A 57,534-nucleotide genomic window follows, 5' to 3' on the forward strand; every position below is an offset into this window, starting at 1 on the left:
GGTGATGAGCTGCGTGAACGCCGTTGGCGTGGAAGTGAACACCGCCAGCAAGCAACTCTTAACTTATGTATCTGGTTTAGGCCCGCAATTGGCACAGAACATTGTAGACTACCGCAACCAGAACGGACCGTTCAAAACCCGTAATGAACTGCGTAAAGTAGCCCGTTTGGGAGACAAAGCCTTTGAGCAGGCCGCTGGTTTCTTGCGCATCCGGGGCGGTAAGCACCCATTGGACGGCAGTGCGGTTCACCCAGAGCGTTACGCCTTGGTAGAGCAAATGGCCAAAGACGTAAATGCCACGGTAGAAGATTTGTTGAAGAACGCCGAGCTGCGCAAGCAGATTGATTTGAAGAAGTACGTCTCTGACACCGTAGGTCTGCCTACGTTGCAGGATATTTTGAGCGAACTTTCCAAACCCGGCCGTGACCCGCGCGAAAGCTATGAGGCGTTCAGCTTCACAGAAGGGGTGAACGAAATCAAAGACCTGCGTACTGGCATGAAACTTCCGGGCATCATCACCAACATCACCGCCTTTGGCGCGTTTGTAGACATTGGGGTGCATCAGGACGGATTGGTACACGTGAGCCACTTGTCAGACCGCTTTGTGAGCAACCCGCATGACGTGGTAAAAGTGGGCCAGAAAGTGGAAGTGACCGTGCTGGAGGTAGAAGAAAGCCGCAAGCGCATTGCCCTTTCCATGAAAGGTGATCCGCAGGCCGCACGCCCAACTGGTGGGGCCGGAAAACCCAGAGCCGCCGCCCGCAAAGAGGAGCCTGCCCAGGAAGAAGACATGGCCACCAAGTTGAACAAACTCAAGAACATGTTCCGGTAAACCAAAAGCCCCGCCATCAAAGCGGGGCTTTTTTATGCCAGTACCAACATATTTATTATTATTGTAAACAGAGTGCAATCTTTTTATTGCTTCCTTACAAAACTATTGGCCTGTAAACAGGTACTAAGTGGGTGAGAGAGTCCGCTCTGCCAATTCTGGCGGGGTATTGCACCTTATAACTGCCACATGGAAGAACCTTTAGCAACGTATACCATAGACACCAACGGCGCCAGACGGGTCCTGACCCTGCATTGGCACGGGTTTGTGTCTAGTGAGGTATACCGCGAGGGCATGTTGGAGGCACTGAAAACATCCAGGCAGGGAGCCTATATCTGCTGGATCATGGACACCAAGGACATGAAAGTGATTCGGCAGATGGACCAGGAATGGACCGTAGCCACGTGGTTTCCGCAGTTTCAGTTATTGGGTGTACAGAAGTTTGCCATTGTGGTTTCAGATGACATTTTCAACCAGATGGCCATCAGTAGCATGATTGCCAAGATTAGGCCCCACATTCAAGCCACGGTGGAGTACTTTCAAACCCTGCAGGAAGCGGTGAACTGGGTGCAAGATCCTCAAGGCCTCTCAACCGACGATTTTGGCCTGTTTTCCATAAAATAAGCCAAAAACAAATTCACGTGCATGAACATCCGTAAAAAAGTAAAAGCAATTCTTCCCTTGGAGGGAGGCCGGTTTGCAGCCTTGGGCGTTTTTGTGAAAGCAGCTGAACAAGCCCAATGGACAGAGGCAGAAATACAATCCGTGATTGACGAAGTAATAGAAGCCGACGAGCAAGAGGCCCTGTCCATCCTGCAATCCTACATTACCCACTAACCACTGGTGCTATGCCCTTGAACCCCAAACTGGAAGCTAAACTAAGCAAAGTGCTGGAGCCCAACGCCACGGTGCAGGACAGTTTTTCGGGGAAGGATTTGACCATCATCACAGATGCCAACGGCCATGCCAAAACTCTCTTTATTGGCAAGCGCAATCCAGATGGCAGCATCCAGGGCGAGCGCTACGTGCGCCGCTTGGTCTTGGAAGCCGATGGCAAAACCGTCAAAAGCAGCCACTGGGAAGCCAAAGGCAAAGTCTCCCGTGAGTGAGTGAGTGAGTGAGTGAGTGAGTGAGTGAGTGAGTGAGTGAGTGAGTTTTTGGGCTGTTTTCCTGAAAAGAAGCCAAAATCGCCCTTGGTGCCCGCGCCTTCCGGAAGATTTCCCATCCCGTTTCAAAATTCCCAACTCTTTCCAGGTTTAGGTACGTACTTGCACAGAAACCTGTGCGCCTATGAAAATCCTGGTCATTGAAGACGAGCCAGACATGCTGGAAAATATGGTGCGTTCCCTAGAGCAGGAGCGCTACGTGGTGGAGTCTGCCCAAACCTATGACCAGGCCCTAGAAAAACTGGGCGTCTACGCGTATGACTGCATTCTGCTGGACATCATGCTGCCCGGCGGAAGCGGCCTGGACCTACTGGAAGAACTCCAAAAACAGCAGAAGTCAGACAGTGTCATCATCGTGTCAGCGAAGAACTCCCTAGAGGACAAAGTGCTGGGCCTGGAACTGGGCGCCGATGATTACCTGGCCAAGCCGTTCCATCTGGCAGAACTGCACGCCCGCGTAAAATCTGTATTAAGAAGGAGGAAGTTTGAAGGCCAGAACCAGCAGCAGCTGGAAAATCTGCAGATAGACCTGGACAAGCGCCAGGCCTGGGTAAATGAGGAGGAACTGGCCCTCAACCGGAAGGAATATGACATTCTGCTGTACCTGGTTTCCAACAAAGACCGGTTGGTGAGCAAAACTGCGCTGGCAGAACACGTCTGGGGCGACAGCATTGACCAGGCAGACAACTTTGAATTCATCTATTCCCAGATCAAGAACCTGCGCAAGAAACTGAAGGACGCCGGTGCCTCGGTAGAAATTCAGGCTATCTATGGCATCGGGTATAAACTGGTCACCTCCTCATGAAACTGCTCAACCACGTCACGGCCTACTTCGCTGCTATTCTTTTAGTGGTGTTAACCGCGTGGGCTACCATTTTCTATTATAACATGCTGGATGAAATCTATGACAGCATTGATGACGGCCTGGAGAACCAGAAAATCCTGGTCATGCAGAAAGCGCGGCAGGACAGCACCGTGCTGCAACAGAAAGACTTTGATGAAGGCTATTACAAGATAAGACCCATTGCACCTGCCCTTGGCCATCAATACAAAGACCGGTACCAAGACACGCTCATGTACATGCAGAATGAGAAGGACTATGAACCGGTCAGGCTCTTGACCACTGTTTTTCAGCAAGGCGGGCAGTACTATGAAATGCGCCTGATCACGTCTATGGTGGAGGAAGATGACCTCATTGAAGACTTGCTGTATTCTCTGCTGTGGCTGTACCTGGGTTTGCTGGCTACTTTACTGTTGCTGAATAACATCCTGCTCAAGCGCATCTGGAAACCATTTTACACCCTGGTCCATCGTCTGAGGAAATTTAAGCTGGACGGCGCTCAGCCTTTCACCTCGCCCAAATCAAAAATTGAAGAGTTTGCCTTGCTGGGCCAGACTGTAGAAAAGCTATTGCAGAAGAACCTGGCCGTGTACCAAAGTCAGAAAATCTTTATTGAGAACGCCTCGCATGAGTTGCAGACTCCGCTGGCCATTTCTCTGAACAAGCTGGAACTGCTGGCAGAAAGCCCCAACCTGCAGGAAAAGGAACTGGAGCAGATTGGCGGCATCTTGCAGAACCTGGAGCGCCTCACGCGCCTCAACAAGTCCCTGTTGCTGCTCTCCAAGATTGAAAACCGCCAGTTCCCAGAGGAGCAGGTACTACAGCTCAACGCCACCGTAAAGACTGTTCTGCAGGATTTTGAAGACCAGATAGCCTACAAAAAGATCACCCTTACCCAGGAGCTAGACGATCACTGCTCACTCACAATGAACCCAGACCTGGCCAATATGCTGGTGGTGAACCTGGTCAAGAACGCGCTGGTGCACAACGTACAGGGCGGGTTTATTGCCGTACGCCTCACGGGGTCTACCTTGACCATTGAAAACTCGGGGCAGGCGGCGGGCTTAGACGCAGACCAACTATTCCAGCGGTTTTACAAAGGCAGTTCTGCTAACACCTCCACCGGTTTGGGCCTGGCCATTGTCAAAGCCATCTGTGATCTGTATGGTTTTACTATTAACTATGAGCATACTCAAAGCCACGTCCTTCAGGTGAAATTTAAATAAGTGGCTTCATCCGTTTTTGGCTTGTTTTCCAGGAAATAGACCAAAAACGGATGAGCTTAATCTGTCTTTTCCATCTTTGCCTCTACCTGAAAAAATCATATGTTTTTTCTTGAATCAGGGGGAAATTCCCAATTGTTTCCTGTTTTGCCTTAGACCTTTGAGTCATTCATCATGTATAACTAATGAAAATGACTATGAAAGCTCTTTGGATAACCGTATTGGCCGTAGGCACTTCTTTAACCGGCTGCAGCCAGAAAATAAGCATGGCCAATATGCCCTCGGTAGTGCAGAACGGCCTTAAAACCCAATTCCCCAACGCCGTGAACCTGGAGTGGGAGAAGAACGGTGACATGTTTGAAGCCGAGTTTGACTTTACCCAGCAGGAGTACGCCGCCTTGGTAGACGCCACCGGCAAAGTAGTAGCCGTCAAACAAGAGATAGACGCCACGCAATTGCCCGAGCCCATCCTGCAACAGATAAAAACCAGCCACCAGGACTATACCCTGGATGACGTTGAAAAAGTAGAACGCGACGGCCAGGTGCTGTACCAGGTAGAGTTGCAGAAGACCATGCGGGAAGTAAAGCAAGTCTACACCTCTGCAGGCGCTTCTTCCTCAGAGACTTTCTGGGACTAAGCCCTAAAGTGGCACTCTCCGTTTTTGGTCTGTTTTCTGGAAAAGAGGCCAAAAACGGAGAGCTTTCCTCTTCTGTCAATGAGCAAAGGGAGAGTTAAATTCCGTCTAACCTAACATTAGAAAGCTATGAAAACCATAAAAGGAATTATTTGCGGTCTGGTCCTGAGCACGTCACTGTTTGGTTGCGAGGCGCTGCAGGCAGACGCCAAAGAGAAAGGCAAGGAAAAGAAAGGACCGGTAGAGGCCGCTTCAAAGGCGGTGACCATTGCCCAGAAATGGGATGTGCCAGATATTCTGCGCGAAGTCTCAGGGATTGTGTACCTGGGCAATCACCAGTTTGCCTGCGTGCAGGATGAGGCCGGCGTCATTTTTCTGTACAACACCCAGACCAAGAACATAGACCGCCAGATTACGTTTGGCGCCGCCGGAGACTATGAAGGCATTGCTTTGGTAGGAGATAACGCCTACGTGGTGCGCAGTGACGGGCAGTTGTTTGAGGTGACCAACATTCACTCCCAGCAAAACCAGGTCACCGAGTACCCAAGCGTCCTGACGCCTGAGCACAACGTAGAAGGCCTCACCTATGACCAGAAAAACAACCGCTTGCTGCTGGCCATCAAAGGCGAAGAAACCAACAGCCCCGCCTACAAAGGCGTGTATGCGTTTGATCTGAGTTCTAAGAGACTGTCCAAAGAGCCGGTGTTCAAGCTGAGCCTGCAGGACCCGCTGCTGTTCCAGAAAAAGCAGAAGAGCCTGAGCAAAGTGTGGGAGCCCTCAGAAATTGCCATTCATCCTGTGACCGGAGAAATTTACCTGACAGAGGCCTCCAATCCGCAGCTGTTCATTCTGCACCCAGACGGGAAGATCAAGAACCGGTTCGCGTTGAACAAGCGGGATTTCTACAAACCAGAAGGAATTGCCTTCAGCCCGACCGGGGACTTATACATCTCCAATGAGGGAAAGAAGGACGCTGGTAACATTCTGCAAGTGACGTTGAAAGACGCGCAATAAGTTAAAACTAGACCCTGGTTTTAAGCGGGAGCGTTTTTGGCTTGTTTTCCAGGAAACAGGCTAAAAACGCTCCCTTTTTTGTCTTCAGGACGATGGCTTGTCAAGGCTCTGGGGCAGGTTCACGCACCTGATCAGCACGGTTGGTTTTCATTTCTACAGCATTCTTTCAGGAAAAATTACGCATTTAATTAGGCGCGGGGCTTTACTTATTCAGGAAATACTATATTTTTAAGGAGTCTTGTTGACTGCCAGGCCCGTAGACGGCGGCAAAAGGGCAGAGGGAGAGAAGGCAGTACGCTTATTCAGAAATAGAACTAACGAAGCAGATAGAATACTATGGAATATGAAGTAAGAAAAGCCGAAGGCAAGTTAGGCATCCTCATCCCGGGCCTGGGCGCGGTGGCCACCACCTTGATTGCCGGCGTAGAAGCCGTGAAGAAGGGCATCTCGCAACCCATTGGCTCCCTCACGCAAATGGGCAGAATACGCCTGGGCAAGCGCACCGAAGGCCGTCATCCGCTCATCAAGGATTTCGTACCGCTGGCCAACCTGGAAGACATCGTCTTCGGGGGCTGGGACGTGTACGCCGACAACGTGTTTGAAGCCGCCATGCACGCCAAGGTGCTGGAACCGATGCTTTTGCACGCCGTGAAGCCGGAATTGGAAGCGCTTCAACCCATGAAGGCCGTTTTTGATAAATCCTACGCCAAGAACCTGGACGGTACCCACGTGAAAGAGGGTGCTCATAAGATGGAGCTGGCAGAGGCTCTTATGGAAGACATTAGAAACTTCAAAGAAGAACATGGCTGTGACCGTCTGGTGATGGTGTGGTGCGGTTCTACTGAGAAATACATTGAGCCTTCTGCCGTTCACCAAACCATTGAGGCCTTTGAAGAAGGCTTGCTCAACAATGATCCCGCCATTGCGCCCAGCATGATTTATGCTTATGCCGCCGTGAAGATGGGCGTGCCCTTCGCCAACGGAGCCCCTAACTTAACGGTAGACATCCCAGCCATTATAGAACTGGCCAAGGAGCATGAAATTGCCATTTCGGGTAAGGACTTTAAAACCGGTCAGACGCTCATGAAAACCATCTTGGCCCCTGGTCTGCACGCCAGAGCCTTGGGCGTACGGGGTTGGTTCTCGTCTAACATCCTGGGTAACCGCGATGGCTACGTACTGGACGACCCGGACAATTTCAAGACCAAGGAAGTCTCCAAACTGAGCGTGCTGGATGAGATCTTCAAGCCAGAGTCCAACCCAGAACTCTACGGAGACATGTACCACAAGGTGCGCATCAACTACTATCCGCCGCACGGCGACAACAAAGAAAGCTGGGACAACATTGACATCTTCGGGTGGTTGGGCTACCAGATGCAGATCAAAATCAACTTCCTTTGCCGTGACTCTATCTTGGCCGCGCCGTTGGTATTGGACCTAGCTTTGTTCTCAGACCTCGCCCAACGAGCCAACATGAGCGGCATCCAGGAATGGCTGTCCTTCTACTATAAATCGCCGCAGACCGCCGAAGGCCTCGCCCCCGAGCATGACATCTTCAAGCAGCTCATGAAACTGCAGAACACCCTGCGCCACATGATGGGCGAAGATCTAATCACCCACCTGGGCCTTGACTACTACCAAGAACTGATGGAAAGCCTGTAGATGATTAAAGCGCACTACCTCATTTCCTCCACGCTGGGCATTGGTTACCTAGGCAAAGGCGGCGGCACGGTAGCTGCCGTTGCCACCTGTCTGGTCTGGTACGCCCTGCAAGCCAATGGGAATGAGGTAGTACTTTATCAAATTCTAGCCAGTTTGCTCATTACGTTGCTGGGCATTTGGTCGGCTAGTCAAGTGGAGCCATTCTGGGGCAAGGATGACAAGAAAGTGGTCATTGATGAGGTGGCCGGCATGTGCATTAGTCTTATTGCGGTGCCGTTGACCTGGCCGTACATGTTGGCGTCTTTGGTGCTGTTCCGGTTCTTTGACATTGCCAAGCCGCTCTTCATTAGAAAGGCAGAGCAGGTGAAAGGCGGGCTGGGCGTGATGCTGGATGATGTGCTGGCCGGCATCTGTGCCAACCTGCTGCTACAGGTGGTTATTTATCTTACGTAAAACGCATGCTTACTTTTCTCAAAGCACAGACAACGGCCATGCTGGCCACGGGGGTAGATTTTCTGGTCACCATTGTGGTGGTGGAAACCCTGGGCGTTTGGTATGTGCTGGGTACCATGTTGGGCACTATTTCCGGGGGTGTTTTTAATTTTTCCGTGAACCGCAAATGGGTCTTTCAACCTGAGAATAAAAGCACCCGGGCGCAAGGCGTAAAATATATGCTGGTCTGGCTGGGAAGCATGCTGCTGAACGCTGCCGGCGTCTATGTCCTCACGCATTACACTGGGTTGGTGTACATAGCCTCCAAAGTGGTGACGGCCGTATTTGTGGGCGTTGGGTACAACTACCAGTTGCAGAAAAAATTCGTTTTTAGATAGACGGCCTTTGCCCCGTGGGCACTTTTCATTATCCATCTTCCAAAGAACCCCAATCCTATGAGCACCGAGGAAAAAGCCTGGAAACGATTTTTGCAGCAAGGCATCTACTACATTGTAAACCCGTTTGTGCGCCTGCTTATTAAACTGGGGTTCACGCCCAACGCCGTGACCATGACCGGTTTCATCATGAACATTGGCGTGGCCGTCATTTTCATCATCGGGGCCGAAGACGAGAACCGGGCCAACTATGCTTACGTGGGCTGGGCCGGTTTTCTGATCATGATGGCCGGGCTTTTTGACATGCTGGACGGGCAGGTGGCGCGCATGGGCAACATGGGCTCCACGTTTGGGGCGCTGTTTGACTCGGTGCTGGACCGCTACTCAGAGCTGGTCATGTTTCTGGGCATCTGTTACTACCTCATTGCGCATGATTATTTCCTGAGTTCCCTGTTTGCGTTTGTAGCCTTGATTGGGTCCATGATGGTGAGCTACACCCGCGCCCGCGCCGAAGGCCTGGGCATTGAATGCAAGGGCGGCTTCTTCCAACGGCCCGAGCGCGTGGTCTTGATTGCCCTGGCCGGCATGTTCTGCGGCCTCACGGCGTACCTCTTCGGAGATTTCAAACTGCATATTCCGGGCGTGCCATTCTCTGTGTTTGAGACCATGTCTGTGTTCACCTTTCCCTTGGCTATTCTGGCGGTGTTTACCAACGTAACGGCTTTCTCCAGATTGATGGGAGCCAAGAAGTCTTTAGAAGAAAAAGAAGCCAGGGAACTGCACCAACAGACAGCCCGCTCTTTTGAGGCGGTTAAGGATAACACCGTTACTCCGGTTTAGCCTTCTTGTTCAGTAATTCTAGCATGGGTTCTCCGTCCCGTTTGGGAATGGGGAAGTGGAGAAGTTCTGCCACGGTGGCAGCTAGGTCAACCTGTGAGCGAGCTTTGGTGGGCCTGAAACCCGCTTTTACATCGGGCCCCAGCATGAGCAGACTGATGTGGCGGCAGCCTTCGCAATCATCTCCGTGCTCATTGAACCGCTTTCCCGTATGCCGGCCGTGGTCATTGGTGATGAGCAGAGAGGTAGTGCCTTTGTACACAGAATCCTGCTGCAGCCACTGCCATAAGTCATAGGCATATTGGTCACTCTGCTGGATGGCCTTCAAATATCCTTCCCAGTTGCCGGCATGGCCCTGGCTGTCTGGCTCCTTTAAATTGATGAGCACCAGCTTGGGGTGATGCTGTCCCATTATCTCCTTCGCCTTGCGCACGGTCACGGCATCTTCTCTGTAACTGGTACCCAGTCCGTTGTTCCCAGAATTGGTAGAGGGAGGGAACTGCGCTGCGGAATCAGTAGACTCAGTTTTAGCCAGAATCTCTAGTTTGTCTTTGCTGGTAATGATCCAGGTTTGGGTGGCGGGCGCCCTGGTGTGCAGCCGGTAATAATGAAACAGAGAAGGGTATGCTGGAATCTCCGTGCCGTTGTTCTTGAGGTTTTGGTAATGACCGGTGGTCACGGCCACGTGCCCGGGGTTGGTTAGCGTTTTGCCTTGGTTGTAGAATTCTGGATGAAACACGCCCTGCGGCGCCATCTGCCTAGCCATGTTGGGGATAAGCGCGTGCGTAGAGTCACCCCAGGTGTCAGAGAAGCGCACTCCATCAATCATCAGAATTACCACATGCTTGGTCTGGTAGGTGTGACTAGACGTTGGCAAGACGGCAGTTGCTTTTTTCTGGCAGCCGCCCAAAAGTAATAATGCTAGCCCAATCAGGAGGTTCCATTGGAACGCAGAGGCCCAGGAGGAATGCCGTTTCATACGCAGCGGTTTTACATTATGGGTAGAGCAGGTACTGGGCCCGCACCTTTCTGAAATACGCCAGCTCTTTTTCCCAATCAGCTATGATGGCTTTGGGGTGCTCCCCGGCTTTCAGTCGTTTCCGGACGGTGTCTGTTTTCCAGAGGCCGTCCAGGCGGCTGTTCTTCCATTCCAGTTGGTTGGGGTAGAGCGTGTACAGCGCATGAATGATATAAGCCGTGGCATTGGCGGCGGCAAAGGCATTTCTGTCCGTCACCACCATTTCGGCGCCTTGGCATACCTGGCCTACAAACTTAGGCGGATAAATCCTGATGCCATCTACCACACTGTCTGGGGTGAACTGAACGGGTTTAAACGTAACGCCCGGTAATTGGTAGCTGTTGAGTTGTTTGGCTAGGTGCTCGCCGTTGATCCAGGGCGCCCCGATGCGTTCAAACGGCTGCATGGTTCCCCGGCCTTCAGACACGTTGGTTCCTTCCAGAATGCAAGTGGCAGGATAAACAGTGGCCGTGGTGAGGTTGATCATGTTAGGCGATGGTTTGATCCAGGGTAGGGCCGTCTGGTCAAACCACTGGGTACGGGTATAGTGCTGCAGCGGAATCACCTTTAAATTAGCGGTGGGCAGTCCTTTCACCGCGCGCTGGCCGTTGAACATGTTGGCCAGTTCGCCCACCGTCATGCCGTGCACAATGGGCAGGTAGTTGGGGCTTATCACGGGCTGCATCGCGTTGGTGCCCACGTTTCCGCCGGTTTGTAACCCGGTAATAGGGTTAGGCCGATCCAGCACCAAGAGGAGTTTGTTGTTCTCGGCGGCGGCTTCCAGCAGGGCGGTCATGGTGGCGATGTAGGTATAGTATCGTGCGCCTACGTCCTGGATGTCAAAGAGTAACACGTCCACGTCTTGTAACATAGCGGGAGTAGGCTTTCTGAGTTTGCCGTACAAAGAGATGATGGGCAGACAGGTCTTAGGATCTTTGGCGTCTGCCACATGGTTGTCTTCCTCGCCACGTATGCCGTGTTCGGGGCTGAAGAGTTTGACCAGTTTCACGTCCTTTCGGGCGAATAGCGCATCAACCAAATGGCTTTTATCTGGCAACACCCCGGTGTGGTTGGTGAGCACGGCTACCCGCTTGCCTTGCAGCAGCGGCAGAAACTCAGGCGTGAAAAGCCGTTCCACCCCCAGGATCACCCGTTTTGAGGAAGTTAGGGAAACCTGTTGACCAAAGGAAAGCTCTGCGCCAGAGAGAAGGACCGTTACACCTAGAAACAGGCGTAAGGCCATAGAGAAACCAATTTTCTTCATGACTCTAACATACGCAAAAGCCAAAGGCCAGCCTACCAGAATTCCGTTTTTGGCCTGTTTCCTGGAAAACAGGCCAAAAACTAAAGGCCATCACCGTACCTGAAGTGCTTATTCACAGTCACGGGCAGTTTGCCGGCCGGCTCCAGATTGCCCACTACCAAAGAGGCCGCTGCTGCCTGTATGGCCGGCAACTGCTGGTAGCCCACCAGAATGGACGTGGCCTGGTGAATGTCTGGGAAATGGTCCAGAATGTAGGCGTTGTCAAACAAAACCACCACGCTGCGCTTTTTTCTGGACAGTTCATTGATGAGCGCCCTTTCCTCTGGCCCCAAGCCCAGGCTGTTGCTGGGCCGTATGCTGGGCCCGTATATGCTGAGCAAAATCAAATCATACTTGAGCAATTCTTTCCTGAGTTTCTTGATGTACTTGACGTTGCTCTTGCGCGGCAGGAAGAATTCCTTGACCGTGAGGTGGTTTTTAATGCGTTTCTGGAACACGGTGGTGGAAGAGGCGCCTACCGCCAGACTGGCAATGGAACGGCGTTTTCTGTTTTCAACCGGTATCTGGTGTTTCTTGTTCTTGAGCAGCGTCAAAGAGCCTTCGGCCAGGCGGCGTAGGGTTTCATGGGCCCGTGACTTGTGCAGGTCTTGGTACAGGCTGTCTAAGGGTACCGGCTGGTAATGATTCAAGCCCACCCAGTGTTTGGCGGCCAGCACTTTCTTGCAGCGGCGGTCTATTTCTTTCTGGCTTAGTCTTCCTTCCCTAATGGCTTTTTTGATGGCTGCCAGGGCCTTGGGCACGCTCACCAGACGTTCCAGTACATCGTTACCGGCTTCCAGGGCCATGACTTCGGCCTCGCCGGGCTTAAAGTATTTGGTCACGCCCTTCATGACCATGGCATCTGTGAAAATGAGGCCGGCAAAATCTAACTCCTTGCGCAACAAACCGGTCACAATGGGCTTGGACAAAGAAGCCGGCAGGTTGGCGGTGCTGTCCAGTTTGGGCATGTGAATGTGACCCACCATCATGCCGCCCACCCCGCTCTGGATCAAATGCCTGAAGGGATACAGCTCCAGGGAGTCCAGACGGTCACGGCCGTAGGGGATGACGGGCAAGTCATAATGCGAGTCTACATCAGTGTCGCCGTGGCCGGGGAAGTGCTTGGCGGTGGCAATGATGCCGTTGTCCTGCATGCCCAGCATCTGCGCCAGACTCTTGGAACTCACGTCTTCTTTGTTCTCCCCGAAGGACCTGTACGAGATAATAGGATTCTGGGGGTTGTTGTTGACGTCCACTACCGGCGCGAAGTTCAGGTGCATGCCCAGCCGCTTGAACTCATAGGCCATCTCGGCGCCCATGCGGTAGATCAAGCTGTCATTGTTGATGGCGCCTAACAACATGGGCAGCGGGTACTGCATGGCGCTGTCCATGCGCATGCCAATGCCGTTTTCGGCGTCCATGCCAATGAGCAGGGGTACTTTGGAGGCTGCCTGTAATTTGTTGGTGAGTTTAGCCTGGCGCACTGGTCCTCCCTGAAACAGCACAATGCCGCCCACTTTGTAGCGCCTGATCAGGTTTAGAACATCTTGCTCATGCTTGGGGCCCTGGTTGGAAAAGACCTCAATCATCATGAGTTGCGTGATGCGTTCATCTGGCGTGAGGCGCTTAAACACCGAGTCTACCCACTTGTTCTTTCTATTGAGGGCCGTGATGAGGGCGTTGGGGTATTGAATGGTGTCCTCGGGCTCAATGGGCGTGGGTTTGAACACTACGGTATGGTGCACCGGTTTTTCCTCTTTACAAGAAAAGGTGCCTATTCCCAAAAGAAGCAGCAATACAAAAAAACAGTAAGAAAGGGTTCTGGCAGATGAAGAAAACATGGAGCGTGCGTGGATTAGCCGACGGTGGTTCAGCATGGGACTTGTACTGCCAATCTACCGTTAGAGTTGCGCCTTTCGTTTACCGCCAAGTCATGAAAGCGGAGGCTTCTGATTGATCCTCAGCTTATTAGGGTGCCGGTCGTTTTTGGCGTATTTTCCAGAAAAGAGGCCAAAAACGAAACAACGGCAGTATGCTTGGTTTTTAAACGAAAAGAGGGAGCCGCTCTGTGCAGCTCCCTCTTTCTATAAGTGCTTTGATTGAATCGGTTTACTTGAAAATCTCGGCGAAGAACTGTTTCATGGCCTCCCAGGACCTTCTGTCTGCGGTGGCGTTGTAGGCGGCGCCTTTGCTGTTGTCATTGCCAGAGGCAGGGTTAGTGAAGGAGTGCACGGCGTTGCTGTAGGCTATGAACTGGTAGTCTACCTTGGCCTCGTTCATTTCTTTGAAGAAGCCTTCCACCTCGGTTTGGGGCACGTACGGGTCAATGGCGCCGTGGGCCACCAGTAGCTTGGCCATGATGTTCTTGGCATCAGAGGGGTTGGGCGTGCCCAAGCCGCCATGGAAACTCACAACGCCTGCCACATCGGCGCCGCTTCTGGCCAGTTCCAGCACCGTGGTTCCTCCGAAGCAGTAGCCAATGGCAGCAATCTTTTTAGTGTCTACGTTGGCCATTTTCTGCACATGGTCCAGGGCGGCGTTGATTCTGGAACGCAGCAGGGGCAGGTTGCTTTTGTACTTGCCAGACTCTGCCCCGGCGGCTTCGGGGGAGGCGGGCCGTACGCCTTTGCCGTAAATATCCGCGGCAAAGGCCACGTAGCCCATCTTGGCCAGTTCATCGCAGCGCTTTTTGGTGTAGTCATTGATGCCCGTCCACTCATGTACCACCAGCACGGCCGGGCGTTTGCCTTTCAGGGCCGGATCATAGGCCAGATAGCCTTCCAAGGTGGTTTGTCCGTCTTTGTATTCAACAAGCTGCGTTTTAATCTTCTGGGCCTGCAGGGTGGTGCTCATTAGCAATGTGAGGAGGAAAAAAGTGAATAATGTTTTCATAGAAGTGGTGCCTGAACTGAATAATTGTTAGACAAAAGTCATAAAAAATTAAAACAAACCATGCGCTGCCTGTTCTTTTAGTGGAATTTCTTAGCAAGCACATCAGAAAAAGATGACGCGGAAGAGAATGGTCTGCAAGGTGTACAGGTCGTTTTTGGGCTGTTTTCTGGAAAAGAGGCTAAAAACGAGAGTACAGCCGCCTTTAAAAGTGAACAGGCATTTCCTGGAGTAAACCGGTTAAAAAGAAAAGGTTAATTGTCCTTTAGTTTGCTTCTGAGAATCTGCTCTAATTCCATCAGGTGCGGCTGAATCTTGGACTGTCCCAGTTGAGCGCTGCGCATGGTGAGGGTGCTCTGCTTGGCGGCCAGTTTTTTGCCGGTGGGCGTCTTGAAGAAAGCAGTCATGTCTTTGAGTTCCTTCTCAGTGAATTCCTCCATGTACAGTTTCACCATGTCTTCCTTGATGGCGTCCCAGCTCATGTATTTGGCAAAAAAGGAACGGACCTCAATTTCGGCTTCCTTCATGGCGGGCATCTGTTCCATTTGCATGGTGAGCATCTGCTGCAGGTTGGTGTCTATGGTTTTGGGCGTGTCCATGGTGAGGAGCAGGGTTTCGGCGGCTTTGTAGTGGCTGCTTTGGGTTTGCGCCATGGCGCTGCCGCTTGCTGTCACCAACAGCAGAAGAAGCCCCCAAAAGAAAGATGTTCTCATAAATAGTCTAGATTTGGTAAGATGTACGGCATTCTGGGGTGGGACAGCCTTACTCTTGGGTAATTCTTTCTGAGTCACAATCAAATAACCCGCCACCAGCGCCTGCGTACCACCCTACAACCGGAAAGCACCCGTTTTGTTAATCCTATTCTATGAAAATCACCAAGAAAGAAACCGCTTATAAAGGCCATTACCAGCTGCAAATCTACACGGTCAAAGACGGCCAGGAAGAGTTCAAGCGCGAGGTCTTCCAAACAGGCACCGCCGCTGCCGCGCTCGTTTTCAATACCCGGCAACAAAAATTCATTCTGGCCAAGCAGTTCAGGCCCGCCGTGGAGCAAGAATTGGTAGAAGTGGTTGCCGGTATGCTGGATAGCCCAGATGAAAAGCCCGAAGACGCCATCACCCGCGAGATTGAGGAAGAAATTGGCTTTGCCGTGGACAAGCTGGAGTTCATTGCTTCCTTTTACCCATCGCCGGGGGCGTGCTCAGAGCGGATCGTGCTCTTCTACGCCGAGGTAAGCCATCAAGTGAGCGAAGGTGGCGGCAAAGACGATGAGCATGAAAGCATTCAATCTGTTTCCTATTCGCCCCAAGAGCTGGCTGACGCCGAGTTTATGGATGGCAAAACCTTCATGGCCGTGCAGTGGGCCGAGATGAACGTGCTGCCCAACCTTACCAAGAAGTAGGTGCTGGCAAGGCCTTTGTTTTTCTGGTTGCGTGGATGGTTTACGCGTGCTTTTTGACGCTTGAGACATGGGGCAGGATTAACTCTGCCGTCCAGGTCTCGTAAACAGGGTACACCTTGTGTAATTTTTTTAACCCTCAACCAAGAAATACCATGGCTAACGACAATAAGAATTCAGAAAATAAGAGAAACCAAGAAAACAACGCTAACAACCAGAGCGACAACCGCAAAGACGGAACCTTCGCCAGCCAAAACTATGGCACCAAGGCGCAGGATGGCAACACCGGCAACTATGATTCTACCGGTCGTAAAGACGTGAATGACGCCGGCGGCAACCTGGACCGCGGCCAGGCCCACGATGATAAAAACGGCGGTGGCGACATCTTAGGACGCCAGGGCGGCGGACGCGGCGAGGCGCAGGGCCTGGGTAAGGTTTCTTCCAACCCGGTGAGCAACAGCCCGCGCGGTGCGGAAAGTGACAAAGATACTGGTCGTGGTACGCATGCCGGCGGCCTAGGCGACAGCCACAGCGGTTTTAAAGGCAACCACAACGGCAATGACGGCACCGGCGGGGGCAAAAGCAGCGGCAGCGCCGGCCAGGGCGGCAACCCAGAGAACAGGAACCAGTCTGCTTCTGGCACCTCGGGCAAAGACGATGTCAACAACCCCAACATTGCCGGTAGAGGCGGCAAGCACTAAGATAGGTTCTTACCTGTCTTGAACGAAGAGGCCTGTTCTGTAAATGGACAGGCCTCTTCGTTTTTGGGCTATTTTGGTGAAAACAGCCCAAAAGCGGAGGCAAGTGGCTAAGTGTGAACCAAGACCAAAGCGCAAAATGCTGAGAAACTTTTGGCCGCAATAGGAAAATAGGAGCATTTGTGTCATCTTAACACATAAACCCCTTGTCTTTGTAGTAATGCGCCTTACCCGTCCTACACTGGAACGTCGGGCCTCTAAACGCATGTAGATGAGCAAAACCGTGAGCCCGAAGATCAGTGTGGTGATTCCGCTTTACAACAAAGGGGCGTACATTGCGGCTACGCTTCAGTCTGTGCTGCGCCAGACCTTCCCCAGCTTTGAGGTCATCATTGTAGACGATGGGTCCACAGACCAAGGACCGGCGGTGGTAGAAACCTTCCAGGATTCCCGCTTACGCATTGTGCATCAGTCCAACCTTGGCGTGTCTGCTGCCCGCAACCAGGGCATACGGCTGGCGCAGGCTCCCTACATTGCCTTCCTGGACGCCGATGACTTCTGGCAGCCTACTTATTTAGAAGAAATGCTCCGGTTCATAGAACGATATCCGGCCTGTGGATTGTACGTTTCGGCTCATCAGGTGGCAGAGAAGCACCAGGTGCTGGACCCTCCTAAAGATTTGCCGGAAGGTGTTTTGCCAGATTATTTTCATGCCGAGCTCACCTACAAGATTACCCGGCTTTCATCTACCGTGGTGCCCCGCCAAATTTGTGAAGAGGTAGGGGGCTTTCCTGTGGGTATGGTGAGCGGGGAGGACAGTTATTTCTGCGGAAGGATAGCCATAGCCCACCCAGTGGCCTTTTTGACGAAGCCATTGGTCATCTATAACCAGCAGTACAGCGGCCTCCAGGACCGGTCCTTTAAAGGAGACACGTGCGCAGAAGATTGGTGTGACCTGTACCAGCCCGGGGCGTTTTACCAGAACGAGTTAGTAGCTGTCAAGGCCCTTAAGGCTGGTATTAGACTGGCCATGACGTTAAACAGAAGTCAAAGCAGAGCCATTGAGAAGAGAACCAGGTACACTGCCCTTTTCCAGAAGAAGTGGCGCTATCTCTATTTCTTAAACCGGGTGCCCGCTCCGTTCATTCTGTTGTACAAAAAAATAAAGCCGCTGCTGGCAAATTAACAGACAAATAGTTAGCCGTATAATTCGGTTTATCCGTATAATACTATATAATTCTTGAGTCAATCCAATATCAGATTGGCTACTTCACCTTCTCTTCGGCACACAATATCATAGCCAGGCGCTTGCCGGGCTGTATTGTTGGTATACCTGCGCTCACTTGTACAGCATCCACCTTGCTTCCCTCGGCGTTTTATGTCAGGCACCGCTACAACCAATTGGGATTGGGAGATCACCCCTAAGACTTCTTTCTGGGCGCACAGCACCCAGGAGTTGTGGGCGTACCGGCATTTGCTGGCAGGGTTGGTACGGCGGTACTTTCTTCTCAACTATAACCAGACAGTGCTGGGGCCTCTTTGGATTCTGTTTCAGCCTGTTCTTACGCTGGCCACCTACGTGCTGGTGTTCAACAAACTGGTGGGCATCTCTACGGGCGCCTTGCCGCCGGTAGTCTTCTACGCCGCGGGCATTGTGCTCTGGAACTTCTTCAGCGACAGCTTTATGGGCACGTCTAACACCTACAGAGAGAATATTCAACTGTTCAGCAAGGTCTATTTTCCTAGAATCATCATGCCGGTTTCAGTGGTGAGCACCCAGTTTCTGCGTTTCCTGATTCAGATGGGCATGCTGCTGGCTGTCATATTGTATTATAGTCTGGTTACTGACTACGCTTTTCAATGGACCTGGAACCTGCTGCTTTTGCCTGCGGCCGTTGCCTTGGTGGGTTTGTTAGGGTTGGGGCTGGGGCTTTTGTTTTCTGTGCTCACGGCCAAGTACCGTGATATTACCAACCTTGTAAGTCTGGGCGTGCGGCTGCTCATGTTCGTGACCCCGGTTATTTATCCTTTGACCGTCATTCCAGAAAAATTACGCTGGGTGGTGCAGCTCAATCCGCTTACGCCGCTGTTTGAGTTGTTCCGGCTTGCCTTATTAGGCCAGGGATTGGTCACGCCCATGCAGTTGGCGTACAGCTTGGTGCTAGCGGTAATATTGTTGCTGGGGGCTGTTCTGTTCTTTCAAAAGCAAGGCGATAGATTGATTGATGTAGTGTAAACAGGAGAATTGGGGCAATGTCTGAGACCGTCATCAAGGTAGAGCATCTTTATAAATTGTACCGTTTGGGTACCATTGGCACCGGTACGTTTCGGCGGGATGTGCAGCGGTGGTTCTCCCGTTCCGTTCTTAAAAAGCAAGACCCCTTCGTGCCAATAGAATCTGGTAAAAAAACGAGTCACATAGAAAATCAGTCCATCCTGGCCCTGCAGGACATCAACTTTGAGGTTAAGCACGGCGAGGCCATTGGCATCATTGGCAGTAACGGCTCCGGCAAGTCCACGCTGCTCAAAATCATCTCCAGAATTGTGAAGCCCACAGAAGGCACCGTGCGCGGAAGGGGCAAGGTAAGCAGTCTCTTGGAAGTGGGCACGGGCTTTCACCAAGACTTAACCGGCCGGGAGAACATTTACATCAGCGGGTACCTGCTGGGCATGAGCAAAGCCGAAATAAAGGCCAAGTTTGATGAGATGGTGGCCTTTTCTGGGGTGGAGGAGTTTATTGATACGCCCGTGAAGCGCTATTCTTCTGGCATGTACGTGCGGCTGGCCTTTTCCGTGGCCGCGCACCTGGAACCCGATATTTTGATTGTGGACGAGGTGCTGGCCGTAGGCGATGCAGATTTCCAGAAGAAGTGCTTGGGCAAGATGCGCGAAGTGTCACAGGCGCAGGGACGCACCATTTTGTTTGTGAGCCACAGCATGCAAGCCATCAAGAACCTCTGCGACAAAGCCCTCTGGCTGAACAAGGGAGAGTTACAGGCTTTTGGCGGAGTAAATACGGTGGTCAACCAATATCTCAATCATGCCCAGCACCACAAATTCAAGCAAACCTGGGCTTCGCCTACAGTGGCTCCCGGCAATGACTGGCTCAGGATAAAATCAGTGGAACTGGTGCCGCAGCTAGAAAACCCAGATGACCCTTTGGACATACGCGTGCCGCTCACGGTCCAGTGCCAGTTCTGGTGCTTAAAACAGGATATACAGCTGAGCGTGGGGCTTTTGCTTTTCACCACTGGCGGCGAATGCATTTTTGACGTGCCCTCAGATCCCGTTTCCAGCCAGGTGGGCGTGATGGAAGCAGAGTGCACCATTCCGGGTAATTTCCTCAATGACGGCTCTTATTACATCTCACTCAATTTCGTGAAGGACACGTCGGTGGGCTTGTTTGACTTTGACGAGTGCCTGGCCTTTGACCTGGAAGACTATAGAGGGGACATACTATGGTATGGCAAATGGTGGGGAGCGGTACGTCCAAAGCTTCCTTTTGAGGTGAAATGTGCAGAGCCGGTTCTGGAAGAATCAACCCTAAGATTATGAAAGCCTCCACCTCGTACCATATCCACCACCTGAACCTGAGCCACGGCCTACCGCTGCCAGACCTCTTAGACATGGAGCAGGGCCAATACCTGGTGTTCTGGTGGAAATCATTGGCCCTTGGCCACGTTTTCCTGGAGTCGCGGTCAGGACTTACTCTGGCGCAGCTGCTATTAAAAGTTAGTGCCGCGCTTAAGCCGGCCGTAGAGATGTACGTAGCGCAAAGTGGTCTGCCTAAAACGTCCTGGCGGCTATGGATGGAGCAGGGGAAACAGGAAAAGTGGCTGCCTTACTTTCAGGACGTCTTTCAGGAAGCCATTCCGCAGGAGGTTCCTGCCACGGTCCCTATTTCTGTGGTAATCTGCACTTGTAACCGGGCACCGCAGCTACAGCAATGCCTGGACCGCCTGCTGCAACTTACCTGCCTTCCAGAGGAAATTATTGTAGTAGACAACGCGCCCAAAGACAACGCCAGCCAAGAGGTGGTGGAACAGTACCCTTCGGTGCGCTATGTACGGGAGAGCAGAATGGGGCTGGACGTGGCCAGAAACACCGGTGCCCGGCAAGCCAGTCTGCCAGTGGTCGCTTATGTAGACGATGACGTGACCGTGCACCCGGTGTGGGCGTATTATGTATGGGAGTCCTTCCAAAACCCAGACGTGGCTGCCCTAACGGGCCTGGTGCTGGCCTCGCACCTTAAGTCTGAGGCTCAGTGCATTTTTGAGAAGCACTGGAGTTTTAATCGGGGATTTGTGGAGAAAGTCTATGACACCTACTATTTCAAATCTACCCTGCCCAAGGGGCCGCCAGTCTGGGAGATAGGCGCGGGCGCCAACATGGCCTTTAGAAGAGAAGTGTTTCAGGAGGTGGGCTATTTTGACGAGCTGTTGGATGCGGGAGCGGCTGGCTGTAACGGCGACTCTGAGATGTGGTACCGCCTGCTGGCCAAAGGTTTTACCATTCTGTACAACCCCAAAGCCATCGTCTTTCATGAGCACCGCGAGAACGTGCAAGAATTGAAAAGGCAGATTTTCTTTTACATGCGCGGCCATGCGGTGGCAGCCCTCAAGCAGCACCGATACCACAAGGCAGGCTATCCCCAGTACTTAACCAAACTCTTGCTGGTGTCTTACAGCCGGCTGGCGATACGCGGCTTCCCTCATTATTCCTTCCAGTACCAGACCTTGTGGGCGCAAGTAACGGGCTTGCTCTCCGGATTGGCTTTTTACCTAAAACACACCAGACACTGGAACCAAAAACCTTGACGAGACATGGAAGAGATGCTTTCTATAGCGCAAGACACGCCCTTGGTATCGGTGATTATTCCGTGTTATAACCAGGGACATTTTCTGGCAAAGGCCATAGAAAGCGTGCTTCATCAGAGTTATAAAAACACAGAAGTAGTAGTAGTGGATGACGGCTCTACAGATCAAACCGCGGTTCAGGCCCAGGCCTACCCACAAGTAATCTACATCTACCAGCAGAACCAAGGGTTGCCAGGGGCCAGGAACACGGGTATACGCCACAGCAAAGGCCATATGCTCCTGTTCCTGGACGCCGATGATTGGCTCTACCCCAAAGGCATTGAAGCGAACGTGAAGCAACTGGAACAGCAGAAGGAGGCAGCCTTTGTATCAGGGACGTTTGATGCCTTCTACACGCAGGAAAACACCATACGAGAAGGGGCAGTGGCGGTACCGGATCATCATTATCTCCATCTGCTGCAGGGGAATTACATTGGCATGGTGGCCACGGTCTTGTTCAGGAGGTGGGTGCTGGAGGAGTTTCAGTTTGATACCGCCCTTAAAAACTGCGAAGACTATGACCTGTACCTGCGCATCGCCAGAAAGTACCCGGTGTGCCACCATGCAGAAAAGATAGCGGCCTATCGGTTTCATTCGGCCAACATGTCTTCTAATATTCCCAAGATGCTGCAAGGAGCATTGGCCACCTTAAGAAGGCAAAGAGAACAGCTGGCCACCCAAGAGGAAAGGCGAGCCTACCAGAAAGGAAGAACCACCTGGAAGAAATACTACTGCAAAGAACTCTATGAGCACCAAGTGAAGCAAAAAGCGCCCATTACTGCCAACGCGCTGTTGACGTTTCTGCAGCACAGGCCGCATTACCTGCTCTCATACTCCCTTAAAGCGAACAAAACCATGGTAAAGAAACAAGTCAAGAAACTCATTCCCACCTCCTGGTTGAGGTACCTGCATCAGAATAGCTGGTATAGCCGTTTTGTGCCGCCGGTGGGGGAGGTGCGCTTCGGGGATTTTGGCATGACCAAACCATTCAGCAAGGAGTTTGGCTATGACCGCGGCGGCCCCATTGACCGCTACTACATGGAAAGTTTTTTAAAAGACAATGCTGCCAGCATACAAGGCCGGGTGCTGGAGATAGGAGACAATGAGTACACTCTTGCCTATGGTCAGGAGAAAGTAACCAAAAGCGATATTCTGCATGTAGATGAAAGCAATGCCAAGGCCACGTTCATTGCAGACATCAGCCATGCCCCGCACTTACCGGCCAATGCCTTTGACTGCCTGCTGCTTACCCAGACGCTGCATTTAATTTATGACGTGAAAAGCGCCTTAGAAACCTGCCACCGCGTTTTGAAACCGGGCGGTCACCTCCTGTTAACCGTACCCGGCATCACGCCCATAGACCACGGCGAGTGGAAAGAAACCTGGTATTGGGCCTTCACGGACAAAGCCGTGCGCAAATTGCTGGAAGAAACTTTTCCGGGAGGCCACCTAGAGATAAGCACCTATGGTAATGTGTTTGCAGCCAGCGCATTTCTGTACGGACTAGGTCTGCCAGAAGTAGCTAAGGAAAAGTTAGACGTCCAGGATCCTCACTTCCAGGTAATCATTGCGGTGCGCGCCACAAAATCTGCAGTATGCTAGGGACTAAGCTCAAACATATGGTAAAAGCGTATTTTCAGCCCAGGGCGTTGGTGTTGATGTACCATCGGGTGACTGATTCTAGCCAGGATGTCTGGGATATCTCAGTGCGCCCCGACCTGTTTGAGCAACAACTGCAACTATTACAAGAAGACTACCAGGTCCTACCCTTGCCAGAATTAGTGGCACGTGCCGACAAAAACAGCCTGAAACGAAAAAGCATTGCCCTCACCTTTGATGACGGTTACCTAGATAATTTTCTGGTGGCCAAGCCCTTGCTGGAGAAATATGGGTTGCCGGCCACCTTCTTTATTGCCGGTGGCCAAGCGGAGGCTGAGAAGGGATTTTGGTGGGATGAGCTGGAAGACCTGGTGTTAGGGAGCCAAAACCTTCCGGCACGTTTCTCCATGGCAGTGGCGGGTGCCAAGGTAGAAATAGAACTAGATAAAGAGAGTTTCCTGACAGGCAGCCTCCAACAAAAGCTCAGTCAATGGAAAGCCGTAGGGCAGGAACCAGAAACCCAGAGAGGTAAGCTTTTTCTACAACTGTGGCAGCTGCTTCGGCCGCTACCTTATGTAGAACAACAAGACTACTTAGCCCGGTTAAGGGAATGGGCAGGTGCGCACAACATAAGCAAGCCAGCACATGGCAGAATGTCTCAGACCCAGTTGCAGGATTTGGCACGGCATCCGCTTTTCAAACTGGGAGGGCACACGGTGTCTCATCCTTTGCTGTCATCACTAAGCAAGGCGCGGCAGTACCAAGAGCTGGCAGAAAACCAGGAGGTTTTGCAAGACCTCACAGGGAGCCCGGTTCAGGCCTGTTCTTTTCCTTACGGAGCCTACAACTCAGACAGCCTGGCGGTGGCTCAATCACTTGGCTACACCGCCGCCTTCACCACGCAGGAGAAAAGCATTTCGCGGCAAACAAACCCTTTCCAACTGGGAAGGGTGCAGGTTCCAAACCTGAGCAAGCAAGCCTTCGGGCAGTTTCTTAGCTATCCCAGATAAAGTAACGCTTACGCTTATGAGTATTTCAAATTTGCCCCTGGTCTCTGTAATCATTCCGTTTTACAATGAAGAAGATTTCCTTTCTGAGGCAATTGACAGTGTTCGGCAGCAGACCTACCCGCATTGGGAAATCATTTTAGTGGATGACGGTTCTACCAACCACAGCCGCGAGATAGCCAAAGGTTATGCCGCTGCGTATCCTCACAAAATCACCTGTGTAGAGCATGAAGGCCACGCCAACAAAGGCGCCGCCGCCAGCCGGAACCTGGGCGTCCGGAGAGCCAAAGGAGAGTTGCTGGCCTTCCTGGACTCAGATGACGTGTGGCTGCCCTTTAAACTAGAAACCCAGGTAGACCTTCTCCAAAAACACCCGGAGGTGGGCATGGTGGCTGAAGCCTCTGAGTATTGGTCTAGTTGGCAGGACCCAGGTAAGCAAGATGTGTTGGTGCCGATTGGCGTAAGTGCAGACCAGGTGTACCCGCCGCTGGAACTTGCCAGAGAACTTTATCCGCTGCAAGCCAAGTCGTGTCCATGCCCCTCGGCTCTTGTCATGACCAGAGAGGCATTTGACAGGTCAGGAGGGTTTGAGGAATCATATATCAATGATTATCAGATGTATGAAGACCAGGCTTTTTTAAGCAAAGTCTACCTGAAGGAAAACGTGTATGTCTCCTCTGCCTGCAACAACCGCTACCGGCAGCGCATTGGTTCGGTAGAGCAATCGGCCAAAGCCAAGGGCTTGTACCCGGCGGCCCGGCAGTACTTCTTGGGATGGTATGAACACTACCTCACCCAGCACAACATCCAGGACCCTGGCCTATGGGCCTTGTTGGAGAAAGCCTTTCTGCCGTACCGACATCCGCAGGAGTACTTCCTGAAACATACTTTGCCCTTGCGTCTGAGAAAACTTCTGAAGAGAGGAATGCACAAACTAGCCGTATCCTAATGCCTGCTGTCACTGTCTTAATGCCCGTATACAATGCTCATAAGTTTCTGAGGGCTGCCCTGGAGAGTATTCTTCAGCAGACGTTCCATGACTTTGAGTGTTTGATTATAGATGACGGGTCTACAGATGACAGCGTGGCTATTGTGCAATCTTACCAAGATCCCCGCATCAGGCTGTACCAGAATGAGCAGAACGTGGGCATTAGCGCCACTTTGAACAAGGGCATTGGATTAGCCACAGCCCCTTACATAGCCCGCATGGACGCCGATGATGTGAGCCACCTGGAACGGTTGCAGAAACAGGTAGATTATCTAAGAATGAACCCAGACTGCGCCCTGGTTTCTGCGGCAGTGAAGGTGATGGATGAAAGCGGCGCCTTCATGAGGGTAGATGATTTTAAAAGCGAGTACTTCTACTACAACCTTACTTTCATCTGCTGGATTTACCACCCCACGGTCATGTACCGCAAAGATGCCGTACAGGCCGTAAATAGGTACACCGCCCTGTACGCCGAAGACTTTGAGTTGTTCTGGCAGCTTTCCAGACGATACCGCATTCATCACCTGCCAGAAGTGTTGCTAGAGTATAGGGTAACCAGTCAAAGCTTGCACCAGGTTCTCAAGAAAGGAGAATACGCCAGGGCCCAGCAGGAACAGATTCTGCGCAACCTGCAATACTACGCCGGACCTGAGTACACGGTACCGCTTACTTTCATAGAATGCTTCCAACACAACTTCACGCCTTTGCTGCAAGAGCAAAGTACCCGTCGCTTAATTGACTGCCTGAAAGAATTGGACTTTCTTACGCATAAGATCCTAGCCAAAGAAAACCCCAACCGCCATAGCCCAAGCATTCAGAAGGCAGCCATGTATAAGAAGCGGTACCTGATTGACTCCTTTCTGCCGTATTTGTCATGGCCCCAGAAAGTATATCTCTTGCTGTCTGCTTTCTCTTTGAAAGACCTGGTGAAATATTTTCTGGTCAAGGCCATGGAAGCACAAAGAAAGGAAACTCCCGAACCAGAACCAGTGCCAGTACCATTCATCCCAGAACTGCTGTTTAACTAACCTTTTCTAACCTATACTGCTAGCCCAGCCATGACCAGAATCCCCAACACACCACCTATCATTCACCCGCTGCCTTCGGCAACGGCTAGGCCGCTATGGTCAGTGATGGTACCGGTGTACAACTGCGGGGCGTTTTTGCGGGAGACCTTGGAAAGCGTGTTGGTCCAAGCCCTGCCAGAGCAGCAGATGCAGATTGAGGTGGTAGATGACGCCAGCAGAGACGTGGATGTAGCGCAATTGGTAGCCGAGGTGGGGAAGGGCCGGATAGGCTATTACAGACAACCAGAAAACGTAGGCAGCCTCCGGAATTTTGAGACCTGCCTGAACCGGGCAAAGGGACACTTGGTGCATTTACTCCACGGCGATGATTTTGTAGCCATCGGTTATTACTACCAAATAACCCAGTTGCTGCACCAGTACCCAGAGGCAGGCGCCGCCTTTTGCCGCTACCGGTGTGTGAATGAGCAAGGGGAGAAAGTCTATGACAAAACTCCTGAACTCACGCATCCTGGTCTTCTGAAAGACTGGCTCCTGAAAATAGGCAAACGTCAGCACGTGCAGTACGTAGCCATGACCGTGCGCCGAAGCGTGTATGAACAACTGGGCGGTTTCTACGGCGTTGAATACGGCGAGGATTGGGAAATGTGGGCCCGCATTGCCAGCCGCTACCCTGTGGCTTACACTCCCCAGATTCTGGCCTTTTATCGGGAGCATACGCATTCCATCTCAGGAGGCAAGTTTGCCACGGGTCAGCACCTACGGGACCTGGCAACAGCCATGACCCTCATTCAAAGGCATCTGCCAGAGAAAGACAAAGCCCAGGTGTTAAGGCAATCAAAGCGGTACTATGCCAAATATGGGTTAAAAGTAGCCAGAAAATTGTGGCACCAGGTACATGACCAGACCGCTACGCTCGCTCAAATGCACCAATCCCTCCAACTCTCCAGGAGTCCCGTCTTTTACCTGCTCAGTTTAAGATTACACGCCATGATGTTGCTTAGAAGGTTATGGAAATAGGAGTGTCTGTGGTTATTTGCACCTTCAACGGTGCCCGCCTTTTACCTAAAACCCTTAGGCATCTGGCCCAGCAGCAAGTGCGGGAAGATATAAAATGGGAGGTCTTGATAGTAGACAATGCTTCTACAGACAATTCTCAGCGGGTGATTTATGATGTTTGGGCCGACAGCCAGACTACGGTTCCCTTAATCATTTTGTACCAGCCGCAGCCGGGGCTCACCCATGCCCGGCACATGGCCATGGAGAACGCCACTTATGACTTCGTGCTCTTCTGTGATGATGACAACTGGCTGGCCCCGGACTATGTAAGCACCGCCTATGGCCTCATGACCCAGAATCCTTCCATTGGCGCTTTGGGTGGCCGCGGCGAGCTGGTCTTTGAAAACAAAGTGCCGCTGTGGGTGAGAGGGCACGGCTTGTTCGCCAACGGTCCGCAGGCAAAGGAGTCTGGTTCCGTGCCTAACAACGTAGTGTACGGCGCGGGCTGCGTCATCAGGAAAACCGCGTATGAAAAAATCGTCAAGGCGCAGTTTCAGCCGCTGCTTGCAGACCGCTTGGGTACCCACCTGAGCGCGGGCGGTGATTATGAACTCTGCTACAACCTGGCGCTGGCCGGGTATTCTATTTGGTATGAAGAAAAGCTCAGGTTCAAACACTTCATGCCCAACAGCCGACTAAGCTGGGAATATACCGTCAGGTTGATAAAGCAGGGCGCCAAGAGTTTTGAAAGCATTGTTCCCTACCGCATCTTCCTGAACAAAGGAGCCAGAGGCCAATTGACTTTCTATCTGTGCCTGGTGCTCATCATGGCCTCTTATGCCCTAAAATGGACCAGGGCATTCCTATCTTACCTGGGCTGCTACTGGCACAAAGAAGAACGGGACTTCTACTTTTTAAAAACCATTTCGGCCAGAGCCAAAATCTCGGCCTTGTTCCCGCACCGGGCATTGTACGCCAACTTCCAACGCATACATGTCTTTGACCAACATCTTCGCAAGGTGCCATCCAAGCAGGAGGAACCTATGGCACAAGATGCTATGGCGGCAGATTTTCCGGAGATGTACATGCCAGTGTGATTTTCGTCTTAGGCTGGAAGGAAAATCTTCGGTTCGTTCTTTAATAGTCCATGAGCGTCGTTTTTGGCCTGTTTTCCAGGAAACAGGCCAAAAACGACGCATGTTGGTTTTTAGTAGCGTTTGGTGATTTTTCTCGTACAAACTCCAGACCCTATGAACCAACGTGTGTGAACCATGGCCTTAGAAGAATATAACCAGAAAAGACATTTTAAGGAGACCCCAGAACCTGCGGGCAAACCAGAAAAAGGAAAAGGAGACCTGCGCTTCGTGGTGCACCGGCACCAGGCCTCCAAGCTGCATTATGATTTCAGGCTGGAACTGGACGGCGTCCTCAAAAGCTGGGCGGTGCCCAAGGGCCCTTCCATGAACCCGGCAGACAAGCGCCTGGCCGTCATGGTAGAAGACCATCCCTTCGCTTACCGCACCTTTGAAGGAGACATTCCAGAAGGTAATTACGGTGCTGGTCATGTAGACATCTGGGACCAGGGTACCTTTCACGCCTTGCAGGCGGCCAACCGCAAAGAAGGCGAAAAGCAGATGCTGCAAGAGTTGGAAGAAGGCAGTCTGCATTTTGTGCTGGAAGGCGAAAAGCTGCAGGGAGAGTTCACGCTCATCAAGATGAAAGGCCGCCAGGAAGACGCGTGGCTGCTGCTCAAAAAGCAAGATGACTTTGCCACAGATCAAACCTACTCGGCAGAAGACTTTGTGGAAGGAACTGCTCCGGCGGCCAAACCCAAAAATCAGAAGAAAGCGGCCACGGCAGCGCCCGAGAAGCCAGCGGGCGCCATGCCCATGCCCCACCTCATAGACCCCATGACCGCCAAACTCACCGATGGCCCTTTTGACGACCCAGCCTGGCTGTTTGAGGTGAAATGGGACGGCTACCGGGCCGTGGCAGAAGTAAAACCCAACCGTCTGGAACTCTACTCGCGCAACGGAAAATCATTCAAAGAGAAATACCAGCCCGTGGTAGAAGCCTTAGAAAAACTGCCGCACCAGGCCGTGTTTGACGGAGAGTTGGTGGTGCTGGATGAGAACGGAAAAGCCGATTTTCAGGCCCTGCAAAATTACCAAAACACGCCTTCAGAGCATTTGTACTACTACATCTTTGACCTGTTGTACCTGGACGGCGAAGACCTCAGAAACCAACCCTTGCTGGCACGTAAGCAGAAACTGGAACAGGTCCTATCTAAGGCCAAAGATCCCTTGCGCTACAGTGAACACCGGGTGGGGGACGGCATCAAATTCTTCAAAGAAGCGCAGAAAGGCCAGTGGGAAGGCATTATGGCCAAAGCCGCCGAGAGCAAGTATTTAACTGGCAAGCGCTCCCAGGACTGGCTCAAGATTAAAACCCATTTACGGCAGGAAGCCATCATTGCCGGGTTTACAGAGCCCAAAGGCAGCCGTGTGCACATTGGCGCGCTGGTGCTGGCCGTGTATGAGGGCAAAGAACTTAAATACGTGGGCCAGAGCGGCAGCGGGTTCAACAAGCAAAGCCTCTCTGAGCTCAAAGCCAAACTGGAGCCGCTGGTACAGAAAAAATCGCCGTTCAAAGAGAAAGTGTCCCTGAGCCGGGACGTGACTTGGGTAAAACCAGAATTGGTCTGCGAACTCTCCTTTGCAGAATGGACCAGTGACGGGCAGATGCGCCAGGCCATTTTTGAAGGACTTAGGGTAGACAAAAAAGCCAAAGAGGTCATTCACGAGCCTACCGTCCCCGCCGAAGAAGCCCGCGTAGAGGAGAGCGCCGGAAAACCAATGAAATCTCAGAAATCAGGCAAAAAAACAGAAGATGCCATGGTCTTGAAACTAAACGGAACAGAAGTACCCATCACGCACCCAGAGAAGTTGTACTGGCCGGAAGAAGGCATCACCAAGGGAGATTTGGTGCAGTATTACCAAACCATGGCAGACACTATTCTCCCATACCTCAAAGACCGGCCAGAATCTCTGCTGCGCAACCCCAACGGCATCGCCAAACCCGGGTTTTTCCAGAAGGATGCTGGGGACCACACGCCGGAATGGGTGGAGACCAAAGCCATCAAAGCAGAGTCCACGGGGCAGGAGGTAGACTACATCATCTGTCAAAACAAAGCCACGCTGGCCTACCTTAACAACCTGGGCTGCATTCAGCTCAACCCTTGGAACTCGCGCCTGCAAAGCATTGACCGTCCAGACTACCTGGTGCTGGACCTGGACCCCGGCGAGAATACCTATGACCAGGTGGTAGAGACGGCTCTGGCGGCCAAAGAAGTGCTGGATGACTTGAAGATACCCGTATACGCTAAAACCTCCGGAGCCACGGGCATGCACTTGTACGTGCCGCTGGCCGCCAAATTCCCCTTTGAAGATGTGAAAGAACTGGCGCTTTTGGTGGCCCAGCGCGTGCATGAGAAATTGCCTAAACTCACCAGTCTGGAGCGTAGCCCCAAAGAGCGCCGCCACCAAATCTACCTGGACTACATGCAAAACGCCATTGCCCAGACCATTGCCGCGCCGTACTGCGTGCGCCCAAAAGCCGGGGCCACCGTGTCTACGCCGCTGCAATGGAAAGAAGTCAAAAAAGGCCTGCATCCGTCGCAGTTTACCATCAAAAACGTACCAGAGCGGGTAGAAAAGCTGGGAGACATTTTTAAACCAGTGTTAGGCGAAGGCATAGACGCGGCCGCTTACCTCAAACAACTAAAGAAATAAACTATGATGAATACCAAAACGAAGAACAAGTGGCTTCTGGCCGGTGCCGGCCTGGGTGGCTTGTTTCTATTCCGTTCTTTTAAACGCAATAAGCGCGAATTTTCCTTTAAAGACCGAACGGTGCTCATTACCGGCGGCAGCCGCGGCCTGGGCCTGGTGCTGGCCAGAACGTTTGCGGAGCAAGGCGCCAAGATAGCCATCTGCTCCCGCACCCAGGACCAACTGGACACCGCCCGCGCCGAATTGGAAGCCGGCGGAGCCACGGTGCTGGCCTTCAACTGTGACGTAGCCGACCAGGAGCAGGTAAAAACCATGATCGCCGAAATAAAGGAAAGGCTGGGACCGGTAGAAGTGCTCATCAACAACGCAGGCGTCATTTCGGCGGGGCCTTTGGAGGAGATGGACGTGCCCGATTTTGAAGAGGCCATGAACATCCATTACTGGGGCGCCCTGTACACCATGTTAGAGGTTATTCCAGACATGAAGGCTCGCGGCGAAGGACGCATAGTAAACATCGCCTCCATTGGCGGCAAGATCAGCGTACCGCACCTGGTGCCCTATAGCGGAAGCAAGTTTGCGCTGGTGGGCATGTCTGAGGGCTTTAGAGCGGAACTCTGCAAGTACGGTCTTTACGTGACCACCATCAACCCGGGGCTCATGCGCACGGGCAGCGCGCGCAACGCCTTCGTGAAAGGTCAGCATGAGAAAGAATATACGGCCTTCGCGCTGTTAGATGCCAACCCGCTCATTTCTCTGGCCGCCGAGGACGCCGCCCGCAAGATTGTGGATGCCGCGCGGTATGGCAAGGCAGAAGAGACGCTGGGCTTGAACGCCAAACTCATGAGCGCCCTGCACGGGCTGTTTCCTGGCACCGTCACCGACTTGCTTTGTGTCATCAACCAGTTCCTGCCAGAGCCGGGCGGCATTGGCAAGGAGCGCGTACGGGGCTATGAAAGCGAGACCCCGCTTACCCAGTCCATCCTGAACGCTCCCAACCGCAAGGCTGCCGCCAAGAACAATGAGTATTGATGCTGGCCTCGTTTTTGGGCTGTTTTCTGGAAAACAGCCCAAAAACGAGGCTGCTACAGCTAAGAATTCACTAGGGGAACTTAAGTACGCTGAGAATTCTTACCTTGTAAAGCTTTTTAACCTACTCAACGTGATTCACCCCAAAACGGAAGTAACTACTATCAGCAGCCATGATTTTGAACAGGCCAGAATAAAGCACGTGCTGTTCAAGTCTAAGCTACGGGCCTTGTTGTTTGGTGCGTCCATAGACCCAGAACCCGTTTTGTCAAACAACGCTTGTTCTCTGGGTCAATGGATTAAGCAAGTGGCTTTCCCACAGCTAGGAGACAGCCCAGACATGCACCGGCTAGACCAGTTGCATGACCAACTGCATGACACGGCCCGCCATTTGTACCAGCTGTACCAAAATGGCAAGCAGGAGCAGGCCCAGGAAGGCCTAGCCCAGGTAGACGCGCTGGCAGATGCCTTCCTACACCTCTTAACGGACATAGAAAAAAAGGCCTTGCTGTAGCTGTAACAACTACCAACTCTTAAGGAAGGCGCCTGCACGGGCGCCTTTTTTTGTGGTTGTCACCAGGGTTTGCACATAACCCTTTTCTCTTCAGGCAAGTAAAAAGAGCATGGGCTTTACACAAAGCCTTTTTGTTCTACTTAAAGAAAAGCACCATGCCAGATCAAAATAAACCAGTAAACGACAAGGACGGCAACAAGTCTGTGTTAAGAACAGACCAGGGCAAGCAAACCGAGCGAGACCGCGAAAGCCAGAGCGACAATGACACGTACAAGCGCTCCATGACCGGGTATGATTCTGCCAAACAGGATGAAAATTTTGACAACACCTCCAGGTTTTCTTCTGAGAACTCACTAGATGAGCGTGACACCAATGACGGGGACGCCAACACAGAGAATAACTTTTAGCAGGAAGCCCTTGGCCCAAGCCAGGGGCTTTTTTGTGCCTCGCCGCCATCCCAAAAAAAGTCTGAAGACAGCTTGGTCAACCTTGTTTTGTAGCTCTTACCTCAAAAACTGGCAGAGTACTTGCTATAAACAGAGAACAATAAGGGTAATAGCAAAGGCGTTGAATTTTCTACCCACGCCTTCTGTTTTAAAATAGATGGAAACGCATATGAAAAAGGTTCTTTTAACAGTACTCACCAGCGTGTTGCTCACTGCTGGTGCCGCAGTGAGCAATCCGTCTGTGGCCGAGGCCAAGGAAGGATCTGCTGCCCAATACACCACCCAGGCAGGGGCCAGAGACATTATCACGGAGATTATTGACGCCATCGGCCTGAAGCCTCGGTTTGAGGTGCGCGCTGCAAATGTGCCCAATGCCGCTGCCACCATTATCAATGGCAAGCGGTACATCCTGTACAATGAACAGTTCCTGAGTGCCGTGAACAACGCGGTACGTACAGACTGGGCCGGGGTGAGCATTCTGGCGCATGAGATTGGCCACCATTTGAATGGGCATACCTTGACCCAGGGCGGCAGCAACATCAATGATGAGCTGGAAGCCGATGAGTTCTCTGGTTTTGTGCTACGCAAGATGGGAGCCAGCTTAAGTGAGACCCAGGCAGCCATTAAAGTGCTGGCAGATGATGAAGACAACCGCACGCATCCAGGAAAGAGCTCACGTTTAGCCGCTATTAACAGAGGCTGGCGCAACGCTGAGAACCAGATCCTGGCCAGTGCCAAGGCGGGTACGCCTACCAGAACGGTGGCCGCTCCGGCGCGTTCTTCTGCCATGGCGTCTGCCGCCCCGGCCGCTACCGCCAGAAGGGCCTCTGCCTCCCGCATGAACAGCCAGTATATTCTGCGCCAGGTAAAACTACAGGGAGCCCCCCAGGAGCGTATTTATGTAACCACGGCCTACAACGTAGTGCGGGAAACCGAAGACGGCCTGCAAGTGATTGGCAAGATGCAGAAGACCAACAGCCGCAACTTCCCCTACGTGCTGGAAAGCCAGTATCTGCCTAACATTTTTGTCACCACAGATGGCCTTTTGCTGAATGAAGACGGCCAACGGGTGGGGGTCTTGACTACCTAAAATATTCCAGAGCCTTGCTCTTTCTTTTTATAGCGCACCCTGCCCAGGGTGCGCTATTTTTTTGTCTGCCAAGAGCGATCTTCGTTTTTGGCCTGTTTTCTGAGAAATAGCCAAAAAACGCATCAGAAAGGGGGCAGCCAGTAGCCCGTATTGGTTTTTGCAGTATCTTCCAGACCATGAAAAAAATAGCTGTCTTCTCATTAGGCCCTTGGTGCGTAGGTATGTGCCTGTTTGCCCTCAGTTTTTCTTCCTGCACCTCGCCGGTTCCGCAGCCTTCCAAAGACCAGGGAACTGGGACCACCTCAACCTCCCAGGTCCTGCGCGACGTAGAAATCCTGGCCGCCGATTCCATGGGTGGTAGACTGCCCAACACGCCGGGCCACGCCAAAGCCCAGAAATATTTGGTGCAGCGGTTCAAAGAGGTGGGGATTCAGCCGTTTGGGCAGAGCTTTGAGCAATTGTTTCAGTTCACGTCCAGGGCCACCAAAGAGCAGGTGCAAGGCGTGAACCTCATAGGCAAGATTGCCGGCAAGTCTGACAAGGCCATCGTGATCACGGCGCATTATGACCACGTAGGCACCCGCAACGGTAAGATCTACAACGGCGCCGATGATGATGCTTCTGGCGTAGGCGCCCTGCTGGCCATTGCCACGTACTACAAAACCCACCAACCTCAGCACACCCTCATTTTTGCCGCCTTTGACGCCGAGGAGCAGGGACTGGCCGGTTCCAAGGCGTTTGTAGAGAAGCTGCCCGTTGCCAAGGAGAACGTCCTCCTGAACGTGAACATGGACATGCTCAGCATATCCAGCGCCAATGAACTGTACGCTTCGGGCGGGTTCCATTATCCATGGCTCAAGGAAATGCTGGACCAGGTACAAGTGCCCGCCGGCTTGACGCTGCTTCAGGGGCATGACCGACCAGAACAAGGCCCCAATGACTGGACCCTGCAGTCTGACCACGGCAGCTTTCACAGACAGCAGATTCCGTTTGTGTATTTCGGGGTGGAAGATCATCCGCATTACCACCAGGAGACAGATGAGTTCAAGAACATCCACCAACCTTTTTACCTGAAAGCGGTAGAGACGGTGCTGCGGGCCGTACAGCTGTTTGATCAGAAATTGCCGCTATAACAGAAACAATATAAAATTTAAAAGTCCCGCCAAGGAAAATTTTCCTCCTTGGCGGGACTTTTTTGTTATACTCTATTTTATAGTGTATTATAGCTGGTTTTCTTAGTTAAATAACCAAAGGTTCTTAATATCGTTAAAGAGCAGAGAGTTTTAAATCTATGTTCCACCAATTAAGAAAGCATGGTTAAGAACCACACGTATGGATTATTACTGCTCATTTTATTTCCGTTTCTAAAGGAGATCACAGGATCTACCACTCCGGCCCCGGCCAAACCAGTTCCTGTAAAAGTGATCACCTTACCTGCACCGCCAACACCGGTAGCAGCTCCCGCCCCAGAAATCATTGAAGTAGACGCCTCTATTTATTACCCAGAAGCAGCTCAGACAGATGATTCCCCATTTATCACGGCAGACGGTTCCCGCATAAACGCGCGCAACCCCAAGAAGCACCGGTGGCTGGCCTTGTCCCGCAACCTGCTCACCAGATGGGGCGGCGACATTGACTACGGCGACTCTGTGAAGGTAACCGGCATTTCAGAAGAACTAGATGGCATATATGTAGTACGAGATGCCATGCACCGCAGAATCAGAAACAGAGTAGACATTCTGGTTGGGCCCAAAGACAAGATCATGGGCTATTGGCAAGACATACAGCTTACTAAGCTATAAGCGCAAGCTCTCCTCACCATACACCCAACCCTAGCCGGTTGGGTTTTTTTGTGCCCTTGCCCTGCCCGCATTAGAGCGGAATACGGAGAAGTATGATGATGTGTTGACCTCCTGAAATATAGAATTTTCAAAATTGGCACGGATTTTTCATTTGAGCATGACAGGAACGCAGGTGTTCAAAAACAGGATAAATCTAAACCAGATGAAAAAGATAATACTAGCAGCGTTGGCTTTGGTGGCCGGTGTCATGACCAATGGGTTTGCCCAGGACGGTGGCTTGAAAGTGGGCTTTAGAGGCGGCTACGGTGCTTCGGGCTGGCAGGGTGAAACCATGAAGAGCGTAGACAATCTGTTGGAGTTCACCAACGGCAACGTGAAGACCAAAATGCGCCAGGGCTTTCATGGCGGCATGTACGTGAGCATACCTATGGGCGCAGGGTTTGAACTGGAGCCCGGCGTACAATATGCGCAAAAAGGAATGGTGCTGGAAGGAACCGTGCCCGGCAACGCCGGCGAATACCTGAACGCCAAAGCCACCATCACCCAGAAATCTGAATACCTGGAAGTGCCTTTGTTAGCCAGGTTGTACGTGGCCGGAGGCTTGAACCTCTTTGCCGGACCGCAGGTGTCGCTGCTCTTGAACAACAAGATAAACGTAAGCGCCGGAGCGCTGGGCATTAACGCCTACAACAATGACTTTGACTGGGATACCGGGCAGCGCCAGGTAGATTTAGGAATGGCCGCCGGTGTTGGATACCAGTTTGCCAATGGCTTGAACGTAAGCGGCAGCTATGATATGGGCTTTACCACCATAGACGCCGATGCCGATTATAAAACCTACAACCACGGCTTTAAAGGCTCAGTGGGCTTCAGGTTCTAAGGCATTGAAAGAATAGTGAATGTGTTATAGGATTAGGTGAAAAGCGGCGGGCATTGCCCGCCGCTTTTTTTATGCCTTGGTTCCTTTTTTGGCAGAGGACCCAGAAGCTTTGGTAGAATTACCGGCGGATTTACCGGCAGCATCACTTGAGTTGGTAGAGGCCGAGGCAGTAGACCCGCTAGTCCCGTTGTTGCCTCCTTTTTTGGTAAGGCCAGACAAGTCCACGTTCTTGGTTAGGCTGGTGATGCCCGCCATGAGCTTGTCTGTAGGAATACGCTTGGTCAATAAACCATACACCAGGGCTGCACCGGCCGCGGCACCCGCCGCATACAAGGCCGTTTTCAAAGGTGTTAGGCCATGGCTGCTGCCGTTAGAAGAGTGGCGCTCATATTGGTCATTGAGGTAAGAAGAATCAGCGGAGGCAGGGTTGCCGGAGCGCATCTGGTGCAGACGCTGCAATACCTCAGAAGAAGCTTCGCGCTGGCGAAGGATGATGCCCCGCACGTCATACGGCAACTCATGGTCCAGAGCGTCACGGTAGGCTTTCTGGGCCCACTCTTCGCCATAAATGTTAGAACCCAGAATGGAGTCTTCGTCACGGCCGGTCAGGGCGGCTTTAAAGTCCATCCACTGGCGGTACAGTTTGCCTTTCATGGTGGTGTCACGCTCTGGGCTGCCGCCGTGGCGCTGAATGATCATGTTCAACTCATTGGCGAACGCCAGGCGCTGCTGTGAGAACTTGCGGTAAATGTCTTTGCGCAGTTCATCTTTAGATTCCTGGGCGGCGCGCTCATAGCCTTCCATCCCGTCATGGACAAACTCGTTGAGTTCTCTTAGAACCGCAACAATCTTTTGGTTTTCGCTTGATGGCATATTCTTGGAGTTAGTTTTCAACTCCTATCAACGTGAACCATCCTTGCAGGGTTAAGCAAAATAGAACTATAGAGGGTAGAGCAAGGAGAAAAGCTAGTCACAGGTGGCAAAGAACTGCAACATGCCGGTGCGGCCGCTCTCCAGCAGGGTTTGCTTGTCTTTCTCAGACAAACGCTTGATTTTGGGCCCGTAACCAGCGGTACTCACAGAGACGGTACGGTCCCAGTCGGCGGGGGTGAGCTCATGGCGGTTGAGGTTTTCTGCCACAATGCGGTAGAAGGCATTTATGTAATCTGAAAAAGATTCAATGGAGTTGGGTGCCAGGCCTTTTCGCTCTCGGTCATAGGCAATCTGGGCTTCATGGTCCAGCCGTATGCCAATGGTTTCTGGGTTGATGAACCGGGTTTTGGGTATTTCGGCTGGGGCGGTTGCGGAAAAGTACTTAGGATGGTCAAACACCATCAGCGGGAAGTCCATGAGCACGCCGCCGTCTACCATCACGTCTGTGACCTGGTTGGGCTGCGGCGTAGGGTACACCCGGCCGGTGCTGTCCATGAAAACCGCCTGAAAAAACATGGGCACCGACATGGAAATCCTCACCGCATCTTTCACGCGCATGGTAGGATACGTCTCATGGCTGAAAACCTCGGTGCGCTGCCTGGATAAGTTGGTGCCCGTGATGTACAAATCCCTGCAGCCGTTTTTACCCGCCAGCGCATGTAGTTCCTGAAAGGTCAAATCTGGGTTACCCGTGCGTTTTTCAATGAGGCTAGAAATCCATTGCGTGAATTTTTCGCCGCGGTACCAGCCGTAGCGGTTGGCCATGCGCGTAAAGCCGCCAATGAACAAAAAACGCCCGTCGGCAAACTTCTGGATGGGCGTCTCAAAGGTCACCTTGGTAATTTCCTCGGGCGTATAGCCCACGGCCAGCAAACAAGCCTGTATGGCCCCCGCCGAGGTGCCGGCAATCCGTTCAATGGGCTGCAACAACCCACGCTTGTCTAGCTCGGCCAACGCCCCTCCATACGCAATGCCCCTGATGCCGCCGCCTTCCAGGGCCAGGTTCTTGTAGACGTGGGTAGGAGAGGTAGACTGGGCTTGTAGTTGAAAAGATAGTGCAAAAGCAGTAAGTAGGAAACAGAAGGAAAGGCGTTTTTCGGCAATTTTCCGGAAAACAGGGCAAAAACGGAAGGGCATAGGTGCTGGATGAAAATTAGGAAGGAAAGATACTCAATCGGTTAAGCATTACAGGTATCTCTACCGGCCCAATATTTTAAATAGCGCCGAAGGCCAAAAAGCAGAGAGGCCGTTTTTAGCCTGTTTCTCAGAAAACAAGCCAAAAACGGCATTTAAAATTCTAAGACCTAACGTCTAGCGTCTTACAATCAATCCACCTCAAACTCCATGGGCAAATTGAACGGCAGTTGGCGGCGTTTGCTGCGGCCGTTCAAGTCTGCTAGAAACGTGTTGAGCGTGTCTTGGTACTCCAGGTGATAGTCCTCGTGCAGGTGCTTTCTAATGAGCATGATGGTGCGCAAGACTAAGCGGGCGGTGGCTACATAGAAGGTCTTGTAGATGCTCTCAAACTGCCCCGTAAAATTGTCAAAGATGAGTTGCAGCAGGTAAAGGTGCAGTTCTATTTCGCCTTTGCGGTCTTTGGTGATGCGCTGGTACCGGCTAATTTCCTGGTTGGCTTTTTTGAGACCTCGGCTGAGGGCCTTGCTCAGGCTTCTTCCCGAGACCGTGAACATGATCTCATGAATGGCCTCAGAACTGCGTTCAAAAATGGTCTCCAGGGTGATGTCGTCCAGCAGTTCAAAGGCCAGCGTGTCGTAGGCTTCGGCGTCTTTGCGCACCAACCGCAGAATCAGGGCCTCCTTTTCTTTCTCACTCAGCTTTTTCACGGCCTGCTTAAACGGGGCAGAAGGTACGGGCATGCTTGTTAATTAGAAATTAAGAATTAGAAATTAGAAATGAAGAATACTTGGGAAATCTGGCTTCGCTCAAATCTTTAGCAAAAGTACGGGTTTGTTAGCAATTGCGTTCATAGAAGCTTGGTTATGAGGCGAATTTCTTTCAACTAGAGGTTCTGGAGCTTCTTTCTAATGCAGTGTGGGTTGGTCTTAATTTGAGCGTTGGAAGAAGTCTTACGTTTTAAATCTTATGCCTTGTATCTACCAAAAAGAGAAGTCTTGTGCCTTGCATTTTGTGTCTTGCGTCTGATAACTCGTAATTTGAGGCCTTAACAGAGTAAACCTACCATGAGCCATAAAGAAAGAGTAGCCGGCATACGGCAGCAGATGCGCGAACAGGGAGTGAGCGCGTACATCATCCCTTCGGCAGACCCGCACATAAGTGAATACGTACCAGATCATTACAAATGCATTGCCTTCGCCTCGGGCTTTACGGGTTCTGCGGGTACGCTGGTCATCACTCAGGACTTTGCCGGTCTCTGGACCGATGCCCGCTATTTTGAGCAGGCCGAGGAGCAGTTAGCCAACTCGGGCTTTGAACTGGTGAAACTGAAAGTGCAGCACGCCCCAGAGTATATCCAGTGGCTGGCCAGCCGCCTTAAAAGCGGGGAAACCGTTGCGTTTGACGGCCGGCTGATGTCTTTGCTTCTGGCGCAACTGCTGCAACAGCAACTGGGCACCAGAGGCATTCAGCTGGCAAGCACCCAGGATTTTCTGGATGAGATCTGGGCCGATAGACCCGCCCTGCCCACGGCGCCGGCTTACCTGTTGGATGAAAACATCACCGGCAAGGCCCTGGAAGAAAAACTGCAGGAAGTGCGCGCCGCCCTGCAACAAGCCAACGCCGACTATCACCTCATTTCGTCTCTGGATGATATTGCCTGGCTCTTTAACCTGCGCGGCAGCGATGTGAAAGCCAATCCCGTGGTGCTGAGTTTTGCCATCATCAGTGCCCAGAGTGTGACCCTTTTCATTGAGGAAAGTAAACTTAGCCAAGAAAGCAAAGCCCGTTTAGAAAAGGCCGGTGTTACGCTTCAGGCGTATGAGGCCGTGTCGCAGGCCTTGAATGGGTTGCCCGCTGCCAAGACCATTTTCCTGGACCCCAAGCGCACCTGCCAGACCATGTTTGAGCAATTGCCCGCCCAGATGCCCGTAGTGCAGGACACTAATCCGTCTACCGTGCTCAAAGCGGTAAAGAACGAGGTAGAGGCACAGCACACCAGAACCACCATGATCAAAGACGGCGTGGCCCTGACGCGTTTCTTTAAATGGCTGGAAGAAAACCTGGAGAAGGAAGAAATTACCGAAATGTCCCTAGCCGATCAGTTGCGCGCCTTCAGAGCAGAGCAGGACGGTTTTGTGGGCGAAAGCTTTGACACCATTGCCGGCTACCGTGAGCACGGCGCTTTGCCGCATTACAAAGCCACCCCAGAAAGCGACGTAGCCTTAAAAGCCGAAGGGTTGTTTTTGCTAGACTCAGGTGGGCAGTACCAGACCGGCACCACAGACATTACGCGCGTCATCTCCCTGGGCAACCTCACCGAAGAGGAAAAAACGGACTATACGCTGGTCTTGAAAGGCATGATTGACGGCTCCACGGCCCGCTTCCCGAAGGGCACACGCGGTTACCAGATTGACGCCATCACCCGCAAGCCGCTTTGGGACCACGCCCGCAACTACGGCCACGGTACCGGCCACGGCGTTGGCTTCTTCCTGAACGTGCACGAAGGACCGCATGTCTTCAACCCTACGCCCACGCCCATTGACATAGAACTGGGCATGATTACCTCAGTGGAGCCTGGCATTTACCGCCCCGGCCGCTATGGTATTCGCATTGAAAATTTGGTCTTGACCATTACCGATGAAGTAAACGAGTTTGCCGAATTCTACACCTTTGAGACCTTGACCCAGTTCCTGATTGACACGGCCCCCGTAGACAAAAACCTCCTAGAACCGCACCAAGTTGAATGGCTCAACCGCTACAACCAAGGCGTGGTAGAGAAACTAGGCCCGCATTTGAGCGCTGAGGAACTGGCTTGGCTGAAGGAAAAAGCGAAGGCTATATAATTTCATAAATACTTTAAAAAAGAGCGTCAGGTATCCTGATGCTCTTTTTCATTTTTGGCTTATTTTCTAGAGAATAGACTAAAACGAAAGTCTAAGAAAAAATATAGTTGTCAATTTTTCGGTTGTGGCGGGGTGATGGAAGCGCTTGATTTGTGGTATAAACCATGTAACGCTATGAACCACTACACCACCTTCTTACAGCTTCATCAACAAGCAGCACCGTTCCTGTTGGGCAACGCCTGGAACGCATCTAGTGCGCAGGCCTTGGAGAAAGCCGGCTACAAGGCCTTAGGTACCTCCAGCGCCGCTATCGCCCATTCCCTGGGTTATCATGATGGGGAGCAGATGCCCTTTTCTGAATTGGTTTTTATGGTGTCCAGAATAGTGCAGAGCGTGAACCTGCCGGTATCTGTAGACATTGAAACCGGCTACGCAGACACGCCAGACGAGATTGCCGACAACATACAGCAACTGTCCCACTTGGGCGTGGTGGGCATCAACTTAGAAGATTCTACCGTGGTAGGCGCCAGAACCCTACAGCCGGCAGAGAGCTTCGCGCAGAAAGTGAAGCGGGTAAAATACCTTCTCACAGAAAAGCGGGTACTCGTCTTTTTGAACATCAGGACAGATGCGTTTTTGCTGGGCCATGAAGATGCTCTAAGGGAGACCCTCTACCGGATTAACCTGTACCACGCCGCCGGCGCCGATGGGATCTTTGTCCCCGGGCTGGTGCACGCAGAGGACATTCTTCAGGTCACGGCTTCTACTGCATTGCCCGTCAATGTGATGAGTCTGCCGGCCCTGGCATCTTTTGAGGAGTTGCAGGCGTGCGGCGTGAAGCGGGTGAGCATGGGCAACTTCGGGCACCAGGCGGTGTACCGCCAGATGGAGAATCAGATGCAGATGATTAATACCTCCAAGTCTTTCTCATCTTTGTATTGATATGGAAACCGCGCTTCAACCTACCCCAGACGAAATCTTCTACCAGGCCCTGGTGGCCAAGGACGTTAGTTATGAAGGAACGTTCATTGCGGGTGTGAAAACCACGGGCATCTTCTGCCGGCCCACCTGCACGGCGCGCAAACCCAAACGCGAAAACGTGGAATTCTTCAAGACCACCAAAGAGGCCATCTTGCACGGGTACCGTCCTTGTAAAGTGTGCTCCCCACTGGAGAAGATGGGGGAGACGCCCGGGTACATTCAGGAGATTCTGCAGGAAATCAGCCGGGACCCTTCCGTCAAGTTCAAAGACTGGGATTTGGAGCAACGGGGCATTGAGCCCAGCAAAATAAGGCGTTGGTTTTTAAAGAATCATGGCATCACGTTTCACGCGTACCAACGTATGTGTCGCATCAACTCGGCATTCAAGAAGATACAGAGCGGAGAGGCGGTGACGGCTGTGGCGTTTGACTCGGGGTATGATTCCTTGAGCGGTTTTACAGATTCTTTCAAGTCTATCTTTGGCGTGGCCCCTTCACTCAGTAAAGAACAGCGCATTATTCACCTCACCCGCTTGCAGACGCCTTTGGGTACCATGTATGCCAGCGCCGTAGAAGAAGGCATTTGCTTGCTGGAGTTTACTGACCGCCGTATGCTGGAGACGGAATTCAAGGCGTTGACTAAACTGTTAAACGGCACCATCGTGCAAGGCGATAGTCCTTATTTTGCGCAACTGAATCATGAACTGGAAGAGTACTTCGCTGGCCAACGCAAGACCTTTACCGTTCCTTTGTATTCACCGGGCACGCCGTTCCAACAGCAGGTATGGCAGGTGTTGCAAGAAATTCCCTATGGTACCACGCGCTCGTATAAACAGCAGTCCATCGCCTTGAACAATCTGGGTGCCATCAGGGCAGTGGCGCAAGCCAATGGCATGAACCGCATTTCCATCTTAATCCCCTGTCATCGCGTCATTGGCGAAGACGGCAGCCTGACGGGCTACGGCGGCGGCTTGTGGCGCAAGAAATGGCTGTTGGACCTGGAACGCGAGCATACCCCAGTTGAAGTAAAAGCAGGTCAGCAAGTGGCGTTGTTTTAAATCTCGATACTAATAAAGTTTACCACTCGCTCGCGTTCCGCGAGTGTGAGTTATGGGAGACGTCCTGTCGCTAGGCAAGTAGCAAAGTGACCAAGTCAAATTATAGCGGCCAGAGGCCAATCGTACTTTACACACGCGGGACGCGAGCGAATGTAAACGGATCGGGCTGACTCTTGCAGAGAGTCAGCCCGATCCGTTTTTGGCTTATTTTCAGCAAAAGAGGCTAAAAACGATTTGTTTACTTCTTCGGCATGTATTTGTCACGCACAGCTTTGAACTCAGAACCGGCTTTCCACTGGGGCCATTCATTGGAGAAGGCCAGGCGTCTGCCCAACTGGTACAAGAGTTGTAAGTCTGCCACGGCGCCGTCCATCTTGAAAGCCTCATTCACTTGGTCGTTGGGTTTGTGGTAGATGTTGGCGGTGAAGTCTTCCAGTAGTTTCTTGCCCTTCTCTTTTCCTAGGGCAATATGGTCGGTGCCCATGCCGGTGAACAAGGCCGGTACGCCGGTTCTGGCGAAGTTGAAATGGTCAGAACGGTAGTACAAGCCAGCCTCGGGTTTAGGATCCCGGGCAATGTAGCGGCCTGCTTTCTTGGCTTCTTCGGCTAGCATTTCTTCCAACTCAGACTGACCCATGCCTATGAGCACAATGTCTTTTGTAGCCCCAAACGGATTGAGCATGTCCATGTTCAAATTGGCCACGGTTTTCTCTTTGGCAAACACCGGGTTGTCTGCATAGTGCGCAGAACCCAACAACCCTTGCTCCTCGGCGGTTACTGATAAAAATACCACCGTTCTGCCTGGCTTTTGCCCGCTAGCTTTAAATGCTTTGGCCACAGCTAACAGACCGGCGGTACCGCTGGCGTTGTCGGCGGCGCCATTGTAGATGCTGTCGTTCTGGTCGTTTTTCTTGCCAATGCCCAAATGGTCCCAGTGCGCCGAGTAAACGATGGCCTCCTCTGGACGTTTCTCGCCCGTAATCTTGGCGATGAAGTTGTACGATTTGTCATACTTGGTCTTGGCTTGTAGAGAGGTGCTCACGGTCAAACCCAAAGTCCCGCCCTTGAAACTCGGCTTGGCCGCGCGGGTCAGTTCGGCTTGGTAGTTTTTGCCGGCGGCGGCAAATAGCTTTTCAGCGACTGGCGTGGTAATCCAGCCTTCCATGGCGTTGCGGTGCACGTCTTTGCCTTTGGGAGCGAGGTAGAATTTGGAGGTGTTCCAGTTGTTCTGCACGATCTTGAAACCGTAGCCGGCAGGTTCATCAGCGTGAACAATCAAACAGCCTTTGGCTCCCTGGCGGGCGGCTTCTTCTAATTTATAAGTCCAGCGGCCGTAGTAGGTCATGGTCTTGCCTTTGAAGAAGGTGGTGTCCTCAGAGTAGAAGCCCGGGTCACTCACGATTACCACGGCAATCTTGTCTTTCACATCCAGCCCAGCGTAGTCGTTCCACTTGTATTCTGGCGCCACAATCCCGAAGCCCGCAAACACCAACTCGGCGTCCTTGATGGTTACGTTCTCATCTGTGCGCCTAGCCCAGATCGCGTAGTCTTCCAGCCCTTTCAAGGTCATTGTCTGTTTGCCCTTCACGGTCATGGTAGGCGCGGCGGTAGACGTGATTTCCACCATGGGTACTTCCTGCAGGAAGCTGTTGCCGTTGCCCGGTTCCAGGCCCAGCGCTTTGGCTTCTTTCTCCAGATAGGCCAGGGTTTTCTTCTCTCCAGAGGTGAACGGCTTGCGGCCTTCCATCTCATCAGCGGCAATGGCGGTCACGTAGGTTTTGTAACTGTCCAGGGTGACTTCTGCGCCTGTTGCTTCAGCAGTAGCGGTAGTAGTGGTGGAATTTTTAGAGCCTCCAGATTGGCAGCCGGCCAAAAGACCGATGCTCAAGGGAATGGCCCAGAAATGCGTGCGTTTGAACATAGTTTATTGGTTTGGTGAGGTTGGTTATGATGGGAAAATAAACATTAATCATCAGCCTAAAAACCTGCAATAGAAATGCGCTGCCGTTTTTGGTCCTTTTTCCAGGAAACAAGCCTAAAACGAAACCAATGCACGGAATAAATGGCAAATAAAAAGGGCTTCCACCTTTAGGTGCAAGCCCTTTTGTATTAGAAAATTACCTTATTAGTGAAGGGTATTCTGTACGTCTTGGTTGTTCAGGTACTCTCTATTGCCCAGGTTGCTTAGATTGTCCAAATCGCCACGGGTTTTAGCTGCGTTTACACCGTTCTTTTTGGAGTTGTTGTTCACCAGGGCAAGGACGGCGGCACCAGCAGCCAGGGCCAACACTCCGGTTTTCACGGGGTTGGTTTTGGCGCGGGTGTACAGGCTGGTTTTCATGACATAGCCTTTGTGGTTGCCGCGTACATCGCCGTCTTTAGAAGGCTGGTGCAGAGAACCTCTTTTGTTGGTTGGTGCCTCATCTACTAACTGGGCATCAGACATCATTTTGGAGCTGATCCAATCCATCAGACCCGGGAAGCGTTTGTTCAGGGCGCTCATCATTTTGGCTCCGCCGCCTACCATGATATCCCGGAACGGATGCTCGGCGGCTTCTAAAATGGCGTTGGCTACTTCTTCTGGCGTATAAACCGGCGGCGGAAGGGTCAACGCTTTGTCTGTATAGTTCTTGGCGTGGTCTGGGTAGGGCGTGTCAATGCCGGCGGGTTTGATGAGCGTCACCGAGATAGGGGCTTTGTCTTCCATCAATTCAATGCGAAGGGCGTCTGTGAAGCCTTTCACGGCGTGCTTGCTGGAGGCGTACATGCCCTGCAGCGGAATAGACACGTCAGACACCTCACTGCCCACGTTGATGATGGCGCCTCCTCTGCTTCTCAAATGGCGGGCGGCGGCCAGCGAGCCATAGACTACGCCCCAAAAGTTAGTGTCAAACAGACGACGGTTGTCTTCATCGGTGACCTCGTCCAGGCGACCGTAAATGGAAACCCCGGCATCGTTCACCCAGGTGTCAAACCCTCCGAACTCCCGCATGGCCACATCCACAATCCACTGCACCTCCTCTTGTCGGCCCACGTCTGCCACACAGTGACGCGCCTCGCCGCCGGCATTTCTAATCTCCTGCTCAATCTGTTCCAGAGCCTCGCGGTTGCGGGCGGCCAACACTACTTTTGCTCCTTTTTTGGCCGCAGCCTTGGCCGTGGCTAACCCTATGCCGCTAGAAGCGCCTGTGATGACAATAACTTGATTCTTTAATGGCTTTAATGCAATTCCCATACTTCTAAAATTAAATGAGTTACTCAAATTCAAGTGTTTACCTCATTTCTTACGGGGTCGAATTTCAATTGATACACAAAAAATGCAAGCCTCACTAAGTTAATTAGATGCCATTTAGCCTATATAGCAAGTCAGTTTTTTTCGAAATAGAGGCTTGTAGGTCAGAGAAAAGTGGGGTAAAACAAATTTATGGACCACGGCGTAAGCGCCCACTTGTGTCCACACGCATTGTTCATTTCTCCTCCTTGGCCCGTCCCCTGACAGGCCAAACCAATGGCACTTGAACCGTTGAATCGTTATCCTGTCGGGGGACAGGCCAAGGGGGGAATAGTTGCAAAATCTACATGGCGCGAGCGTCTACTAATTCTCAAGCTTATTTAATGTGTGAGGAAACAAGCAACAGACTCGCGCAAGCTAGTACCAAACAAAAAGGCGCTCCCGAAGTAGAAGCGCCTTTTTCTAAATTATTCCATTTTTGGCCTGTTTTCCAGAAAAGAGGCTAAAAACGAGGTTACTTTAAATTCTCATCAAAGTACTGGGTCACTTTCTTGTAGAGGTGCACGCGGTCTTTGCCGCCCACGTTGTGCGGATGGCCCGGGTACACGAAGTAGTCCAGCAAGATGCCCTCGTCTACGGCTTTTTTGAGGAAGGCCTGGCTGTGTTGCCATACCACTACGTCATCTACGGTGCCGTGAATGAGGAGTAGTTTGCCTTTCAGGTTCTTGACGTGGTTAAGGAGGTTGGCGTTTTTATAGCCTTCGGGGTTTTCCTGCGGAGTGTCCATGTAACGCTCAGTATACATGATTTCATAGAGGCTCCAGTCAATCACCGGGCCACCAGCCACGCCTACTTTAAACACACCGGGTTGCTTGAGCATCAAAGAAGTAGTCATGAAACCACCGTAGCTCCAGCCATGCACGCCCATGCGGTTCTGGTCTACGTACGGCAATGACTTCAGGTATTCTACGCCTTTCATCTGGTCACTCACCTCGGCTACGCCCGCGTTCCGGAAGATGGCTTGCTCAAAGGCCCGGCCTCTGTCAGCGGAGCCGCGGTTGTCCAGGGTGAACACGATGTAGCCTTTCTGGGCCATGAGCTGCATCCAGAGGTTAGAGCCTCCCAGCCAGCTGTTGGTAATCATCTGCGCATGCGGACCGCCGTACACGTACACCACCACCGGGTATTTCTTGTTCTTGTCAAAATTGGGCGGGGTAATCATGCGGCAGAACAGATCGGTTCCGTCTTCGGCTTTGATAGGGAAGAGAGTGGTTTCACCCAGTGCGTAGCCTTCCAAAGGATTAGGTGCGGTGAGCAACGTCTTAGCTACTTTGCCTTTTTCAGTGTCCAGGATTCTGATGTTTCTGGGTGTCACCGGGCTGCTGTAGTTGTCAATAAAGTAAGTGGCCTTCGGGCTGAGGGTCACGTTGTGCACGCCACTGCCTTGAGTCATGCGGCCAATGCGTCCTCCGCCGGTTAATTCCACTGAATATAGATGGCGCTCCAACGGGCTTTCAGCAGTGGCGGTGTAATATACTTCCTTGCCATTGGGGTTGAAGCCGACAACGGTCTTCACAATGAAATCGCCTTTGGTCAATTGACTGATGAGCTTTCCGCTGGTGTTATAGAGGTACAGGTGGTCGTAGCCGTCGCGCTCAGAGAACCACACAAACTGGTCTGGCTTGCCCGGCACGAAGTACATGCCACGCTCTGGCTCAATCCATTTGTCGTTCTTCTCTTCAAACAAGGTTTTTACAAACGCGCCGGTGGTAGCATCATATTGGTTCAGCCACATCTGGTTCTGCGCACGGTTGACAATGGCTACATAAAGGTGCTTCTCGTCGGGGCTCCAGGTGATATTGGTCAGGTACTGCTCAGCGGGCTCGCCGGTTTTCAGGAAGATGGTTTTGCCACTGGCCACGTTGTACACGCCCACGGTCACATGATGGCTCTTGCCACCCGCCATGGGGTATTTGATGTTGTTAAGCGTAGCCGGCACCGTGCTGATGTCCACCAAGGGATAATCCGTCACCATGGTCTGGTCCATGCGGTAATAGGCTAGCCCGTTGCCGCTGGGGCTCCAGAAGATGCCTTTGCTAATCCCGAACTCCGAGCGGTGCGCCGCCTGTCCGTTCACTATGCCTGCATTGGTGTCCTGGGTGATTTGCTTGTTCTCAGCACCGGGCTGGGAAAGGAACAGGTTGTTGCCTTTGGTGAAGGCGGCGCGCTGTCTGTTAGGCGCAAAGTCTACGTTCTCCGCGGCAGCATCCAGCATGTAGAATTTCTGCGCTGTCTTGGTCTGCGGATTGTAGCGGTACAGCTGGCCTTTCTGGTTCAGGAACACCTCATTGCTGTTAAGCCACTGCAAAGAACCTACCGTTGAGATTTTGCTTCCGCCGGCTTTCTCCAGGGCGGCACTCACGTCTGCCGCCGTCAAGATGACCTTGGCGTTGTCCCGGATGCCGCCGCGCAGCAATTGGTCGTTTTTGTCTGAGGCGTAGCTGTAGTCATCGGTGCCGGGCACCCAGGTAAGCTGGCGCAGGTTGGCGGGGTTAAGGCTGGGGTTGATAAAAGCGTCTTCCATGGTCAGCTGCTTGTTCTGGGCCAGCGTAGGCAGGGCCAGAAGGGCGGCAAACCATAAAAGAGAAAGTCTTTTGAGCGTTGGTTTGTACATGTCTTGGATGATGGTTAGAAACTGTTTTTCCTTTGTGCCTTGTCAACGACGCCAGAGGAATTGTATGTGCGTGACTGGTCAAAAATAAGTCCAAAGTATTGGTTTTTCAGGAACAAGGGGCATTTTTTCTCTGTTTTACTTTTGCTGAGGCCCACAAAGGATGTACTTCTTTAACTCAAGTGTAATGCGTAAATTTGCGGTATGGACATTTTAACTGAAATTCTGGAGCAGGAAGACGTACTGGTGTTGGAAGAAGAAACCACCGACCAGCGCGAGCTAGTGGTCTTTAATGACGAGGTGAATACGTTTGACCACGTCATCAATACTCTGGTGCAGGTGTGCCGCCACTCGCTGGAGCAGGCAGAGCAGTGTACCATGCTCATCCATTACAAAGGGAAGTGCACCGTCAAGCTGGGTTCTTTCACAGAACTGCAGGCCATGTGCACGGCCATCCATGACCGGGGTATCTCAGCAGATATTGTCTAAACCCAAAACAACTGGATGAATTTTCCCTCTAAGCTGATTGAAAACGCGGTAGAGGAGCTGGCCAAGTTGCCAGGCGTGGGTAAGAAGACTGCCTTACGCCTGGTGTTGCACCTGCTCAAAGCCGAAACCGAAGATACCAAATCCCTTTCTGAGGCCTTGGTGCGCATGCGAACGGGCATCAGGTACTGCAAAACCTGCCACAACATCTCTGACCAGGACGTGTGCGGCATTTGCGCCAACCCTTTACGTGACCGCTCTCTGCTGTGCGTGGTGAGTGACATGCGCGACGTGATTGCCATTGAGAATACGGCCCAATACAAAGGCGTATACCATGTGTTGGGCGGCGTGATTTCCCCGTTGGAAGGCATAGGCCCGGCTGACTTGAAGATACAGTCTTTGGTGGAGCGTTTGCCGTCTTCTGGGGTGAAAGAGATAATCCTGGCCTTAAGCCCGACCATGGAAGGAGACACGACGTCTTTCTACCTCACACGCAAGCTCAAGGATTTCCCGGCCCGCATTTCTAGCATCGCCCGCGGCGTTCCTGTGGGCGGTGAGTTGGAGTACACAGATGAAATCACCTTAGGCAGAAGCATCCTGGACCGTACGGCATACAGCCAGGTATAGGCGTTTTTCGCCTCTTTTTCAGAAAACTAGTCAAAAACGATAATAGAGCAGGAACGTAAGTTCCTGCTTTTTTTGTGCCCATGGACAACGGTAGTATGGCGGCCTTTTGGTAAATTTCTGGATATTTGTTTTTTGCTAACGCCTCTGGGTTTGAAAGACCTCTCCGTCATTATTGTTAACTACAACGTCAGCTACTTTCTGGAGCAGTGCCTGCTGTCCGTAAGAAAAGCTGTTAGAGGTCTCAACGCCGAGGTCTTCGTGGTAGACAACAACTCGGTAGATGGGTCAGTGGAGATGGTGCGCCGGCGTTTCCCCGAGGTGATTCTCTTTGCCAACCAGGACAACCTGGGTTTCTCTAAGGCCAATAACCAGGCCATCAGGCAGGCGAAGGGCAAATACGTGCTGTTGCTCAACCCAGACACGGTAGTAGAAGAAGACACGTTTACGCGTTGCTTTTCTTACATGGAGCAACACCCAGAAGCGGGGGCTTTGGGCGTGAAGATGATGGACGGAGCCGGTAAGTTTCTGCCGGAGTCCAAGCGGGGACTGCCTACGCCGTGGGTGGCCTTTAGCAAAGTGTTCGGGTTGGCGGCTATGTTTCCAAAATCAGCGCTGTTCAATCAATACCACCTGGGCCATCTGGCCCATGACCAAACCCATGCCATAGACATTTTGGCGGGCGCGTTCATGTTCATGCGCTCAGAGGCTTTACAGAAAGTAGGCCTGTTGGACGAGACCTTCTTCATGTACGGCGAAGACATTGACCTTTCCTATCGCGTCAAGCAAGGTGGTTATCAGGTTATTTATTTCCCGGAGACGCGCATCATTCATTACAAAGGCGAAAGTACCCGCAAGACCAGTGTGAACTACGTGTTCATGTTCTACCGCGCCATGATGATCTTCGCTGAAAAGCACTTTAGTGGCCGGCAGGCGCGGGTGTATTCGTTTTTAATACGGCTGGCCATTTACCTTAGGGCCCTTTTGGCCATTGTAGCCAGAGGCGTGAAAGCCTTGCTGCCTTTGTTGCTGGACGGGCTTTGCCTGGGGCTGGGGTTATTTGCTGGTGCCCAGATGCTGGACCTTCCCATGCCGGCGCTTCAGTCCAAGACCTGGATCACGTATTTTGTGGTGTGGCTGGGCGCGGCGCTGTTCAGTGGGGCCTATGACCCACCCACGCGCCTGTACCGATTGGTGCGCGGCATGTTGGTGGGCAGCATTCTTATTATGGCTTTCTCAAACGTGACTAACGCTGGTTTTACGCAGAAGAAACACTTGCTGGTAGGCGTTTTGGTGGGTTTGGCGGCTATGACCGGCTGGCGCTTGTTCTGGCATTGGACGCAGTTTGGGCACTGGCGCTTCGGTGAGCCCAAGGTAAAACGCATTGCCGTGGTGGGCAGCCAGAAGGAAGTAACGCGCGCCGGGGCTTTGTTGAAGCAAGCGGGTGCCCACGCGCCCGTGGCACAGTTTGAGCCGCAGTACACCGCCCATGACTTACAGCAGATCAAGGAAGTGATTCAGATTCACCGCATCAATGAGGTCATCTTCTGCGGCAAGGACCTGGCCGTCTCCCAGATCATTGAGTGGATGGTGCAGATTCACAACAGCTCCCTGGAGTTCAAGATTCTGCCTGAGAACAGCGCCTACATCATTGGCAGCTCGTCTAAAAACACCCGCGGCGATTACTACGCTTTGCACATAGAAGTGAACCTGCTCAACCCGTACCATGTACGCAATAAAATGGTCTTGAACTCGCTCATGAGCGTAGGGCTGTTGCTGTTGTCGCCGGTGCTCATCTGGCAGATTCCTGAGAAGAAGCAGTTCTTTAAAAATTGCCTGGCCAGCTTGGTAGGCTTGTACCATTGGGTGGGGCTAAAGGCCACGGCCACGGCAGACACGCGCCCGGCCATACTCTCGCCGGCAGACCAGGGCCGGAAAAAGGGAGCTACGGATGCCACCGCCCGTCAGATGGAAGTGGTTTACGCCAAGGACTATACCGCCTGGACAGACCTCTCCATCGTGCTCAAAAACCTGTCAAGGCTGGGGCGTTCTGTGTAAGCGTCGTTTTTGGCCTATTTTCTGGAAAAGAAGCCAAAAACGGAACATATCTGCTGCTTTGTTTGCCTTTCTGTGGAGGCTAGCCAAAAAGTAATCTCATAAAAAGCAGGCGGGCGCGGCAAATCAGATTATTTTTGCGTAGAATTGATTTCTGCAGAATTGCGCGGGCCAGAAGCCTGTCGTCTTCAGAAAAGAATCTATTTTTGGCCATTCATTAATGCCCGCATAGGAATGATAACTACTGATTATACCCATCTTTCTGACCGTATCACCTCCCTCTCTGAATCACAGACCATTGCCATGGCCAAGAAAGCCCGCGAACTGGCTGCCAAAGGCGTAGACGTGATCAACCTCAGCTTTGGAGAACCTGATTTTCAGACCCCGCAATACATCAAAGACGCCGCCAAAAAGGCCATTGATGACGGGTATACGTTCTACACGCCCGTGGCTGGTTACCCAGATTTACGCAAGGCCATTGTAGAGAAGCTGAAAAGAGACAACGGGCTGGAGTATGGTCCAGAAAACATTGTGGTGTCTACGGGTGCCAAGCAGTCTATTGCCAACGCCGTTTTGTGTCTGGTGAACCCTGGGGACGAAGTGGTGATTTTCTCGCCGTACTGGGTGAGTTATGAAGAAGTGGTGAAGCTGGCCGAAGGCATTCCGGTGCCGGTGATGGGGTCTTTGGAAAACAACTACAAAGTCACCGCCCAGCAGTTTGAAGATGCTATCACGTCCAACACCAAGCTGGTCATGTACTCGTCGCCGTGCAACCCCACCGGTTCTGTATTCACGGAGGAGGAACTGGCTTCTTTTGCGGCAGTATTGGAAAGACATCCGCAGGTGTACGTGATTGCTGATGAAATTTACGAGTACATCAACTTTACGGGCAAGCACCACAGCCTGGCGCAATTTGCTTCTATCAAAGACCGCGTAGTGACCGTGAACGGTTTCTCTAAAGGCTATGCCATGACCGGCTGGCGCGTGGGTTACCTGGCGGCCAGTAAAGAAATAGCAGACGCCTGTGACAAGATGCAAAGCCAAATCACCAGCGGTACGTGTTCCGTTGCTCAGAAAGCCGCCGTGGGTGCGCTGGAAGGCGGTAGAACGTCGGCTGAGGAAATGACCATGGCCTACCTGCGCCGCCGGGATTTGGTGTTGGGCTTGATGAAGGACATCCCGGGCTTGAAAACCTACATCCCCGAGGGTGCTTTCTACATCTTCCCAGACGTGAGTTATTACTTCGGCAAGCGCACTGGAGACCAGGAAATCAACAATGCCAATGACCTGGCCATGTACCTGCTCAATGACGCGCACGTGTCTCTGGTAGACGGAGCCGCTTTTGGCGCGCCGCAGTGCATTCGCTTCTCGTTTGCCGCCTCAGATGCCAAGCTGATTGAAGCCATGGAGCGCATCAAGGCCAGTCTGGCCAAGTTATCATAAACCTTTCCATTTTGTTTATTTCCGCAAGACACAGGCCTCTCCCAGCCGGAGAACATCCTGTGTCTTGCGTCTTATATCTTGAATCTGGTTCATGTCTGACAACAGTACCTTAACGTCTATTTTTGAACGCTTCCGGGCTTTGCAGGTGCTGGTGGTGGGTGACGTCATGATAGATGCCTACCTGTGGGGAAAATCCTCGCGCCTGTCGCCAGAGGCGCCCGTGCCCATTGTCAACCGCCTGAAGGTGGAGCAGCGCTTGGGCGGAGCCGCCAACGTGGCCCTCAACGTGCAAAGCCTGGGTGCCACCCCTTTGTTGTGCTCAGTGGTAGGCGATGACCAGGAGGGAGCCGCCTTGGTGCGCCTACTCTTGGAACAAAACCAAACCGATGCCGGCATCGTGCTCAGCCCAGAGCGTCCTACTACGGTCAAGCAACGCATCATCTCGGGGGGGCAGCAACTGTTGCGCATAGACTCTGAAGTAGAAACCGACCTCACGCCCTATGAGCACAAAGCCCTGGTAGAACGGTTTGCCAACCTGCTAAACAAGGCAGACGTGGTCATCTTTGAAGACTATGACAAAGGTGTGCTTAGCTTAGAAGTCATTCAGGAGCTGCTGGCTCTGGCCAAGGCCAAAGGCGTGCCCACGGTGGTAGACCCCAAGAAGAAGAACTTCCTGTCTTATAAAGGTTGCAGCCTTTTCAAACCCAACCTGAAAGAACTCAAAGAAGGACTGAAGGTTGATTTTGCAGACAGCCACCATGAAGCCTTTGAAGACGCGGTAACCCAATTGCAAGAGGTGATGGCGGTGGAGAATGTCTTGGTGACCTTGTCTGAACGGGGCGTCTTCTGCCAGGATGCCAACGGGGAGAAAACCTACCTGGATGCCCACATCAGGACCATCTCTGACGTATCTGGCGCCGGTGACACCGTAGTAAGCATTGCCGCCTTGTGCATGGCCCTGAGCTTGCCTTTACCAGCCCTCGCTGAACTTGCAAACCTAGGCGGCGGCCTTGTCTGTGAACACGTGGGCGTTGTGCCCATTAACGCCGAGCAGTTGCTGCAAGAAGCCAGAAGATCTCCCGTTCTTAAGAAGCATCTGGCCTAGGCTTGTTCAACGGATTCTTTCAAGTAAATGAGCAGTAAAAATCTGAGCTTAGAAATCAGCTTTAAGAATGCGGGAGCCCTACAAAATGTACTTCCGTTTTTAGCCTCTTTCTGGGAAAATAGCCTAAAAACGAACGGCCTGCCACTTTTTAAGTAGCAGGCCGTTTTTAGGTTGTTTTCTGGAAAAGAAGTCAAAAACGACTTAGCGCTGGCTGTATTCTTTTACCGTCTGGATAAAGCATTTTACTTTCTCTGGATCTGTGTCTGGGTACACGCCATGGCCTAGGTTGGCAATGTGACGATCACCTCCAAACGCGTCCAGCATCTTTTTGGTCTCGCGCTCAACGCCGGCAAAGTCATTGTACAAAGCGCATGGGTCCAGGTTGCCTTGCAGCGTTTTATTGCCGCCAATAATCTGACGCGTTTCCTGCACGTTCATGTTCCAGTCCAGGCCAATTACCTGGCAGTCTAGCTGCGCGAAATCTGCCAAAGAGAAGAAAGCACCCTTGGCAAACACCGTTACCGGCACGTTGGGTAGGGCTTTGCAGATCTCAGAGATGTACCGATACGAGAATTCCTTGTAATGCGCCGGTGGCAAGATGCCCGCCCAGGAATCAAAAATCTGGATCAAGTCGGCGCCGGCTTCTACCTGGGCTTGCAAATAGGCAATGGTAGTGTCTGTGATCTTGCGGAGGAGGGTATGCGACAATTCTGGTGCTTCATACAGCATTTTGCGGGCCTGAGAGAACGTCTTGGAGCCGCTGCCTTCCACCATGTAGGCGAAGATGGTCCAGGGCGCACCGGCAAACCCAATTAATGGCACGCGCCCATTCAACTCGCGCTTGGTCACTTTGATGGCTTCCAGCACATAGTTCAGGTGCTCATGCGGGTTGGCCACGCGCATAGAATCTACATCGGCGGCAGTCTTTACCGTTTTAGGAAAAATAGGCCCGCGCTTTTCTATCATTTCATAGGTGCAGCCCATGGCCTCCGGCACTACCAGAATATCAGAGAAGATGATGGCGGCGTCCACATCCAGTAAATCAACGGGCTGTATGGTCACCTCAGCGGCCAATTCTGGCGTTTCCACCAGTTCCTTAAACCCCGAAAGACGCTCCCTAACGGCTCTATACTCAGGTAAAATACGGCCTGCCTGGCGCATAAGCCACACAGGAGTGCGTTCTGTAGGCTGCCCTAGCGCGGCGCGCAGCAGCAAGTCGTTCTTCAATTGCATAGTACAAAGATACGTAAAAGCCCCACCTAGCGAAGGCCGTTCTCAATTTTTGGGTATGTCCTTCGCAGAAACTACTTCTAAAGTGCAAGGCTCTGCCAAACACGGAATAGGTATAGGTGTATATCTACTAATTATATAATGGAAAAGTTATATTTATAAAAGTGCAATTATTATTTAAAAAGTGCAATTAGAGCCGTTATGATAAAGCTTACGCCCAATGATAAGACTATGAAACCCATTATCTTAGACATGGCCGCAAGTCCCGCTTTGCCCATAAATACCATGAGCTTAGGAGAGAAAAGCAGCACCACGTAGGTCATAAGCCCAAGCAAAGAAATAGCCAATAGAGTTAAACCCATGTCCAGAATGGAAAGAGAGGTGGTGTACAAGCTAATTACCACCGCAATGGAGCCGGGGCCAGAGAGCAGCGGCATGGCCAGAGGCGTGAAAGATATGTCTTCCTTCTCAATTCCTTCGGCCACTACGTCCTTAGAAATCTTCTTGCTTTCTTCTGGCTTGGCGTTGAGTAAATCAAAACCGGCCCGCATGATCATGATGCCCCCGGCAATGCGAAGGTCATGAATACGCAATCCAAAGAAGTCCAGCACCGCCTGTCCCGCCAGAAAGAAGACTGCCAGAATGAGCACCATGTACAGGCAGGCACGCCGGGCAAGATGGGCCCTTCGGGCGGGAGTGTCTGACTGGGTGAGCGTAAGGAAGACAGGCATGGCTCCAAACGGATTGATCACAGAGAACAGGGCAGAAAAAGTAGCAAGTAGGATTTCCATACGGTAGCGCTTACGAAAAACAAAAAAAAGCGCTGCGGTCTGCAGCGCTTTCCAAGCTATTGAGAATAGGAGGGCGCAGGCCCCTCTGGTGAATGATTATAAGAAGAAGCTGTAGAACGCCGCCCGCATGGTCCCGAAGAACCCTTTGGAAGGGCCGTTCTCCTGCGCCATGGCTAAACGACCTTCGCCGCCTTTTCGGGCTTTCTGTTTGTTCTGCACGCGTTGTATGGCCAGCACCAGCCAGTGTTTAGCGGTGGCGTTGCGCTCCACCACCCCAAAGATGCCCGGATGCCACAAGTCCAGGATTTCTCTGCCTTCCAGAGACGGCGTAAGCACAAAAAAGTGAGTTCTTTCCTGCTGCGCCAATAAAAGACGCAATAAAGCGGTGTCTGGGGCAAAGTTTAAGCACGCACGTCCGCCAAAAACTATAATTTCACGTGATGAATTTCTGACAAGGTTGATCTGGCGCTCAAATTCCTGGTAGGTGTAGGGTACTACGTCAATGGTTTTGGGGAATTGGCTCTGCCGGTTCAAGGATTGCCTTATTGAAGATGAATACTCCTGGTCATCTTCAACAAGAAC

The 57,534-nt window shown here is 52.1% G+C and carries 54 protein-coding genes (2 of these 54 running past the window's edge); 40 read left to right on the top strand and 14 right to left on the bottom strand.

What is annotated here, in order from left to right; translation table 11 throughout:
• From GU926_RS17220 to GU926_RS17275, 12 genes are all read left to right on the top strand, one after another.
• Positions 1 to 832, top strand: the end of a protein-coding gene (locus GU926_RS17220; RefSeq protein WP_160694076.1) for a Tex family protein. Its footprint begins 1,421 nt before the window's first position; 832 of the gene's 2,253 nt are visible here — the last part of the coding sequence; the start codon falls outside the window, past its left edge; it ends in the stop codon at positions 830 to 832.
• 186 nt (positions 833 to 1,018) lie between these two features.
• Positions 1,019 to 1,453, top strand: a complete 435-nt coding sequence (locus GU926_RS17225; protein ID WP_160694078.1) for an STAS/SEC14 domain-containing protein — start codon at positions 1,019 to 1,021, stop codon at positions 1,451 to 1,453.
• A gap of 21 nt (positions 1,454 to 1,474) precedes the next feature.
• On the top strand, positions 1,475 to 1,666 hold the full coding sequence (locus GU926_RS17230) for a hypothetical protein (RefSeq protein WP_160694080.1): 192 nt from the start codon (positions 1,475 to 1,477) through the stop codon (positions 1,664 to 1,666).
• Between the two features lie 11 nt (positions 1,667 to 1,677).
• Positions 1,678 to 1,938 (top strand): hypothetical protein, encoded by a 261-nt coding sequence (locus GU926_RS17235; protein WP_160694082.1) that lies wholly within the window; start codon positions 1,678 to 1,680, stop codon positions 1,936 to 1,938.
• 181 nt (positions 1,939 to 2,119) lie between these two features.
• Complete coding sequence (locus GU926_RS17240; protein WP_160694085.1) at positions 2,120 to 2,800, top strand: response regulator transcription factor; 681 nt, start codon at positions 2,120 to 2,122, stop codon at positions 2,798 to 2,800.
• Positions 2,797 to 4,062 (top strand): sensor histidine kinase, encoded by a 1,266-nt coding sequence (locus GU926_RS17245; RefSeq protein WP_160694087.1) that lies wholly within the window; start codon positions 2,797 to 2,799, stop codon positions 4,060 to 4,062. Before GU926_RS17240 ends, GU926_RS17245 begins: the two co-directional genes overlap by 4 nt.
• Before the next feature lie 188 nt (positions 4,063 to 4,250).
• The gene (locus tag GU926_RS17250; protein ID WP_160694089.1) at positions 4,251 to 4,697 is read left to right on the top strand and encodes a PepSY-like domain-containing protein; all 447 of its coding nucleotides are present in this window, start codon (positions 4,251 to 4,253) and stop codon (positions 4,695 to 4,697) included.
• A gap of 126 nt (positions 4,698 to 4,823) precedes the next feature.
• A complete protein-coding gene (locus GU926_RS17255; RefSeq protein ID WP_160694091.1) occupies positions 4,824 to 5,708 on the top strand; it encodes an SdiA-regulated domain-containing protein in 885 nt (294 codons plus the stop codon).
• A gap of 336 nt (positions 5,709 to 6,044) precedes the next feature.
• Entirely contained in the window at positions 6,045 to 7,370 is a 1,326-nt protein-coding gene (locus GU926_RS17260) for an inositol-3-phosphate synthase (protein ID WP_160694093.1), read from the top strand.
• Positions 7,371 to 7,823 carry a phosphatidylglycerophosphatase A family protein gene (locus GU926_RS17265; protein WP_160694095.1) on the top strand — a complete coding sequence of 151 codons (453 nt, stop codon included), beginning with the start codon at positions 7,371 to 7,373 and terminating at the stop codon, positions 7,821 to 7,823.
• Positions 7,824 to 7,828: 5 nt separating this feature from the next.
• Entirely contained in the window at positions 7,829 to 8,200 is a 372-nt protein-coding gene (locus GU926_RS17270; protein ID WP_160694097.1) for a GtrA family protein, read from the top strand.
• A 57-nt stretch (positions 8,201 to 8,257) separates the two neighbouring features.
• The gene (locus tag GU926_RS17275; RefSeq protein ID WP_160694099.1) at positions 8,258 to 9,037 is read left to right on the top strand and encodes a CDP-alcohol phosphatidyltransferase family protein; all 780 of its coding nucleotides are present in this window, start codon (positions 8,258 to 8,260) and stop codon (positions 9,035 to 9,037) included.
• Here the strand turns inward: GU926_RS17275 and GU926_RS17280 are convergent.
• From GU926_RS17280 to GU926_RS17300, 5 genes are all read right to left on the bottom strand, one after another.
• Positions 9,024 to 10,013: an alkaline phosphatase family protein gene (locus GU926_RS17280; RefSeq protein ID WP_160694101.1), complete on the bottom strand. Its 990-nt coding sequence runs from the start codon at positions 10,011 to 10,013 to the stop codon at positions 9,024 to 9,026. The genes GU926_RS17275 and GU926_RS17280 overlap by 14 nt on opposite strands.
• Before the next feature lie 16 nt (positions 10,014 to 10,029).
• Positions 10,030 to 11,316: an exo-beta-N-acetylmuramidase NamZ family protein gene (locus GU926_RS17285; protein WP_160694103.1), complete on the bottom strand. Its 1,287-nt coding sequence runs from the start codon at positions 11,314 to 11,316 to the stop codon at positions 10,030 to 10,032.
• Positions 11,317 to 11,396: 80 nt separating this feature from the next.
• The gene (locus GU926_RS17290; RefSeq protein WP_232058371.1) at positions 11,397 to 13,100 is read right to left on the bottom strand and encodes a glycoside hydrolase family 3 protein; all 1,704 of its coding nucleotides are present in this window, start codon (positions 13,098 to 13,100) and stop codon (positions 11,397 to 11,399) included.
• 364 nt (positions 13,101 to 13,464) lie between these two features.
• Entirely contained in the window at positions 13,465 to 14,247 is a 783-nt protein-coding gene (locus GU926_RS17295) for a dienelactone hydrolase family protein (protein WP_160694107.1), read from the bottom strand.
• A 251-nt stretch (positions 14,248 to 14,498) separates the two neighbouring features.
• Entirely contained in the window at positions 14,499 to 14,957 is a 459-nt protein-coding gene (locus GU926_RS17300; protein WP_160694109.1) for a DUF2059 domain-containing protein, read from the bottom strand.
• A gap of 152 nt (positions 14,958 to 15,109) precedes the next feature.
• On the opposite strand from GU926_RS17300, the gene GU926_RS17305 reads away from it, so the two are divergent.
• From GU926_RS17305 to GU926_RS17400, 20 genes are all read left to right on the top strand, one after another.
• Entirely contained in the window at positions 15,110 to 15,646 is a 537-nt protein-coding gene (locus tag GU926_RS17305; protein ID WP_160694111.1) for an NUDIX domain-containing protein, read from the top strand.
• Positions 15,647 to 15,798: 152 nt separating this feature from the next.
• On the top strand, positions 15,799 to 16,344 hold the full coding sequence (locus tag GU926_RS17310) for a hypothetical protein (protein WP_160694113.1): 546 nt from the start codon (positions 15,799 to 15,801) through the stop codon (positions 16,342 to 16,344).
• Between the two features lie 268 nt (positions 16,345 to 16,612).
• Positions 16,613 to 17,527 (top strand): glycosyltransferase family 2 protein, encoded by a 915-nt coding sequence (locus tag GU926_RS17315; RefSeq protein ID WP_160694115.1) that lies wholly within the window; start codon positions 16,613 to 16,615, stop codon positions 17,525 to 17,527.
• Between the two features lie 192 nt (positions 17,528 to 17,719).
• The gene (locus GU926_RS17320; RefSeq protein ID WP_160694117.1) at positions 17,720 to 18,577 is read left to right on the top strand and encodes an ABC transporter permease; all 858 of its coding nucleotides are present in this window, start codon (positions 17,720 to 17,722) and stop codon (positions 18,575 to 18,577) included.
• Positions 18,578 to 18,594: 17 nt separating this feature from the next.
• Positions 18,595 to 19,896 (top strand): ABC transporter ATP-binding protein, encoded by a 1,302-nt coding sequence (locus GU926_RS17325; RefSeq protein ID WP_160694119.1) that lies wholly within the window; start codon positions 18,595 to 18,597, stop codon positions 19,894 to 19,896.
• Positions 19,893 to 21,158, top strand: coding sequence for a glycosyltransferase family 2 protein (locus GU926_RS17330; RefSeq protein ID WP_160694121.1), 1,266 nt, complete (start codon positions 19,893 to 19,895; stop codon positions 21,156 to 21,158). The genes GU926_RS17325 and GU926_RS17330 overlap by 4 nt, the downstream gene beginning before the upstream one ends.
• A 6-nt stretch (positions 21,159 to 21,164) precedes the next feature.
• Positions 21,165 to 22,799: a glycosyltransferase gene (locus GU926_RS17335; RefSeq protein WP_160694123.1), complete on the top strand. Its 1,635-nt coding sequence runs from the start codon at positions 21,165 to 21,167 to the stop codon at positions 22,797 to 22,799.
• A 17-nt stretch (positions 22,800 to 22,816) separates the two neighbouring features.
• The gene (locus GU926_RS17340) at positions 22,817 to 23,806 is read left to right on the top strand and encodes a polysaccharide deacetylase family protein (protein ID WP_160694125.1); all 990 of its coding nucleotides are present in this window, start codon (positions 22,817 to 22,819) and stop codon (positions 23,804 to 23,806) included.
• Between the two features lie 16 nt (positions 23,807 to 23,822).
• Positions 23,823 to 24,752 carry a glycosyltransferase family 2 protein gene (locus GU926_RS17345; protein WP_160694127.1) on the top strand — a complete coding sequence of 310 codons (930 nt, stop codon included), beginning with the start codon at positions 23,823 to 23,825 and terminating at the stop codon, positions 24,750 to 24,752.
• Positions 24,752 to 25,819, top strand: coding sequence for a glycosyltransferase family 2 protein (locus tag GU926_RS17350; protein WP_262886147.1), 1,068 nt, complete (start codon positions 24,752 to 24,754; stop codon positions 25,817 to 25,819). Before GU926_RS17345 ends, GU926_RS17350 begins: the two co-directional genes overlap by 1 nt.
• Positions 25,820 to 25,849: 30 nt before the next feature.
• Positions 25,850 to 26,836 (top strand): glycosyltransferase family 2 protein, encoded by a 987-nt coding sequence (locus GU926_RS17355; RefSeq protein WP_232058372.1) that lies wholly within the window; start codon positions 25,850 to 25,852, stop codon positions 26,834 to 26,836.
• Positions 26,827 to 27,912, top strand: coding sequence for a glycosyltransferase (locus GU926_RS17360; RefSeq protein ID WP_160694131.1), 1,086 nt, complete (start codon positions 26,827 to 26,829; stop codon positions 27,910 to 27,912). Before GU926_RS17355 ends, GU926_RS17360 begins: the two co-directional genes overlap by 10 nt.
• A gap of 174 nt (positions 27,913 to 28,086) precedes the next feature.
• Positions 28,087 to 30,606, top strand: coding sequence for a DNA ligase D (gene ligD, locus GU926_RS17365; protein WP_160694133.1), 2,520 nt, complete (start codon positions 28,087 to 28,089; stop codon positions 30,604 to 30,606).
• Between the two features lie 3 nt (positions 30,607 to 30,609).
• Positions 30,610 to 31,635, top strand: coding sequence for an SDR family NAD(P)-dependent oxidoreductase (locus tag GU926_RS17370; protein ID WP_160694135.1), 1,026 nt, complete (start codon positions 30,610 to 30,612; stop codon positions 31,633 to 31,635).
• Positions 31,636 to 31,765: 130 nt separating this feature from the next.
• Complete coding sequence (locus GU926_RS17375; protein WP_160694137.1) at positions 31,766 to 32,146, top strand: CZB domain-containing protein; 381 nt, start codon at positions 31,766 to 31,768, stop codon at positions 32,144 to 32,146.
• Between the two features lie 155 nt (positions 32,147 to 32,301).
• Complete coding sequence (locus GU926_RS17380) at positions 32,302 to 32,553, top strand: hypothetical protein (protein ID WP_160694139.1); 252 nt, start codon at positions 32,302 to 32,304, stop codon at positions 32,551 to 32,553.
• Between the two features lie 208 nt (positions 32,554 to 32,761).
• Positions 32,762 to 33,682, top strand: a complete 921-nt coding sequence (locus GU926_RS17385; protein ID WP_160694141.1) for a M48 family metalloprotease — start codon at positions 32,762 to 32,764, stop codon at positions 33,680 to 33,682.
• A gap of 176 nt (positions 33,683 to 33,858) precedes the next feature.
• On the top strand, positions 33,859 to 34,815 hold the full coding sequence (locus GU926_RS17390) for a M20/M25/M40 family metallo-hydrolase (protein ID WP_198001437.1): 957 nt from the start codon (positions 33,859 to 33,861) through the stop codon (positions 34,813 to 34,815).
• Between the two features lie 180 nt (positions 34,816 to 34,995).
• Positions 34,996 to 35,484 carry an RlpA-like double-psi beta-barrel domain-containing protein gene (locus tag GU926_RS17395; RefSeq protein ID WP_160694143.1) on the top strand — a complete coding sequence of 163 codons (489 nt, stop codon included), beginning with the start codon at positions 34,996 to 34,998 and terminating at the stop codon, positions 35,482 to 35,484.
• 202 nt (positions 35,485 to 35,686) lie between these two features.
• Complete coding sequence (locus GU926_RS17400; protein WP_160694145.1) at positions 35,687 to 36,364, top strand: porin family protein; 678 nt, start codon at positions 35,687 to 35,689, stop codon at positions 36,362 to 36,364.
• Positions 36,365 to 36,433: 69 nt separating this feature from the next.
• Here the strand turns inward: GU926_RS17400 and GU926_RS17405 are convergent, their stop codons facing one another.
• From GU926_RS17405 to GU926_RS17415, 3 genes are all read right to left on the bottom strand, one after another.
• Positions 36,434 to 37,237 carry a ferritin-like domain-containing protein gene (locus tag GU926_RS17405; protein WP_160694147.1) on the bottom strand — a complete coding sequence of 268 codons (804 nt, stop codon included), beginning with the start codon at positions 37,235 to 37,237 and terminating at the stop codon, positions 36,434 to 36,436.
• A gap of 93 nt (positions 37,238 to 37,330) precedes the next feature.
• Complete coding sequence (locus GU926_RS17410; protein WP_160694149.1) at positions 37,331 to 38,434, bottom strand: patatin-like phospholipase family protein; 1,104 nt, start codon at positions 38,432 to 38,434, stop codon at positions 37,331 to 37,333.
• A 188-nt stretch (positions 38,435 to 38,622) separates the two neighbouring features.
• Positions 38,623 to 39,174, bottom strand: coding sequence for a hypothetical protein (locus tag GU926_RS17415; protein WP_160694151.1), 552 nt, complete (start codon positions 39,172 to 39,174; stop codon positions 38,623 to 38,625).
• 324 nt (positions 39,175 to 39,498) lie between these two features.
• Between GU926_RS17415 and GU926_RS17420 the strand changes: the two genes are divergently transcribed.
• From GU926_RS17420 to GU926_RS17430, 3 genes are all read left to right on the top strand, one after another.
• Positions 39,499 to 41,277, top strand: coding sequence for an aminopeptidase P family protein (locus GU926_RS17420; protein WP_160694153.1), 1,779 nt, complete (start codon positions 39,499 to 39,501; stop codon positions 41,275 to 41,277).
• Positions 41,278 to 41,451: 174 nt separating this feature from the next.
• Positions 41,452 to 42,219: an isocitrate lyase/PEP mutase family protein gene (locus GU926_RS17425; protein ID WP_160694155.1), complete on the top strand. Its 768-nt coding sequence runs from the start codon at positions 41,452 to 41,454 to the stop codon at positions 42,217 to 42,219.
• A 1-nt stretch (position 42,220) separates the two neighbouring features.
• On the top strand, positions 42,221 to 43,315 hold the full coding sequence (locus GU926_RS17430) for a bifunctional transcriptional activator/DNA repair enzyme AdaA (protein ID WP_160694157.1): 1,095 nt from the start codon (positions 42,221 to 42,223) through the stop codon (positions 43,313 to 43,315).
• Between the two features lie 238 nt (positions 43,316 to 43,553).
• On the opposite strand, the gene GU926_RS17435 is transcribed toward GU926_RS17430, so the two are convergent.
• From GU926_RS17435 to GU926_RS17445, 3 genes are all read right to left on the bottom strand, one after another.
• The gene (locus tag GU926_RS17435; RefSeq protein ID WP_160694159.1) at positions 43,554 to 45,236 is read right to left on the bottom strand and encodes a M28 family metallopeptidase; all 1,683 of its coding nucleotides are present in this window, start codon (positions 45,234 to 45,236) and stop codon (positions 43,554 to 43,556) included.
• Between the two features lie 204 nt (positions 45,237 to 45,440).
• The gene (locus tag GU926_RS17440; RefSeq protein WP_160694161.1) at positions 45,441 to 46,550 is read right to left on the bottom strand and encodes an SDR family oxidoreductase; all 1,110 of its coding nucleotides are present in this window, start codon (positions 46,548 to 46,550) and stop codon (positions 45,441 to 45,443) included.
• A gap of 511 nt (positions 46,551 to 47,061) precedes the next feature.
• Complete coding sequence (locus tag GU926_RS17445; protein WP_160694163.1) at positions 47,062 to 49,221, bottom strand: S9 family peptidase; 2,160 nt, start codon at positions 49,219 to 49,221, stop codon at positions 47,062 to 47,064.
• 201 nt (positions 49,222 to 49,422) lie between these two features.
• Between GU926_RS17445 and GU926_RS17450 the strand changes: the two genes are divergently transcribed.
• The 5 genes from GU926_RS17450 (at position 49,423) to GU926_RS17470 (ending at position 54,931) form a co-directional block, all read left to right on the top strand.
• Complete coding sequence (locus tag GU926_RS17450; RefSeq protein WP_160694165.1) at positions 49,423 to 49,707, top strand: ATP-dependent Clp protease adaptor ClpS; 285 nt, start codon at positions 49,423 to 49,425, stop codon at positions 49,705 to 49,707.
• Positions 49,708 to 49,722: 15 nt separating this feature from the next.
• Positions 49,723 to 50,331, top strand: coding sequence for a recombination mediator RecR (gene recR / locus GU926_RS17455; protein WP_160694167.1), 609 nt, complete (start codon positions 49,723 to 49,725; stop codon positions 50,329 to 50,331).
• A gap of 150 nt (positions 50,332 to 50,481) precedes the next feature.
• A complete protein-coding gene (locus GU926_RS17460) occupies positions 50,482 to 52,386 on the top strand; it encodes a glycosyltransferase family 2 protein (protein ID WP_198001438.1) in 1,905 nt (634 codons plus the stop codon).
• A 231-nt stretch (positions 52,387 to 52,617) separates the two neighbouring features.
• A complete protein-coding gene (locus GU926_RS17465; RefSeq protein WP_160694169.1) occupies positions 52,618 to 53,826 on the top strand; it encodes a pyridoxal phosphate-dependent aminotransferase in 1,209 nt (402 codons plus the stop codon).
• A gap of 91 nt (positions 53,827 to 53,917) precedes the next feature.
• Entirely contained in the window at positions 53,918 to 54,931 is a 1,014-nt protein-coding gene (locus GU926_RS17470) for a bifunctional heptose 7-phosphate kinase/heptose 1-phosphate adenyltransferase (protein WP_160694171.1), read from the top strand.
• A 201-nt stretch (positions 54,932 to 55,132) separates the two neighbouring features.
• Here GU926_RS17470 and hemE read toward each other — a convergent pair whose 3' ends face one another.
• The 3 genes from hemE to GU926_RS17485 form a co-directional block, all read right to left on the bottom strand.
• Positions 55,133 to 56,164 carry a uroporphyrinogen decarboxylase gene (gene hemE, locus GU926_RS17475; RefSeq protein WP_160694173.1) on the bottom strand — a complete coding sequence of 344 codons (1,032 nt, stop codon included), beginning with the start codon at positions 56,162 to 56,164 and terminating at the stop codon, positions 55,133 to 55,135.
• Positions 56,165 to 56,334: 170 nt separating this feature from the next.
• On the bottom strand, positions 56,335 to 56,952 hold the full coding sequence (locus GU926_RS17480; protein WP_160694175.1) for a MarC family protein: 618 nt from the start codon (positions 56,950 to 56,952) through the stop codon (positions 56,335 to 56,337).
• Between the two features lie 96 nt (positions 56,953 to 57,048).
• A protein-coding gene (locus GU926_RS17485; RefSeq protein WP_160694177.1) for a hypothetical protein crosses the window boundary here: on the bottom strand, positions 57,049 to 57,534 show its 3' portion. Its footprint extends 21 nt past the window's final position; 486 of the gene's 507 nt are visible here — the last part of the coding sequence; its start codon lies off the right edge, out of view — the gene reads right to left on this strand; it ends in the stop codon at positions 57,049 to 57,051.

The organism is Nibribacter ruber, from assembly GCF_009913235.1.
In the GTDB taxonomy this organism is placed as follows: Bacteria; Bacteroidota; Bacteroidia; order Cytophagales; family Hymenobacteraceae; genus Nibribacter; species Nibribacter ruber.

Bases quoted from the DNA above. Each gene is read 5' to 3' on its own strand.
- GU926_RS17415 (WP_160694151.1), bottom strand. From the start codon at position 39,174: ATGCCCGTACCTTCTGCCCCGTTTAAGCAGGCCGTGAAAAAGCTGAGT.
- GU926_RS17405 (WP_160694147.1), bottom strand. From the start codon at position 37,237: ATGCCATCAAGCGAAAACCAAAAGATTGTTGCGGTTCTAAGAGAACTC.
- GU926_RS17480 (WP_160694175.1), bottom strand. From the start codon at position 56,952: ATGGAAATCCTACTTGCTACTTTTTCTGCCCTGTTCTCTGTGATCAAT.
- GU926_RS17280 (WP_160694101.1), bottom strand. From the start codon at position 10,013: ATGAAACGGCATTCCTCCTGGGCCTCTGCGTTCCAATGGAACCTCCTG.
- GU926_RS17240 (WP_160694085.1), top strand. From the start codon at position 2,120: ATGAAAATCCTGGTCATTGAAGACGAGCCAGACATGCTGGAAAATATG.
- GU926_RS17275 (WP_160694099.1), top strand. From the start codon at position 8,258: ATGAGCACCGAGGAAAAAGCCTGGAAACGATTTTTGCAGCAAGGCATC.
- GU926_RS17300 (WP_160694109.1), bottom strand. From the start codon at position 14,957: ATGAGAACATCTTTCTTTTGGGGGCTTCTTCTGCTGTTGGTGACAGCA.
- GU926_RS17305 (WP_160694111.1), top strand. From the start codon at position 15,110: ATGAAAATCACCAAGAAAGAAACCGCTTATAAAGGCCATTACCAGCTG.
- GU926_RS17435 (WP_160694159.1), bottom strand. From the start codon at position 45,236: ATGTTCAAACGCACGCATTTCTGGGCCATTCCCTTGAGCATCGGTCTT.
- GU926_RS17370 (WP_160694135.1), top strand. From the start codon at position 30,610: ATGATGAATACCAAAACGAAGAACAAGTGGCTTCTGGCCGGTGCCGGC.
- GU926_RS17245 (WP_160694087.1), top strand. From the start codon at position 2,797: ATGAAACTGCTCAACCACGTCACGGCCTACTTCGCTGCTATTCTTTTA.
- GU926_RS17260 (WP_160694093.1), top strand. From the start codon at position 6,045: ATGGAATATGAAGTAAGAAAAGCCGAAGGCAAGTTAGGCATCCTCATC.
- GU926_RS17360 (WP_160694131.1), top strand. From the start codon at position 26,827: ATGGAAATAGGAGTGTCTGTGGTTATTTGCACCTTCAACGGTGCCCGC.
- GU926_RS17325 (WP_160694119.1), top strand. From the start codon at position 18,595: ATGTCTGAGACCGTCATCAAGGTAGAGCATCTTTATAAATTGTACCGT.
- GU926_RS17355 (WP_232058372.1), top strand. From the start codon at position 25,850: ATGACCAGAATCCCCAACACACCACCTATCATTCACCCGCTGCCTTCG.
- GU926_RS17385 (WP_160694141.1), top strand. From the start codon at position 32,762: ATGAAAAAGGTTCTTTTAACAGTACTCACCAGCGTGTTGCTCACTGCT.
- GU926_RS17465 (WP_160694169.1), top strand. From the start codon at position 52,618: ATGATAACTACTGATTATACCCATCTTTCTGACCGTATCACCTCCCTC.
- GU926_RS17320 (WP_160694117.1), top strand. From the start codon at position 17,720: ATGTCAGGCACCGCTACAACCAATTGGGATTGGGAGATCACCCCTAAG.
- recR (WP_160694167.1), top strand. From the start codon at position 49,723: ATGAATTTTCCCTCTAAGCTGATTGAAAACGCGGTAGAGGAGCTGGCC.
- GU926_RS17430 (WP_160694157.1), top strand. From the start codon at position 42,221: ATGGAAACCGCGCTTCAACCTACCCCAGACGAAATCTTCTACCAGGCC.
- GU926_RS17310 (WP_160694113.1), top strand. From the start codon at position 15,799: ATGGCTAACGACAATAAGAATTCAGAAAATAAGAGAAACCAAGAAAAC.
- GU926_RS17390 (WP_198001437.1), top strand. From the start codon at position 33,859: ATGAAAAAAATAGCTGTCTTCTCATTAGGCCCTTGGTGCGTAGGTATG.
- GU926_RS17265 (WP_160694095.1), top strand. From the start codon at position 7,371: ATGATTAAAGCGCACTACCTCATTTCCTCCACGCTGGGCATTGGTTAC.
- GU926_RS17340 (WP_160694125.1), top strand. From the start codon at position 22,817: ATGGTAAAAGCGTATTTTCAGCCCAGGGCGTTGGTGTTGATGTACCAT.
- GU926_RS17315 (WP_160694115.1), top strand. From the start codon at position 16,613: ATGAGCAAAACCGTGAGCCCGAAGATCAGTGTGGTGATTCCGCTTTAC.
- GU926_RS17420 (WP_160694153.1), top strand. From the start codon at position 39,499: ATGAGCCATAAAGAAAGAGTAGCCGGCATACGGCAGCAGATGCGCGAA.
- GU926_RS17400 (WP_160694145.1), top strand. From the start codon at position 35,687: ATGAAAAAGATAATACTAGCAGCGTTGGCTTTGGTGGCCGGTGTCATG.
- hemE (WP_160694173.1), bottom strand. From the start codon at position 56,164: ATGCAATTGAAGAACGACTTGCTGCTGCGCGCCGCGCTAGGGCAGCCT.
- GU926_RS17335 (WP_160694123.1), top strand. From the start codon at position 21,165: ATGGAAGAGATGCTTTCTATAGCGCAAGACACGCCCTTGGTATCGGTG.
- ligD (WP_160694133.1), top strand. From the start codon at position 28,087: ATGGCCTTAGAAGAATATAACCAGAAAAGACATTTTAAGGAGACCCCA.
- GU926_RS17410 (WP_160694149.1), bottom strand. From the start codon at position 38,434: ATGCCCTTCCGTTTTTGCCCTGTTTTCCGGAAAATTGCCGAAAAACGC.
- GU926_RS17235 (WP_160694082.1), top strand. From the start codon at position 1,678: ATGCCCTTGAACCCCAAACTGGAAGCTAAACTAAGCAAAGTGCTGGAG.
- GU926_RS17230 (WP_160694080.1), top strand. From the start codon at position 1,475: ATGAACATCCGTAAAAAAGTAAAAGCAATTCTTCCCTTGGAGGGAGGC.
- GU926_RS17395 (WP_160694143.1), top strand. From the start codon at position 34,996: ATGGTTAAGAACCACACGTATGGATTATTACTGCTCATTTTATTTCCG.
- GU926_RS17250 (WP_160694089.1), top strand. From the start codon at position 4,251: ATGACTATGAAAGCTCTTTGGATAACCGTATTGGCCGTAGGCACTTCT.
- GU926_RS17270 (WP_160694097.1), top strand. From the start codon at position 7,829: ATGCTTACTTTTCTCAAAGCACAGACAACGGCCATGCTGGCCACGGGG.
- GU926_RS17440 (WP_160694161.1), bottom strand. From the start codon at position 46,550: ATGGGAATTGCATTAAAGCCATTAAAGAATCAAGTTATTGTCATCACA.
- GU926_RS17380 (WP_160694139.1), top strand. From the start codon at position 32,302: ATGCCAGATCAAAATAAACCAGTAAACGACAAGGACGGCAACAAGTCT.
- GU926_RS17470 (WP_160694171.1), top strand. From the start codon at position 53,918: ATGTCTGACAACAGTACCTTAACGTCTATTTTTGAACGCTTCCGGGCT.
- GU926_RS17345 (WP_160694127.1), top strand. From the start codon at position 23,823: ATGAGTATTTCAAATTTGCCCCTGGTCTCTGTAATCATTCCGTTTTAC.
- GU926_RS17445 (WP_160694163.1), bottom strand. From the start codon at position 49,221: ATGTACAAACCAACGCTCAAAAGACTTTCTCTTTTATGGTTTGCCGCC.
- GU926_RS17330 (WP_160694121.1), top strand. From the start codon at position 19,893: ATGAAAGCCTCCACCTCGTACCATATCCACCACCTGAACCTGAGCCAC.
- GU926_RS17285 (WP_160694103.1), bottom strand. From the start codon at position 11,316: ATGAAGAAAATTGGTTTCTCTATGGCCTTACGCCTGTTTCTAGGTGTA.
- GU926_RS17255 (WP_160694091.1), top strand. From the start codon at position 4,824: ATGAAAACCATAAAAGGAATTATTTGCGGTCTGGTCCTGAGCACGTCA.
- GU926_RS17295 (WP_160694107.1), bottom strand. From the start codon at position 14,247: ATGAAAACATTATTCACTTTTTTCCTCCTCACATTGCTAATGAGCACC.
- GU926_RS17450 (WP_160694165.1), top strand. From the start codon at position 49,423: ATGGACATTTTAACTGAAATTCTGGAGCAGGAAGACGTACTGGTGTTG.
- GU926_RS17425 (WP_160694155.1), top strand. From the start codon at position 41,452: ATGAACCACTACACCACCTTCTTACAGCTTCATCAACAAGCAGCACCG.
- GU926_RS17225 (WP_160694078.1), top strand. From the start codon at position 1,019: ATGGAAGAACCTTTAGCAACGTATACCATAGACACCAACGGCGCCAGA.
- GU926_RS17350 (WP_262886147.1), top strand. From the start codon at position 24,752: ATGCCTGCTGTCACTGTCTTAATGCCCGTATACAATGCTCATAAGTTT.